Source organism: Campylobacter sp. LMG 17559, assembly GCF_024723605.1.
Lineage (GTDB): Bacteria > Campylobacterota > Campylobacteria > Campylobacterales > Campylobacteraceae > Campylobacter_D.
Genome location: NZ_JANQCZ010000008.1, coordinates 1 through 57671 on the forward strand (window position 1 = coordinate 1; position 57671 = coordinate 57671).

At 30.1% G+C, this 57671-nt stretch carries 49 protein-coding genes and 2 pseudogenes (1 of these 51 running past the window's edge); 41 read left to right on the forward strand and 10 right to left on the reverse strand.

Features of this window, described 5'->3' with window-relative positions:
- The 4 genes from CAMP5082_RS05245 to pckA all read left to right on the forward strand — a co-directional run.
- The coding region (locus CAMP5082_RS05245) for a sodium-dependent transporter (RefSeq protein ID WP_337206117.1) at nt 1–756 on the forward strand (756 nt) is incomplete at its 5' end.
- A gap of 9 nt (nt 757–765) precedes the next feature.
- A complete protein-coding gene (locus CAMP5082_RS05250; protein WP_337206118.1) occupies nt 766–2100 on the forward strand; it encodes a sodium-dependent transporter in 1335 nt (444 codons plus the stop codon).
- 57 nt (nt 2101–2157) lie between these two features.
- On the forward strand, nt 2158–3942 hold the full coding sequence (locus tag CAMP5082_RS05255; RefSeq protein ID WP_337206119.1) for a biotin/lipoyl-containing protein: 1785 nt from the start codon (nt 2158–2160) through the stop codon (nt 3940–3942).
- 10 nt (nt 3943–3952) lie between these two features.
- Entirely contained in the window at nt 3953–5527 is a 1575-nt protein-coding gene (gene pckA, locus CAMP5082_RS05260) for a phosphoenolpyruvate carboxykinase (ATP) (protein WP_337206120.1), read from the forward strand.
- 17 nt (nt 5528–5544) lie between these two features.
- On the opposite strand, the gene CAMP5082_RS05265 is transcribed toward pckA, so the two are convergent.
- Nucleotides 5545–5910 (reverse strand): histidine triad nucleotide-binding protein, encoded by a 366-nt coding sequence (locus CAMP5082_RS05265; RefSeq protein ID WP_220555324.1) that lies wholly within the window; start codon nt 5908–5910, stop codon nt 5545–5547.
- An 84-nt stretch (nt 5911–5994) separates the two neighbouring features.
- Here CAMP5082_RS05265 and pheS point away from each other — a divergent pair, with 84 nt between their 5' ends.
- Genes pheS through efp form a run of 8 tightly spaced genes read left to right on the forward strand, consistent with a single transcriptional unit; the run spans nt 5995 to nt 15839 of the window.
- Nucleotides 5995–6987, forward strand: a complete 993-nt coding sequence (gene pheS, locus CAMP5082_RS05270) for a phenylalanine--tRNA ligase subunit alpha (protein WP_337206159.1) — start codon at nt 5995–5997, stop codon at nt 6985–6987.
- Nucleotides 6984–9314 (forward strand): phenylalanine--tRNA ligase subunit beta, encoded by a 2331-nt coding sequence (gene pheT / locus CAMP5082_RS05275; RefSeq protein WP_337206121.1) that lies wholly within the window; start codon nt 6984–6986, stop codon nt 9312–9314. Before pheS ends, pheT begins: the two co-directional genes overlap by 4 nt.
- Nucleotides 9311–10597 (forward strand): 3-phosphoshikimate 1-carboxyvinyltransferase, encoded by a 1287-nt coding sequence (gene aroA / locus CAMP5082_RS05280; protein ID WP_337206122.1) that lies wholly within the window; start codon nt 9311–9313, stop codon nt 10595–10597. The genes pheT and aroA overlap by 4 nt, the downstream gene beginning before the upstream one ends.
- Nucleotides 10587–11423, forward strand: coding sequence for a 4-hydroxy-3-methylbut-2-enyl diphosphate reductase (locus tag CAMP5082_RS05285; protein ID WP_039668700.1), 837 nt, complete (start codon nt 10587–10589; stop codon nt 11421–11423). Before aroA ends, CAMP5082_RS05285 begins: the two co-directional genes overlap by 11 nt.
- 55 nt (nt 11424–11478) lie before the next feature.
- On the forward strand, nt 11479–13146 hold the full coding sequence (locus CAMP5082_RS05290) for a 30S ribosomal protein S1 (RefSeq protein ID WP_087685382.1): 1668 nt from the start codon (nt 11479–11481) through the stop codon (nt 13144–13146).
- A 6-nt stretch (nt 13147–13152) separates the two neighbouring features.
- The gene (locus CAMP5082_RS05295; protein ID WP_337206123.1) at nt 13153–13632 is read left to right on the forward strand and encodes a hypothetical protein; all 480 of its coding nucleotides are present in this window, start codon (nt 13153–13155) and stop codon (nt 13630–13632) included.
- On the forward strand, nt 13629–15209 hold the full coding sequence (serA, locus tag CAMP5082_RS05300) for a phosphoglycerate dehydrogenase (protein WP_337206124.1): 1581 nt from the start codon (nt 13629–13631) through the stop codon (nt 15207–15209). The genes CAMP5082_RS05295 and serA overlap by 4 nt, the downstream gene beginning before the upstream one ends.
- A gap of 60 nt (nt 15210–15269) precedes the next feature.
- On the forward strand, nt 15270–15839 hold the full coding sequence (gene efp, locus CAMP5082_RS05305; protein ID WP_039618934.1) for an elongation factor P: 570 nt from the start codon (nt 15270–15272) through the stop codon (nt 15837–15839).
- A 17-nt stretch (nt 15840–15856) separates the two neighbouring features.
- Here the strand turns inward: efp and uvrB are convergent, their stop codons facing one another.
- On the reverse strand, nt 15857–17830 hold the full coding sequence (gene uvrB / locus CAMP5082_RS05310; protein ID WP_337206125.1) for an excinuclease ABC subunit UvrB: 1974 nt from the start codon (nt 17828–17830) through the stop codon (nt 15857–15859).
- 154 nt (nt 17831–17984) lie between these two features.
- Between uvrB and CAMP5082_RS05315 the strand changes: the two genes are divergently transcribed.
- From CAMP5082_RS05315 to ispG, 6 genes and pseudogenes are all read left to right on the forward strand, one after another.
- Nucleotides 17985–18218, forward strand: coding sequence for a hypothetical protein (locus CAMP5082_RS05315; RefSeq protein WP_012661890.1), 234 nt, complete (start codon nt 17985–17987; stop codon nt 18216–18218).
- Nucleotides 18205–18444 (forward strand): hypothetical protein, encoded by a 240-nt coding sequence (locus tag CAMP5082_RS05320; protein ID WP_012661889.1) that lies wholly within the window; start codon nt 18205–18207, stop codon nt 18442–18444. The genes CAMP5082_RS05315 and CAMP5082_RS05320 overlap by 14 nt, the downstream gene beginning before the upstream one ends.
- The gene (locus tag CAMP5082_RS05325; protein ID WP_257927896.1) at nt 18445–18915 is read left to right on the forward strand and encodes a type II secretion system protein; all 471 of its coding nucleotides are present in this window, start codon (nt 18445–18447) and stop codon (nt 18913–18915) included.
- The gene (locus CAMP5082_RS05330; RefSeq protein ID WP_337206126.1) at nt 18912–20756 is read left to right on the forward strand and encodes a primosomal protein N'; all 1845 of its coding nucleotides are present in this window, start codon (nt 18912–18914) and stop codon (nt 20754–20756) included. The genes CAMP5082_RS05325 and CAMP5082_RS05330 overlap by 4 nt, the downstream gene beginning before the upstream one ends.
- A 231-nt stretch (nt 20757–20987) precedes the next feature.
- Nucleotides 20988–22369 (forward strand): annotated as a pseudogene (locus tag CAMP5082_RS05335) (C69 family dipeptidase).
- Between the two features lie 56 nt (nt 22370–22425).
- Entirely contained in the window at nt 22426–23490 is a 1065-nt protein-coding gene (gene ispG, locus CAMP5082_RS05340) for a flavodoxin-dependent (E)-4-hydroxy-3-methylbut-2-enyl-diphosphate synthase (protein ID WP_412175499.1), read from the forward strand.
- Here the strand turns inward: ispG and CAMP5082_RS05345 are convergent.
- The 5 genes from CAMP5082_RS05345 to CAMP5082_RS05365 form a co-directional block, all read right to left on the reverse strand.
- A complete protein-coding gene (locus CAMP5082_RS05345) occupies nt 23487–24851 on the reverse strand; it encodes a nicotinate phosphoribosyltransferase (protein ID WP_337206127.1) in 1365 nt (454 codons plus the stop codon). The genes ispG and CAMP5082_RS05345 overlap by 4 nt on opposite strands.
- 21 nt (nt 24852–24872) lie before the next feature.
- On the reverse strand, nt 24873–25979 hold the full coding sequence (ftsZ, locus tag CAMP5082_RS05350; RefSeq protein WP_039626779.1) for a cell division protein FtsZ: 1107 nt from the start codon (nt 25977–25979) through the stop codon (nt 24873–24875).
- 11 nt (nt 25980–25990) lie between these two features.
- Nucleotides 25991–27370 (reverse strand): cell division protein FtsA, encoded by a 1380-nt coding sequence (gene ftsA / locus CAMP5082_RS05355; protein ID WP_263663486.1) that lies wholly within the window; start codon nt 27368–27370, stop codon nt 25991–25993.
- A complete protein-coding gene (locus CAMP5082_RS05360) occupies nt 27367–28845 on the reverse strand; it encodes a peptidylprolyl isomerase (RefSeq protein ID WP_337206128.1) in 1479 nt (492 codons plus the stop codon). The genes ftsA and CAMP5082_RS05360 overlap by 4 nt, the downstream gene beginning before the upstream one ends.
- A gap of 79 nt (nt 28846–28924) precedes the next feature.
- Complete coding sequence (locus tag CAMP5082_RS05365; protein WP_337206129.1) at nt 28925–29503, reverse strand: class II aldolase and adducin N-terminal domain-containing protein; 579 nt, start codon at nt 29501–29503, stop codon at nt 28925–28927.
- Between the two features lie 61 nt (nt 29504–29564).
- Between CAMP5082_RS05365 and rsmH the strand changes: the two genes are divergently transcribed.
- Both rsmH and CAMP5082_RS05375 read left to right on the forward strand, forming a co-directional pair.
- A complete protein-coding gene (gene rsmH / locus CAMP5082_RS05370) occupies nt 29565–30482 on the forward strand; it encodes a 16S rRNA (cytosine(1402)-N(4))-methyltransferase RsmH (RefSeq protein ID WP_337206130.1) in 918 nt (305 codons plus the stop codon).
- A 3-nt stretch (nt 30483–30485) separates the two neighbouring features.
- Nucleotides 30486–31406, forward strand: a complete 921-nt coding sequence (locus CAMP5082_RS05375) for a hypothetical protein (protein ID WP_337206131.1) — start codon at nt 30486–30488, stop codon at nt 31404–31406.
- Here CAMP5082_RS05375 and CAMP5082_RS05380 read toward each other — a convergent pair.
- Nucleotides 31403–31894 (reverse strand): hypothetical protein, encoded by a 492-nt coding sequence (locus CAMP5082_RS05380; RefSeq protein WP_220517091.1) that lies wholly within the window; start codon nt 31892–31894, stop codon nt 31403–31405. The two genes, CAMP5082_RS05375 and CAMP5082_RS05380, sit on opposite strands and share 4 nt — an antisense overlap.
- A gap of 130 nt (nt 31895–32024) precedes the next feature.
- Here CAMP5082_RS05380 and CAMP5082_RS05385 point away from each other — a divergent pair, with 130 nt between their 5' ends.
- Nucleotides 32025–33002, forward strand: a complete 978-nt coding sequence (locus CAMP5082_RS05385) for a glycosyl transferase family 90 (RefSeq protein WP_337206132.1) — start codon at nt 32025–32027, stop codon at nt 33000–33002.
- A 10-nt stretch (nt 33003–33012) separates the two neighbouring features.
- Nucleotides 33013–33870: a D-amino acid aminotransferase gene (locus tag CAMP5082_RS05390; RefSeq protein WP_263663501.1), complete on the forward strand. Its 858-nt coding sequence runs from the start codon at nt 33013–33015 to the stop codon at nt 33868–33870.
- Here CAMP5082_RS05390 and CAMP5082_RS05395 read toward each other — a convergent pair.
- Nucleotides 33867–35198, reverse strand: a pseudogene (locus CAMP5082_RS05395) (cation:dicarboxylate symporter family transporter). The gene CAMP5082_RS05390 and the pseudogene CAMP5082_RS05395 overlap by 4 nt on opposite strands.
- Before the next feature lie 303 nt (nt 35199–35501).
- Here CAMP5082_RS05395 and CAMP5082_RS05400 point away from each other — a divergent pair.
- The 8 genes from CAMP5082_RS05400 to CAMP5082_RS05435 all read left to right on the forward strand — a co-directional run bounded on the left by CAMP5082_RS05400 (nt 35502) and on the right by CAMP5082_RS05435 (nt 43574).
- Complete coding sequence (locus CAMP5082_RS05400; RefSeq protein ID WP_442863325.1) at nt 35502–37577, forward strand: FTR1 family iron permease; 2076 nt, start codon at nt 35502–35504, stop codon at nt 37575–37577.
- Nucleotides 37574–38095 (forward strand): ferrirhodotorulic acid transporter, periplasmic binding protein, encoded by a 522-nt coding sequence (locus tag CAMP5082_RS05405; protein ID WP_012661874.1) that lies wholly within the window; start codon nt 37574–37576, stop codon nt 38093–38095. Before CAMP5082_RS05400 ends, CAMP5082_RS05405 begins: the two co-directional genes overlap by 4 nt.
- Before the next feature lie 75 nt (nt 38096–38170).
- Entirely contained in the window at nt 38171–39592 is a 1422-nt protein-coding gene (locus CAMP5082_RS05410) for a Fe-S-containing protein (RefSeq protein ID WP_337206133.1), read from the forward strand.
- A complete protein-coding gene (locus CAMP5082_RS05415; RefSeq protein ID WP_337206134.1) occupies nt 39582–40874 on the forward strand; it encodes an ABC transporter permease in 1293 nt (430 codons plus the stop codon). The genes CAMP5082_RS05410 and CAMP5082_RS05415 overlap by 11 nt, the downstream gene beginning before the upstream one ends.
- The gene (locus CAMP5082_RS05420) at nt 40864–41979 is read left to right on the forward strand and encodes an ABC transporter permease (protein ID WP_337206135.1); all 1116 of its coding nucleotides are present in this window, start codon (nt 40864–40866) and stop codon (nt 41977–41979) included. The genes CAMP5082_RS05415 and CAMP5082_RS05420 overlap by 11 nt, the downstream gene beginning before the upstream one ends.
- The gene (locus CAMP5082_RS05425) at nt 41979–42635 is read left to right on the forward strand and encodes an ABC transporter ATP-binding protein (protein ID WP_012661870.1); all 657 of its coding nucleotides are present in this window, start codon (nt 41979–41981) and stop codon (nt 42633–42635) included. Before CAMP5082_RS05420 ends, CAMP5082_RS05425 begins: the two co-directional genes overlap by 1 nt.
- Entirely contained in the window at nt 42625–43116 is a 492-nt protein-coding gene (locus CAMP5082_RS05430; protein WP_337206136.1) for a TlpA family protein disulfide reductase, read from the forward strand. Before CAMP5082_RS05425 ends, CAMP5082_RS05430 begins: the two co-directional genes overlap by 11 nt.
- The gene (locus CAMP5082_RS05435) at nt 43077–43574 is read left to right on the forward strand and encodes a TlpA family protein disulfide reductase (RefSeq protein WP_337206137.1); all 498 of its coding nucleotides are present in this window, start codon (nt 43077–43079) and stop codon (nt 43572–43574) included. Before CAMP5082_RS05430 ends, CAMP5082_RS05435 begins: the two co-directional genes overlap by 40 nt.
- Nucleotides 43575–43619: 45 nt before the next feature.
- Here the strand turns inward: CAMP5082_RS05435 and CAMP5082_RS05440 are convergent, their stop codons facing one another.
- Nucleotides 43620–44711: a CinA family protein gene (locus CAMP5082_RS05440; RefSeq protein WP_337206138.1), complete on the reverse strand. Its 1092-nt coding sequence runs from the start codon at nt 44709–44711 to the stop codon at nt 43620–43622.
- Between the two features lie 100 nt (nt 44712–44811).
- Between CAMP5082_RS05440 and ileS the strand changes: the two genes are divergently transcribed.
- The 11 genes from ileS to CAMP5082_RS05495 form a co-directional block, all read left to right on the forward strand.
- Nucleotides 44812–47577, forward strand: a complete 2766-nt coding sequence (gene ileS, locus CAMP5082_RS05445) for an isoleucine--tRNA ligase (protein WP_337206139.1) — start codon at nt 44812–44814, stop codon at nt 47575–47577.
- Nucleotides 47578–47676: 99 nt separating this feature from the next.
- Nucleotides 47677–49041, forward strand: coding sequence for an Asp-tRNA(Asn)/Glu-tRNA(Gln) amidotransferase subunit GatA (gene gatA, locus CAMP5082_RS05450; RefSeq protein ID WP_337206140.1), 1365 nt, complete (start codon nt 47677–47679; stop codon nt 49039–49041).
- Nucleotides 49042–49051: 10 nt separating this feature from the next.
- The gene (guaB, locus tag CAMP5082_RS05455) at nt 49052–50503 is read left to right on the forward strand and encodes an IMP dehydrogenase (RefSeq protein WP_039618890.1); all 1452 of its coding nucleotides are present in this window, start codon (nt 49052–49054) and stop codon (nt 50501–50503) included.
- Nucleotides 50503–50676, forward strand: coding sequence for an exodeoxyribonuclease VII small subunit (gene xseB, locus CAMP5082_RS05460; RefSeq protein WP_039628709.1), 174 nt, complete (start codon nt 50503–50505; stop codon nt 50674–50676). The genes guaB and xseB overlap by 1 nt, the downstream gene beginning before the upstream one ends.
- Nucleotides 50669–51457: a carbon-nitrogen hydrolase family protein gene (locus tag CAMP5082_RS05465; protein WP_337206141.1), complete on the forward strand. Its 789-nt coding sequence runs from the start codon at nt 50669–50671 to the stop codon at nt 51455–51457. The genes xseB and CAMP5082_RS05465 overlap by 8 nt, the downstream gene beginning before the upstream one ends.
- Nucleotides 51458–51493: 36 nt before the next feature.
- Nucleotides 51494–51751, forward strand: coding sequence for a hypothetical protein (locus tag CAMP5082_RS05470; RefSeq protein ID WP_220567308.1), 258 nt, complete (start codon nt 51494–51496; stop codon nt 51749–51751).
- Nucleotides 51752–51938: 187 nt separating this feature from the next.
- Entirely contained in the window at nt 51939–53462 is a 1524-nt protein-coding gene (locus tag CAMP5082_RS05475; protein ID WP_337206142.1) for an LTA synthase family protein, read from the forward strand.
- Nucleotides 53463–53550: 88 nt separating this feature from the next.
- Complete coding sequence (gene murC / locus CAMP5082_RS05480; RefSeq protein WP_263683220.1) at nt 53551–54843, forward strand: UDP-N-acetylmuramate--L-alanine ligase; 1293 nt, start codon at nt 53551–53553, stop codon at nt 54841–54843.
- A complete protein-coding gene (locus tag CAMP5082_RS05485; RefSeq protein ID WP_214100544.1) occupies nt 54836–55183 on the forward strand; it encodes a hypothetical protein in 348 nt (115 codons plus the stop codon). The genes murC and CAMP5082_RS05485 overlap by 8 nt, the downstream gene beginning before the upstream one ends.
- Nucleotides 55183–57381 (forward strand): endonuclease MutS2, encoded by a 2199-nt coding sequence (locus CAMP5082_RS05490; protein ID WP_337206143.1) that lies wholly within the window; start codon nt 55183–55185, stop codon nt 57379–57381. Before CAMP5082_RS05485 ends, CAMP5082_RS05490 begins: the two co-directional genes overlap by 1 nt.
- Before the next feature lie 44 nt (nt 57382–57425).
- On the forward strand, nt 57426–57671 hold the beginning of the coding sequence (locus CAMP5082_RS05495; protein WP_337206144.1) for an SIR2 family NAD-dependent protein deacylase. Its footprint extends 453 nt past the window's final position; only the first 246 of its 699 coding nucleotides appear in the window; it begins with the start codon at nt 57426–57428; its stop codon lies beyond the right edge, outside the window.

Consider the following 57671-nt stretch of genomic DNA (forward strand, 5'->3'; position numbering starts at 1 on the left):
GCAAGTGAGTTTTTGTTTGTACCTGATTTTTCAAAATTAAGTGTTAATTCTATATTAGATGCACTAGGGCTTGCATTTTTTAGTATGTCTTTGGGTGTTTGTGTGATTTTAACTTACGCAGCAAGCTTGCCCGATAAAACAAATTTTATAAGTAGTGCTTTAAATATTATCATCATTAATACTATCATTGGCTTAATGATGGGGCTTATTGTATTTACTTTTATATTTGAATTTGGGGCTGATCCTACCCAACAAGGTCCAGGGCTTATATTTATATCATTAACAACACTTTTTGCAAAATTAGGATTTTTGGGAAATGTTTTAGCCATAGCCTTTTTTATAGCTTTATTTTTTGCAGGGATTACTTCAGCTATTTCTATGATAGAACCTTTTACTTTTTATCTTATAAATCGTTATCAAATTTCAAGAAAGAAAGCTTTGGTTTTTGTAGGTGTGATTGTTTATTTTCTTGGAAGTTTATCTATACTTTCTTTTTATCATGTAAGCGCACCAAGTTTAAATTTCTTTGGAAAAAGTTTTTTTGATATTTTAGACTTTTTCATACAAAATTTATTAATGCCAATTTCTGCTTTAATTACAGCATTTTTTGTGGGTTTTGTACTTAAAAAAGAAGCTTTGCAAATTTTATTTCAACCATTTATGCGTGGGGTATATTTTGAAATTTGGTATATCTTTTTAAGATATATTTCTCCATTAGCAGTGATTTTAATCATGGCCAGACAGCTTTTTTTCTAAGGCATTAAAATGAATGATAAATTTTCTAAAATAGGCTTTGTATTAGCCGTTGCAGGTGGGGCTATAGGGCTTGGAAATGCTTGGAAATTTCCAACCTTAGTAGGGCAAAATGGTGGTTTTGCTTTTGTGCTTTTGTATTTGCTTTTGACTATTAGTGTGGGATTTTGTGTATTTTTGGCTGAAATTGCTATGGGAAGATTAAGTCAAAGTGATCCTGTAAATGCCTATAAAAGCTTAGCAACTAAATATGCTCAAAAATGGAAATTTGCGGGATTTTTTATGCTCGGTGGAATTTTTGTATTATCTTTTTATCTTGTTATTATGGGTTGGGTTTTAAAATACATGATAACTTCGATTTATTATTTGCCTAGTAATACCCAAGAGGCAGGAGCTTTGTTTGGAAATTTAATACAAAATAGTATTTTAGAAAGTAGTTTGTATTTTTTAATTGCTTTTTTTCTTACCTTGTTTGTTGTCTCAAGAGGGGTTAAAAGTGGTATAGAAAAACTGAATGTTTGGATTATGCCAAGTTTATTTATCATGCTTGTATTAATGCTAGTGTATTGCTTTTTTCAAGATGGTTTTAAAGAAGCTTTTGTTTATTTGTTTTATCCTGATTTTACTAAACTTAGTTTAAACTCGGTTTTAACAGCTTTAGGCCTTGCTTTTTTTACCTTATGTTTAGGTATAGGTTGTATTACTACTTACGCAGCTTCATTAAAAGATGATACAAATTTAATCACAAGTTCAGCCATAATTGTGCTTTTAAATATCAGCATAGGCTTAATGATGGGGCTTATTGTATTTACTTTTATATTTAAATTTAATGCCAATCCCGCAGAAGGTGCTGGACTTGTATTTATATCTTTAACGACTTTATTTTCCAACTTAGGTGCTATCTTTGGGCATTTTTTAGCCTTTTATTTTTTCTTAGCTTTGTTTTTTGCAGGGATTACTTCAGCAGTTTCTATGATAGAACCTTTTACTTTTTATCTTGTGAATGAATATAAAATTTCAAGAAAAAAGGCTTTGGTTTTTATAGGTTTTGTGGTTTTTCTTTTAGGGATGAGTTGTATTTTATCTTTTAGTACTAGTTATGGGGCTAGTTTTAGTTTCTTTGGTTTTAGTTTTTTTGATATTTTGGATAAATTAACTTCTAATTTTATGCTCCCACTTGGAGCTATTGCTAGTGCTATTTTTGTAGGATTTTTTGTAGATAAAATGAAAATGTATAATTTGTTTTCTAAATTTATGAGTAAAAGTATTTTTGAAATATGGTATTTTTTACTCAGATTTGTTGCGCCTGTTGCGATTATTATCATTATGTTAAATCAAATTTTATAAATTTATTTTTTAAGAAATAAGGTTATAATTGCAAAGATGCAAAAATAAGGAAAAATTATGGCTAAAAAATTAATTGATGTGATGGATACCACATTTAGAGATGGTTTTCAATCTGTTTATGGTGCTAGAGTTTTGATGAATGACTTTTTTCCTGCCTTAGAAGCAGCTAAAGAAGCAGATATTAAGCATTTTGAATTTGGCGGTGGAGCTAGGTTTCAAAGCTTATTTTTTTATTTAAATGAAAATGCCTTTGAAATGATGGATAAATTTAGAGCCATCGTTGGAAAAGAAGCAAATTTGCAAACCCTTGCAAGAGGGGTTAATACTGTAGCGCTTGATACAGGTAGTAAAGAAATTATTGACTTGCATGCAAAAATGTTTGCAAAACATGGCACAACCACCATAAGAAATTTTGATGCATTAAATGATGTAAATAATTTAAAATTTAGTGGAGAATGTATAGTTAAGCATGGTTTAAAACATGAAATTACTATTACTTTAATGGATTTACCTCCAAAATGTAAAGGCGCGCATGATGTGCCTTTTTATGAAAGAATTTTAAAAGAAATCCTACAAGCGCAAATTCCTTTTGATAGTATTTGTTTTAAAGACGCAAGTGGAACTTCAAATCCAAATAAAATTTATGAAGTTATTAAAATGGCTAGAAAAAACTTACCTGAAAATATGCATATAAGATTACATACGCATGAAACTGCAGGGGTGAGTATAGCATGTTATTTAGCAGCTTTAGAGGCAGGTGTTGATGGTATAGATTTAGCTGCTGCTCCTGTTAGTGGTGGTACTTCTCAACCTGATATTTTAACCATGCTTCATGCTTTAAAGGGAAGTAATTTTGATCTTGGTTTGGATGAAGAGAAAATTTTAAAATATGAAGAAGTGTTAAAAGATTGTTTAAAAGATTATTTTCTACCACCTGAAGCAACAGCGGTAAATCCTTTAATACCTTTTTCACCTATGCCAGGTGGAGCATTAACCGCTAATACACAAATGATGAGAGATAATAATATTTTAGATAAATTTCCTCAAGTTATAAAAGCCATGCAAGAAGTAGTAGAAAAAGGTGGCTATGGCACTTCGGTTACTCCTGTATCGCAGTTTTATTTTCAACAAGCTTTTAATAATGTAATGTTTGGACCTTGGAAAAAAATAGCAGATGGGTATGGTAAGATGGTTTTAGGATATTTTGGAAAAACTCCCGTTGTTCCAGATCCTGAAGTAATTAAACTTGCAAGCGAGCAATTAAAATTAGAACCAACTACAAAATTAGCTACAGATATCGCTGATGCAGATGAGAGTAAAAGTATAGCTTATATTAAAAACTTATTGGAAAAGGAAAATTTAGAAACAAGTGAAGAAAATATTTTTATCGTTGCAGCTTGTAAAGAAAAAGGTATAGCTTTCTTAAAAGGCGAAGCTAAGGTTAATGTTAGAAAAAATAGCAAATTAAAACCAAGTCTTATTAATGAAAATCAATTTACCGTTTCAGTTAATGGTAATAAATACCATGTGGAAGTAAGTGCAGGTTTTGATAGAGATGTTAATGTTAAAAGTGCTGTCAAGGTAAATTCAGACAAAACAGAAGTGAAAAAGGCACAAGTAGATGATAGTGCTAATGCCATAGTTGCGAGTATGAATGCAAATGTATTTAAAATTTTAGTAAAAGAAAATGACAGTGTTAAAGCAGGTCAAGTTGTAGCTGTGCTTGAAGCTATGAAAATGGAGATTGAAGTTAGTGCAAGTAAAGATGGAGAAATTGCAGAACTTTTAATAAATACTGGTGAGAGTGTAAGTGAAGGCCAGGTTTTAATGACTTATAAATAAGGAGGCAAAAATGATAGGTTTAGAAAATTTAGGTTTAGAAAATATCGGGCAAGTTTTTCATAATCTTAGTTATGATGAGCTTTTAAAACATGAAAAAAATAACAATGAAGGTGTATGTACTAAAAATGGTACCCTTAGTGTGGATACGGGAATTTTTACCGGAAGAAGCCCTAAGGATAAATATTTTGTAAAACAAGATCCTTCACAAAAATATATTGCTTGGGGTAAGATTAACCAACCTATTAGCGAGGAATTATTTGAAAAACTTTTAGCAAAAGCTAAAAAGCAACTTAGTAATAGTGATATTTATATCCAAGATGCATATTGTGGTGCTTCGTTAAAAAGTCGCAAAGCTGTGCGTTTTGTAACACAAATTGCTTGGCAAGCGCATTTTGTAAAAAATATGTTTATTCGTCCAAAAGAAGAAGAGCTTGGTGAGTTTAAACCTGATTTTGTGGTGTATAATGCTTGCAAATGTGTGAATGAAGACTATGAAAAAGATGGTTTAAATTCAGAAGTTTTTGTCATTTTTAACATAGAAAAAAATATAGCAGTAATTGGTGGGACTTGGTATGGCGGAGAGATGAAAAAAGGAATTTTTTCTATGATGAATTACTGGCTTCCGCTAGAAAATAAACTTCCTATGCATTGTAGTGCTAATGTTGGAGAAAAAGGTGATGTGGCGCTTTTCTTTGGACTTAGCGGTACAGGTAAAACTACTCTTTCAACCGATCCAAAAAGAAAATTAATAGGCGATGATGAGCATGGTTGGGATGATGAGGGTGTGTTTAATTTTGAAGGAGGTTGTTATGCAAAATGTATTAACCTTGACCCTCAAAGTGAGCCAGAAATTTATGGAGCTATAAAGCAAAATGCACTTTTAGAAAATGTAGTTTTAAAAGATGATTTAAGTGTTGATTTCAATGATGGTTCTAAAACTGAAAATACTAGAGTTTCTTATCCGATAGAACATATTTTAAATCACGAGCCAAGTCTTAGCGCAGGTCATCCTAGTAATATTATTTTCCTTTCAGCAGATGCTTTTGGTGTTTTACCTCCGGTTAGTAAACTTAGTAAAGAACAAGCAATGTATTATTTTCTAAGTGGTTATACTGCAAAAGTAGCAGGAACTGAAAGAGGTATTACTGAGCCTGTTGCGACTTTTTCAGCTTGTTTTGGAGAAGTGTTTTTGCCATTACACCCAACTGTTTATGCAAAACTTTTGGGCGAAAAAATCAGCAAGCATAATGTGAATGTTTATCTAGTAAATACCGGTTGGAGCGGTGGAGCTTATGGTGTAGGCAAAAGAATGAGTATTAAAGCTACTAGAGCTTGCATTAATGCGATTTTAGATGGTAGCATACAAAATTGTGAGTTTGAAAACTATGATTTATTTAATCTTGCAGTTCCAAAAGAATTAGCGGGTGTAGAAAGTAAGTTATTAAACCCTATTAATACTTGGGAAGATAAAAAAGCTTATGAGGAAACCAAATTAAAGCTTGCAAAAATGTTTATAGAAAATTTTAAACGCTATGAAGATGTAAAAGAAGGAGCAGAATTTAAATTAGCTGGTCCTGCTATCTAAAAAGAGTTAAGCTCTTTTTAGAATAGTGATTCAGGATTGATTTGGGTTTCTTTATTTTTTGGAAGCTCAAATCCACCTAACATATGAAAATGTAAATGAAAGACTTCTTGTCCGCTATTTTTTCCACAATTTGTGATTAATCTATACCCACTTTTATCAAGTCCTAAAAGAGTAGCTAATTCTTGGATAAATTGTGTCATTTCACTCATTAATTCAGGTCTTAATTCTTGAAAGTTTTCAAAATGTTCTTTTGGAATGATTAAAATATGAATAGGTGCTTTAGGATTAATATCATGAAAGGCTAAAAATTTTTCACTTTCTAAAACTTTATTAGCAGGGATTTTTCCTTCTATGATTAGTTCAAATACGGTTTTTTCTCTCATTTAATAGTCCTTTTTTTGTTATTTTTGCTAATTTTAAATAATTTTACATTAGAATGTTTAAAAAAAATTTAGTTGGAGCTAAAATTGCAAGATATGATAGAAAAAATTGCTTCTGCAAGTACTTTAGCAGAACTTGAAAATATAAAAGTAAGTGTTTTAGGAAAAAAAGGTATTTTGACTTTGGAATTTGCAAAGTTAAAAGATTTGCAAGGTGAAGAAAAAAAAGAATTTGCTAATGGTTTAAATAAAGCAAGAGATGAATTTAATGAAGCTTATCAAATAAAATTAAAAGAATTAGAAGAAAAAGCTTTAAATGAAAAAATGAAACAAGATGTGCAAGATTTTAGCTTTTTTGATGAAACTTCAAATGCAGGTGCTTTGCACCCAATCATGCAAACTATGGATAAAATCATAGAATATTTTACAGCTTTAAATTTCAGCATAGAAAAAGGGCCTTTGATTGAGGATGATTTTCATAATTTTGAAGCATTAAATTTACCACAAAATCATCCTGCAAGAGATATGCAAGATACTTTTTATTTTGAAGATAAAACCTTGCTTAGATCCCAAACTTCTCCAGTTCAAATTAGAACTATGCTATCTCAAAAACCACTTATTAGAATGATAGCACCAGGTGCAGTTTTTAGAAGAGACTTTGATATTACCCATACACCTATGTTCCATCAAGTGGAAGGACTTGTGGTAGAAGAGGGTGATAAGGTAAATTTTGCAAATTTAAAAGATATGCTAGAACATTTTTTAAAACATATGTTTGGTGATGTAAAAGTGCGTTTTAGACCTAGCTTTTTTCCTTTTACAGAGCCATCTGCTGAAGTAGATATTTCTTGTGTATTTTGTAAAGGTTGTGGATGTAGGGTTTGTAAGCAAACAGGATGGCTTGAAGTTTTAGGATGTGGTGTTGTTGATCCTAATGTTTATAAATTTGTTGGTTATAAAAATGTAAGTGGCTATGCTTTTGGTTTGGGTGTGGAGCGTTTTGCTATGCTTTTACATAAAATTCCTGATTTGCGTTCTATGTTTGAAGGTGATTTAAGATTATTGGAGCAATTTAGATGATTATTAGTAGAAATTGGTTAAATGAATGGATTGATTTAAGTGAAATATCAACGCAAACTATAGTAAATACTTTAAATTCTATAGGATTAGAAGTTGATAGTTTCAAAAGTGTCAAAGCTCCCCAAAAAGTTGTAATAGGTAAGGTTTTAGAAAAAGTTAAACATGAAAATTCAGATAAATTGAATATTTGCAAAGTAGATGTTGGGAATGAAATTTTACAAATTGTTTGTGGTGCAAAAAATGTTGATAAAGATCAATTTGTAGCCGTATCTTTAGTGGGTGCAGTGCTTCCAAATGGACTTGAGATAAAACCTGCCAAACTTAGAGGGGTTGAATCTATGGGTATGATTTGCTCTTCTAGTGAGCTTGGTTTTGGAAAAAGCAATGAAGGCATTATGGTTTTAGATGAAAGCATGGGAGAATTAGTTCTAGGAAAAGCTTTAAATGATTATGAACTTTTTAATGATGAATTAATTGAAATTGAGCTTACTCCAAATCGCGGAGATTGCTTGAGCTTATATGGTGTTGCTAGAGATTTAAGCGCAGCACTTGATTTAAATTTAAAAGAATTAAATCCTTTAAAAGAAAGCGAAAATAGCGTAGGTATAGGAAGAATACTAAGTGTTAAAAATCAGAGTGATGTTGAAGGCTTTTTTGCTTATAAAGCATTAGAGATTAAAGAAGAATTTAAGCTAAATATTACGATACAAATTCGCCTTGCCTTGATTGAAGCATATAAAAATAATAACATAGAAAATCTTTTAACATATGCAACTCATGCAAGTGGAGTGATTTTTTGTGCTTATGATTTTCATAAACTTTGTCAAGATTGTCAAATCGATGAAAAGATTGTTTTAGAAATTAAAACTCAAGAACATGGAGAATATGGAGTTTATTATAAAGATGAGTTGATTGCTTTAGCGGGTATAGAGCAAGAAGATAAATTTAAAATTAATGATGAGAGCAAAATCATCATTATAGAAGCAAGTTATACTCATCCTCAAACTATAGCAAATGCAATGGCCTTTTATAAAAAGAAAAATGACACTATATATCGTTCTTTAAGAGGTAGTGAGCCTAAGCTTTCTTTGGGAATGGAGTATTTATTTAATGAGTGCTTGAAAATTAGTGCGATGAGTGTTTTTTCTGGAAGTCAACAAGTTTTTAAAGAAAATGAAGCAAATATTATTGGTATTTTTGGTGCAGAGATTGATAAAATCATTGGTATGCCTATAGATAAAAATAATTTAGTAAAAATTCTTAAAAAACTAGGCTTTGAAATAAGTGTAGTAAATGATGAGCAATTTAATATCAAAATCCCACTTCATCGCAGTGATATAGCAAATATAGCTGATATTAGTGAAGAGATAGTAAGAATTGTTGGCATTGATAATATCCCATCAAAAGCTTTAGAATTTAAAGAAAAAAATCGCCTAAATCAAGTATATTTTGATTATCAAGAGCTTAAAAATTTAAGATTAAAAGCAAGTAGTAATGGATATTTTGAAAGTGTGCATTATGTTTTAGATAATGAAGAAGAATTAGGTCAATTAGGATTTAAATGCATTAAAAATAAGCTTATTAATCCTATCACCAATGAACTTAATACTTTAAGAAGCACTTTGATAAATCACCTTTTAAATGCAGCAAGCTTTAATCTAAGAAATTCAAAAAAGAAAATCAAACTTTTTGAATGTGGTAGTGTTTTTGATGAGTTTTCAAATGAGCATGCTAAATTTGCGATGATCTTTAGTGGCTACAAAGAAGAAGCTAAAATCACAAATAAGGCCAAGCCTGTTTTGGTAGATTTTTATACTTTTTTAGCAGAATTAAAAAGCATTATAGGTGATTTTAGTTTGCAAAAATCAGAATATGTATTTTTAAGCCCATATGAGCAAGCAAATGTATATAAAAATGGTAAGCGTATAGGGTTTATAGGTAGAGTGCATTTAAGTATAGAAAATAAAAGAGATTTGGTTAAAACTTATATTTGTGAGCTTGATTTAGAAGGCTTAAAACAAGACTTTAAAACCGCTAAAGCTTATTCTAAATTTCCATCTATGAGCAGGGACTTAAGTATAGTTATACCTAAGGGTTTTGAATATGAAAAAATCAAACATACCATTGCTAAATTAGATATTGAAAGATTAGAAAGTTTTAGAGTAGTAGATTTATATACAGATGAGAATTTAGGCGATTTTTATAGCTTGACTATTAATTTAGTATTTAGAGATTTTGAAAAAACCTTAGAAGATAATATTATTCTTGAATATATTGATAAAATCATCAAAGCTTTAGATGATGAGTATGGTTTAAAACTTCGATGAAAATCAGTCCTATTAGTTCTTTTACAGCAGAGCTTGAAGATATAGCTTCTGATAAGTCTATATCTCATCGCTTTGCTATCTTTTCTTTGCTTACCCAAGGAACTTGCAAAATTAAAAATTATTTAAAAGCCCAAGATACTTTACATACTTTAGCAATCATTCAAGCCTTGGGAGCTGAGGTTGAAGAAATTGATGGATTAATTTGCATTAAAGCTCCAAAATATATAAAATCTCCAAATTGTGTTTTAGATTGTGGCAATTCAGGTACAGCTATGAGACTTTTAATAGGTCTTTTAAGCGCTATTGAAGATGAATTTTTTGTTCTTAGTGGGGATTGTTATTTAAATGCTAGGCCGATGAGACGTGTAAGTGAGCCTTTGATGAGTTTAGGAGCTAAAATTTATGGAAGAGCTAATGCAAATCTAGCACCTATTTGTATACAAGGGGCTAAGTTAGATGGTTTTGATTTTAGTAGTAATATTGCTTCAGCTCAGGTAAAATCAGCTTTAATCTTAGCAGCTTTATTTGCCAAAAAAGAAAGTTATTTTAAAGAAATTGAGCTTTCAAGAGATCATAGTGAGATTATACTTAATAAAATGGGAGCTTGTATTGAATATTTAAATGAGGAAAAAACTTTTATCAAAATCAATCCTCTAAAAGAAAAATTAAAAGCATTTGAAGTATGTGTACCAAATGATCCATCATCGGCCTTTTACTTTGCCTTAGCTGCTTGTATTTTACCTCATTCAAAAGTAGTTTTAAAAAATGTTTTGTTAAATAAAACACGTATTGAAGCCTTTAAAATTTTAGAAAAAATGGGTGCAAAGATCACCTATAATATTACCAATGAAGATTTTGAAAGTATTGGAGAAATTTATGTTGAAAGTGCGCCTTTAAAGGCGGTAAATGTGAGTGAAAATATCGCATGGTTGATTGATGAAATTCCAGCTTTGGCTATAGCTTTTGCTTGTGCAAAAGGAAAAAGCATTATAAAAAATGCTAAAGAATTACGCGTAAAAGAAAGTGATAGAATCAAATCAATTGTATTAAATTTGCAAAAATGTGGCATAAAAGTAAAAGAATTAGAAGATGGTTTTGAAGTAGAAGGTGGCGAAGTTAAAAGTGCTAAAATAGAAAGCTTTGGAGATCATAGAATTGCGATGAGTTTTTTAATTTTAGGTTTAAGATGTGGAATGGAAGTAGATGATAGTGAATGTATTAAAACTTCTTTTCCAAATTTTATTGAGATTTTAAAGCAAATAGGAGCTAAAATTGGAGATTGAACTAGCAAAAAGCTATGGATTTTGTTTTGGGGTAAAAAGAGCTATTAAAAAGGCTGAACAGATTAAGGATGCAGCTACTATAGGCCCTTTAATTCATAATAATGAAGAAATCACAAGACTTTGGAAAAATTATAATGTTAAAACATTAAATGATATTAATGAATTAAGCACAGAAAAAAAAGCCATCATTAGAACTCATGGTATTACAAAGCAAGATTTAGAAAAATTAAAGCAAAAAGATATAGAAATTTTTGATGCAACTTGTCCTTTTGTAACTAAACCTCAAAAAATTTGCGAGCAAATGAGTAATGAAGGCTATGAAGTTGTGATTTTTGGAGATGAAAATCATCCTGAAGTAAAAGGGGTTAGAAGTTATGTAAGTACTAAAGCTTATGTGGTTCTTGATGAAAAAGAATTATTTGATATTAAATTGCCTTCTAAAATTGCAGTGGTATCACAAACTACAAAAAAGATAGAAAAATTTATGGAAATTGTAAATTATTTAATGCTTAGGGTTAAGGAAGTGCGCGTTTTTAATACCATATGTGATGCGACTTTTAAAAATCAAGAAGCAATCAATGAGCTTGCTAAAAAAAGTGATGTAATGATAATAGTTGGAGGAAAAAATTCAGCTAATACTAAGCAACTTTTTTTGATAGCAAAAAACTACTGCGAGGATAGCTATTTAATCGAAAATGAAAAAGAAATTCAAAAAGAATGGTTTAGTGGCAAAGAAAAATGCGGTATTAGTGCAGGTGCTTCTACACCTGATTGGGTGATTGATTTGGTTTTGGAAAAAATCAAAGAATACACCAAAATTAACTAAGTTTAAAGAAAACAATACTATAATCAAGAATTAAAATTTAAAACAAAGGACCACGATGAGCGAGGTGAACAAAAAAGTTCAAAACAGACTAGAGGATATTATCATAGAAGAAGATTTTGAGCAAATGCTTGAGGAATCTTTCAAGTCTGATGAGGAGGCAACTACACAGGGTATAATTGTCGCGATTAAAGGTGATGAGGTATTTGTAAATGTAGGGCAAAAATCAGAAGGTATTTTAGCAATAGAAGAAATTCAAAATGACAAAGGCGAATTTATCTTCAAAGAAGGCGATACATTAGAAGTTGCTATAGTGGGTTCTCGCGGTGGCAGATCTTTACTTTCTCATAAAAAAGCTTTAAGAAAGCAAAAAGTTAAAGAATTTATTGATAATTATAAAGATGATGAAAGTATATTTGATGTAAAAATCATTGGTAAAAATAGAGGTGGCTTTGTGGCTGTGGATGAAAATGGAGTAGAATTTTTCTTGCCAAAATCACAAAGTAGCTTTAAAGATTCAAATAACATCATCAACAAAACTTTCAAAGTTAAAATCATCAAAATTGATAAAGAAGCTCAAAGCATAGTAGTTTCTAGAAAAAAAATAGTAGATGAAGAAAGAAAAAAACGCAAAGAGATTATCTCAAATGTGTTAAATCAAGAAGAAATTATAGAAGGTATTGTTAAAAAAATCACTACCTATGGTATGTTTGTTGATGTAGGCGGTGTTGATGGTTTGGTTCACTATAGTGAAATTTCTTATAAAGGGCCAGTAAATCCTAGTTCATTATATAATGAGGGTGATAAGGTTCCTGTAAAAGTGATTAAATATGATAAAGATAAAAAACATCTTTCTTTATCTATCAAACTTGCTATGCCTGATCCTTGGGATGAAATTAAAGATGGTTTAGAGGTTGGTGACACCATTAAGGTTACAGTTTCAAATATAGAGCCATATGGTGCTTTTGTTGATTTGGGAAATGATATAGAAGGATTTTTACATATAAGTGAAATTTCTTGGGATAAAAATGCTAAAAACCCAAAAGATTATATTAGCGAAGGTCAAGAGCTTGATGTAGAAGTAATTGAGATTAATGCTAAAGAAAGAAGACTTAGAGTTTCTTTAAAAAATTTATTAGCAAAACCTTTTGATGAGTTTTTAAAATCACATAAGGTAGGTGATGTGGTAAAAGGTAGTGTTACTTCTGTAACTAATTTTGGTGCCTTTGTAAAAATTGCAAACTTAGAAGGTTTGTTGCATAATGAAGATGCTTCATGGAATAGAAACGATAAATGCAAAGATATGTATAAAGTTGGTGATGTTATAGAAGTTAAAATCATCAAGCTTGACAAAGAAAATCAAAAAATTTCTTTAAGTACTAAAGAATTGCAAAAAAGTCCTGTGCAGGTTTATGCACAAAAACACCAAGTAAATGATATTATCTCAGGAAAAATTAGAGATATTAAGGATTTTGGAGTTTTTGTTGAGCTTGAAGAGGGCGTTGATGCACTAATTCACAAAGAAGATTTGGGTAATATTGATTTTTCAAGTTTAAAAGTAGGCGATACAATAGAAGCTTTAATTGTTTTCATTGATGAAAAGAAAAATAGAATTCGTTTAAGCGTAAAAAGTCTTGCAAGAATGAAAGAAAGAGAAGCGTTAAATGAAATCAATGATAATGATAAAGTAACTTTAGGTGATATTATCAAAGATCAACTTTCATAATAACAAATGAAAAAATATACCCTTTATGGTATTTTAGGCTTTTTAAGCCTAGTTTTGATTGTTGCTTTTGTTTTTATGGTGAGATATGTAAGTGTTGGAAATTTACCTATCTCACAAAATGTTAAATATTCTTTTGATGAGATAAAAAAAGAGTTGCCACAAACTTGGCAAGATAAACTTTCAAATCTTAAAGTTAATGATTTTTCTCCAGCAGCGAATGAATTTTATATGAGTTTTAATATGGATGATTCTGTAGTAAAACCAAAACAAAAATTTTATATGCTCGATGTAAATAAAAACGATGTTTATTCTATGTTTTGTTTAAAGCAAACTTTGCATTCTTTTTTTATCAAATACACTTTAACACAAAGCAAAGATGAAGTGGCAATTTATTTAGATACAAATAATGAAAAAGTTTTAAACACACTGATCGACAAATTAAAAATTTACAACATAAATGCAAAATTAAAGGAGGTTTGGTTATGAAAAAAATTATTGTATGTGATGCAATATTAGACAAAGGTGTGGAGCTTTTAAGAAAAGCTGATGATGTAGAGCTTATTGAAGCAGCGCATTTACCTAAAGATGAGCTTTTGACAAAATTAAGTGATGTGGATGTAGCTATTACTAGAAGTTCAACAGATGTGGATTTGAAATTTATCAATGCATGTTCTAATTTAAAAGCTTTAGTTAGAGCAGGTGTTGGGGTTGATAATGTTGATATAGATGAATGTTCTAAAAAAGGCATTATAGTTATGAATGTACCAACGGCTAATACCATAGCAGCGGTTGAACTTACTATGAATCACCTATTATGCTCTGCAAGATCTTTTGTAAATGCTCATAATTTTTTAAAAATACAAAGAAGATGGGAAAGAGAAAAGTGGTATGGTGTTGAACTTATGAACAAAACTTTAGGGGTTATAGGTTTTGGTAATATAGGTTCAAGAGTAGCTGTACGCGCAAAAGCTTTTGGTATGAAAGTTATAGCTTATGATCCTTATGTGGTAGCTTCTAAAATGACTGATTTGGGTATTGAGTGCGTGAATTCTTTAGATACAATTTTAACTCAAAGTGATTTTATTACCATACATACACCAAAAACAAAAGAAACAACAGATATGATTTCTTTTGAAGAAATTTCTAAAATGAAAGATGGTGTAAGATTGATAAATTGCGCCAGAGGTGGTCTGTATAATGAAGATGCTTTGTGTGAGGGATTAAAAAGTGGTAAAATAGCTTGGCTTGGTATCGATGTGTTTAATAAAGAACCTGCAACTAATCATCCATTTTTAGATTTTGAAAATGTTTCTGTTACTTCTCATCTTGGTGCAAATACTTTAGAAAGTCAAGAAAATATAGCTATCCAAGCATGCGAGCAAGCTTTAAATGCTGCAAGAGGAATTTCTTATCCTAATGCTTTAAATTTACCAATTAAAACTGAAGATTTGCCAAGTTTTGTAGCACCTTATATTGAGCTTATTTCTAAAATGGGCTTTTTGGCTGCTCAGCTTGATAAAACTCCTATTAAGGCTATTAAACTTGAAAGTGAAGGACAAATTAGTGAGTATAATGTGTCTTTGCTAACTTTTGCAACAGTGAGTGTTTTAAGAGGAATTTTAGGTGAAAATATTAATTATATTAACGCACATTTTGTAGCTAAAGACAAGGGTGTGGAACTTTCTTCTTGTATTTTACCAAGTAGTGGTTATAGTAACAAAATCACCATAAAGGTAATTACAGATAATTCTAACCTTTCTATCTCAGGGACTATTTTTGGTGAAAATGAACAAAGAATAGTAGAATTAAACGGTTTTGATGTAGATTTTAAACCAAAAGGGAAAATGATAATTTTAAATAATAATGACATACCAGGAGTTATTGCTAATGTTAGCGGAATTTTAGCTAAAAATAATGTCAATATAGCTGATTTTAGACTTGGTAGAAATGGCTTTGGAAAAGCTTTAGCTGTGATTTTGCTTGATGCAAAAATTTCAAAAGCTTTACTTGAGGAATTAAGGGCAGTTGATGCTTGTATTTTTGCAGAATATGCAGAAATTTAAGGCTTTTTATAAGCCTTAATTGTTACAATTATTTTTTAATTTTAAAATTAAGGAAAATATATGGCTTCTTATGGAATGGGAGATTTAAAAAAAGGTTTAAAAATAGAAATTGATGGTATTCCTTTTAAAATCGTAGAATATCAACACGTAAAACCAGGAAAAGGTCCTGCTTTTGTACGTATTAAAATTAAATCTTTTATCGATGGTAAGGTTTTAGAAAAAACTTTCCATGCAGGAGATAAATGTGAATCTCCAAATTTAGAAGAAAAACAAATGCAATATCTATACGATGATGGTGAAAATTGTCAATTTATGGATACTCAAACTTATGAGCAAGTTGCAATTAGCGATGAAGATGTGGGTGAAGCTAAAAAATGGATGCTTGATGGAACTATGGTGGATGTTTTATTCCACAATGGAAAAGCAATAGGTGTGGAAGTGCCTCAAGTAATGGAGCTTAAAATTATCGAAACAGCACCAAATTTTAAAGGTGATACTCAAGGTTCAAACAAAAAGCCAGCTACTTTAGAAACAGGTGCAGTAGTGCAAATTCCTTTCCATGTATTAGAAGGGGAAGTAATTCGCGTTGATACTGTGCGTGGAGAGTATATAGAAAGAGCAAATAAATAATCCCTTATTTTAAGGGATTATAAAGTTCTTAATTTATTAATCTCATCTCTAAGCATTGCCGCTTTTTCAAATTCAAGATTTTTAGCTGCTTCTAACATTTGTTTTCTTAATTCTTTTACTATTTTAGCGCGTTCTTTTGCAGGCATTTTTTCAAGTTCTTTGCCTTTACGATAAATTTCTCCTTGCTCAAGTTCATGTTTTAAACTTTCTTCTATATTTCTTTTTACTGAGGTTGGTGTGATGTTGTGTTTTTTATTATAAGCTTCTTGTAAAGCCCTTCTTTTGTTAGTAGTATCGATAGCTTCTTGCATAGATTTTGTGATTTTTTTGGCAAAAAGTAAAACTTTTCCATTGACATTTCTAGCAGCACGCCCCATCGTTTGAATGAGTGCAGTGGTACTTCTTAAAAAGCCTTCTTTATCTGCATCCATAATGGCTATAAGAGAAACTTCAGGCAAGTCAAGTCCTTCTCTTAAAAGATTAATCCCGATTAAAATATCAAAAGCACCACTTCTTAAACCACGGATGATTTCATTACGCTCTATTGCATCAATTTCTGAGTGCATGTATTTTACTTTTAAGCCAAGTTCTAAGTAGTATTTACTAAGCTCTTCAGCCATTTTTTTAGTTAAAACGGTTATTAAAACTCTTTCATTGCGTTCTATAACTTTTTTAGCTTCATCGTATAAAATTTCTACTTGATTTTCACTATCTTTGATTTCTATTTTAGGATCTAAAAGCCCTGTTGGACGCATGATTTGATAAAAAATATTTTCTTTGCTTAATTCTAGTTCTAAAGGTGCAGGTGTAGCTGAAACAAATAAAAATTTACAATTTTTATTAATAAATTCATCAAACATCAAAGGTCTATTATCTAAGGCACTTGGCAAGCGAAAACCATAATCAACCAAAGTTTGTTTTCTACTTCTATCCCCTGCAAACATCCCGCGAAATTGTGGTAAAGATACATGAGATTCATCCACAATGACTAAAAAGTCTTGGTTTTTAATAGCAAAATAATCAAAAAGTGTATAAGGTGTATCACCACTTTTAAGCCCTGTTAAATGCAAAGCATAATTTTCAACTCCTTTACACATTCCAGTGCTTTGAAGCATTTCAAGGTCAAATTCTACTCTTTGTTTTAACCTTTGTGCTTCTACGAGTTTATTTTCATTTTCAAAATAAGCAAGGCGTTCATTTAATTCAGCTTTTATACCTTTTATAGCCTCTTTAAGCCTAACTTCACCTACGCTAAATTGACTGGTTGGGTAAAGTATGAATTTTTTTAAATCTTTACCTTTTTTATTTTCTAAGACATTATAATGATACATCGCCTCAAGCTCATCGCCAAAAAACTCAAGCCTAATAGCTTCATCTTCATAATAAGCTGGATATATATCTACTATATCTCCATTTACTCTAAAATCAGCTCTATCAAAGAAATTATCATTGCGTTTATAACCCATGTCTACAAGTTTTTTTAAAAGTTCTTTTTGTGAAATTTGCATATTTAGTTCTAAAATTAAAACCATACCTACATACTCACTTGGATTTCCCAAACCATAATTTGCTGAAACACTAGCTATACAAATAACATCATCATAACTTAAAAGCGAAGCACTTGTGCTTAGTCTTAATCTTTCTAAATCTTCATTAGTGGAACTATCTTTTTCTATAAAAACATCTGTTCTTGGTATATAAGCTTCTGGCTGATAATAATCATAATAGCTTATAAAATACTCCACATGATTATTTGCAAAAAAACCTTTAAATTCGCTATAAAGTTGCGCACATAAGCTTTTATTGTGACTCATGATAAGAGTAGGCATGTTTAAGTTTTTGATGATATTTGCCATAGTGAAAGTTTTTCCACTGCCTGTAACACCTAGCAAGGTTTGGTATTTATTACCCGCTTTAATGCTTTTTACTATACCATCAATGGCTTGTTTTTGATCAGGACTTGGCTTAAAATCACTAGTAAGTTCAAACATAAATTTTCCTAACTTGTATTTTTGCTAATTTTACACAAAATTTTTTGTAAAAATTTAAATTTTAAAACAAAAAGCTATGCAAAATTAAATTTTTTTTTGTTACAATTATGTGTTTAAAATACTCTAAATATAAAATCAATAAAGGCAAGAAAATATGTATGATGAAAGAATAATCAACACAATGACAGATAAAGTAAATGAGCTTTTGGCTAAATATAATGAAGTATGTGAAATCAATGAAAATTTAAGAAATGAATTAGTAAGTGTAAAAGCACAAAATGAAGCTAAAAACAATCAAATCGCACGTTTAGAAGAAGAGCTTAAAAATAAAAATATTGAAAGCGAAGATGTGATCAAAAAAATAGAGGCAGTTCTTGGCAAACAATAACCAAAGAAAAGTTACAATTAATGTCTATGCAAAAGACTTTGTTGTAACATGCAGTAATGAATTTGCAAATCATCTTGAAGATGAAATTGCTTTAATTTCTGGAGGTACAGGCAAGATAGAGCTTGCAAATTTCATTAATGCTTTTGTAAAACTTAGCTATGAAAACTATATCTTAAAAAAAGAACTCAATAAACTTATCAATACTATCGATGAAGAAATAAAATAAATGCAAACAAAAAAAGCTTTTACTTTGATAGAGCTTGTTTTTTGTATGATGATTATTGCTATTCTTAGCGTAATTGCTTATCCGTATTTTTCTTTTGGAAAAAATGATGCTAAACTCATTCAAGTAAAAAGTGAGGTGGAGCTTATCAATGCTTCTTTGTCTTTACTTAGAAATCAGTTTTTATTTAAAGAAAGTAAGGATTTTCCAGCAATTTTAGATGAAGCTTTGATAAATAGTGAAAATCAAAAATTATTTGTATGTTCTCATTCTCAAAATCATAAAAATACAAAACAATGCACTTACAGCGTTTTAGAAAAACCAATCATTTCATCTAAAAAATCGTGGATGAAAATAGCAAATACTCAATATAGATTTTTTATAAATTCTAAAAATTACATAGATTTTTCTTATAATAGTGAAAAAGTTTTTTTAGAATGTGTGAGTTTAAATTGTAAGGATTATGGGTTTTGAATTTTTATCAACTTGCTATTAAAGGATATTATTTAGATACCTTAACTTACGAAAGTGAAGAAGAATTTGAAATTTTAGATGAGGTAATAGTTGATCTTGCAAGGAAAAAAAATCTCAAAGCTATAATTTTACAAAAATGTTCAAAGCCTGATTTTAAAACCCAAGCTATAAAGGAAAAAACAGGTTTTAAACTAACGCAATATCAATACGAACTCGCTCAATTTATTGCTTATTATTATGCTGGTAAAATAGCTTTTGTTTTAGGTATGTTTGAAAGTATTAAAGAGTATAAAAATGAAAAAATTTATATAGAAAAAGCACCTAGTTTAAGTAAAAATCAACAAGAGGCTTTGGAATTTATAAAAACCAAACAAACTAGTTTGCTATTTGGTGATACAGGAAGTGGTAAAACTGAAATTTATATTAGCTTGATAAAAGAATATTTAGAGCAAGGAAAGCAGGTTTTGCTTTTAATGCCAGAAATCGCTCTAACTCCACAAATGCAAAAAAGATTAAAAGTGTATTTTGGCGAGCATTTTTTCTTGTGGCATTCTAAAATTACTAAGAAAAAAAAGCAAGAATATTTGCAAGATTTAGCAAATTCAAAAGCTCTTTTGGTAGTGGGAGCTAGGTCGGCTTTGTTTTTACCTTTTAAGAATTTGGGTTTGATTATTATTGATGAAGAGCATGATAATTCTTATAAAGCTTCTAATAATCCAAAAATCAATGCAAGAGATTTGGCTTTATTTATAGCAAAAAAAATGCATATAAAAGTTCTTTTAGGTTCTGCTACTCCAAGTGTTGTAAGTTTTTATAAACATCCTTGTTTTAGGCTTAAAGGAACTTTCTTTGAAAGTAAAAAGCAGTTTTTATACGATGAGAGTGAGCTTAGTATTTCGTCAAAATTACTTTTAGAATTAAAAATTAGCTTAAGAAATAAAAAGCAAGCCGTGGTATTTTTGCCTACAAGGGCAAATTTTAGACAAATTTTATGCAAAGAATGCGCTAATACTATTAAATGCCCTTTTTGTTCTATTGCTTTGAGTTTGCACAAAAATAAAAATGCATTAAAATGCCATTATTGTAATTTCACTAAAGAAATCGATCAAACCTGCCCAACTTGCAATGGAGTTATGCTTGAAGCTAAAAAAATGGGCACAGCAGAGCTTTGTGAGCTTTTAGAAAAAGAATTAGCTGAGTTTAATCCTATCATAAAAAGATTTGATAGTGATGAGATTAGCAGTGTAAAAAAGCTTGATATGATTTTAAAAGATTTTAACCAAGAAAAAATTGATATTTTAGTAGGCACTTCCATGCTTGCTAAAGGGCATGATTATCACAACGTGGATTTAAGTGTGATTTTAGGTCTTGATGAGTATTTATTTAGACCTAATTTTAAAGCCTTAGAAGAGACTTTGGCTCTTGCTATGCAAGTAGCAGGTCGTGCAGGTCGAAAGGGTGAGGGTAGGGTGCTTTTACAAACTAAGAATAGATCTTTTTTTGAAAAATATATACAAGATTACGATAGTTTTTTAAAAGATGAATTAAATGCTAGGAGCGGGCTTTACCCTCCATTTAAAAGACTTTTAAGGCTAATTATTGAAGATGAGGATAAAAACAAAGCTTTAAATTTATGTGAATTTATAGCTAATAAAGTTCAAGAATTAAAACAAGTGCAATTAGTAGGCCATGGTGCTTGTGGTATTGAAATGCTAAATAAAAAATGGCGTTTTTATGTATTATTGCGTGCTAATACTCACCAAGAGCTTGTAAAATTTGAGCATTTTGCTTTAAATTTTAAAAATATTACTTGCGATATAGATCCAGTTGATTTTTCTTGAAAAATATATTTATTTATAAATAATTATTATTTTATAATAAAAACAATATTTTATTTTTAATTTTAAATTTATTTTGATAAGAATATACTTTTTTAATTTCTTAAATTTAAAGGAGAGAAAATGAAAAAGTTTAGTTTTCTTACAAACTGTGTACTTTTTGGTGCTTTGTTTAATAATGCTTTAGCTTGCACTACTATTTTAGTACCAAATGAAGCAAGTAAAGATGGCTCTATGTTGGTTGCAAGAAGTGCTGATAGTAAAGCAGATAAAGCACAAGTTTTTCTAATCCACCCAAGAGTTGAAAATCAAAAAGGTATTTATAGCACTAAAACACATCAAGGAATGAATGATTTTACCTACCCTTTACCTACTAAATCTTTTCAATATAGCACTATAGCTAATTGGCAAAGTAAATTACACGGTGCTACTGGTTTTAATGAAATGGGTGTTGGGATAAGTGCTACTGAATCAATTTATGCAAAAGATGAACTTTTAAAATTTGATCCTTATAATGAGAAAAATGGCATTAGCGAAGATGATATTTTGGATGTTTTGCTTCCAAGAATTAAAAGTGCAAAAGAAGGTGTTTTATTATTGGGTGATATTATAGAAAAACAAGGAGCTGCTGAGGGCTTTGGAGTAGCTTTTGTGGATTCTAAAGAAATTTGGTATTTAGAAAGTGCTACAGCACATCAGTGGATGGCTGTAAAAATTCCTAATAAGTCGTATTTTGTTAGTGCGAATCAAGGTAGGCTAAAACAACTAAAATTCAACGATGAAAATACCTTGCATTCTAAAAATTTAATAAATTTTGCCATAATACATAAAGCGTATAATCCTAAAGTGGATAAGGATTTTGATTTTTTTAAAGTTTATACAAGAAATGATGATAGAGATTTAACTTATAATTATCCTAGAGTTTGGTGGATACAAAAAATGTTTAATCCATCTTTAAATCAAGATGTAAAAAATGGTGCTAATTTTAATGTGTTTTTGCAACCTGAGCAAAAACTTAGTGTGGATGATTTAAAAAAGCTTTAAGATCGCACTATGATGGAACAAAATATGATCCATATGCAAATTTCAATGAAAATGAAAACATTTACCGTGTTGTGAGTGTGTTTAGAACTTATGAATCTCACATTATGCAAGTTAGACCGTGGCTTCCTAAAGAAATAGGTAGGTTAAATTATGTCGCAATAGGAATGGCTGATTTGAGTGTGTATTTGCCTTATTATTTTGGTAATGATGAGTTTATTGCAGGATATCAACAAGGAACAAATGAAGCTGATGATAAATCAATTTATTGGATTTATCGCAAGTTGCAAACTCTTATAATGAGTGATTATAATAAATATGCTCCTATCGTAAAAAATGCTTATGCTAAATTTGAAAAAGACACATCTTTAAAACAAGAAGCTATGGAAAAAGAATATTTAAGTCTTTATAAAAAAGATAAGAACAAAGCAAAGCAAATTTTAGTTGATTTTTCATTGCAAAATCAAATGGAAGCTAAAAAACTTACTCAAGATTTGACAAATCAAATTTTTACCCTTTTAACAAGAGATACAGATATAAAATATAAATCTCTTAATAAAAATAAAAAAGATTAATGATATAGCCCATTTTTGGGCTATAATACTCTAAAAATATTTTTAGAGTGATTTTAATGACAAGGTACAAAACAAGACAAATAAAAGTAGGTGATGTTTTAATAGGTGGAGATGCTCCTATTTCAGTGCAATCTATGCTTTTTACTAAAACAAGAGATATTGAAGGTTGTTTAGAGCAGCTTAACAGACTTTATTTTGCTGGTGCAAATATAGTGCGTTTAGCCTGTTTGGATATGGCAGATGCAAGAGCTTTAAAAGAAATCAAAGCAAAAAGTCCCTTACCTTTAATAGTGGATATACATTTTAATCATAAGCTAGCAGTCTTTTGTGCTGAATTTATCGATGGGGTGAGAATTAACCCAGGAAATATAGGCTCAAAAGAAAATATCAAAGAAGTGGTGCAAGCTTGTAAACAAAGGAAAATTCCTATTAGAATAGGGGTAAATCATGGCTCTATAGAAAAGCAATTTAGCGATAAATATGGTTATAATATAGAAGCTATGCTTGGGAGCGCTTTATATAATATAAAATTACTAGAAGATTTAGACTTTTTTGATATTAAAATTTCTATGAAAACTTCAGATGTGCAAAATACCATAAAAGCTTATGAAGCTCTAAGACCACTTTGTGATTATCCATTTCATTTAGGAGTTACTGAGGCAGGGACTAAATTTCATAGCACGGTTAAAAGCTCGATTGCTTTAGGAAATTTGCTTTTAAAAGGTATAGGCGATACAATGAGAGTTTCTATGACAGGGGAGCTTGAAGAAGAGATTAAAGTAGCAAGGGCTATTTTGCAAGATAGTGGAGTGCAAAAAAGTGGAGTAAATATCATCTCATGTCCAACTTGTGGAAGAATTCAAAGTGATTTGATCAAAGCGATTAAAATAGTAGAAGAAAAAACTAAGCATATAAAAGAACCATTAAATATAAGTGTTATGGGTTGTGTTGTAAATGCCTTGGGCGAGGCTAAGGGTGCTGATGTGGCTATTGCTTTTGGAAAAAATCAAGGTTTAGTTATAAGACATGGCGAAGTAGTGGCAAAATTAAAAGAAGATGAGCTTGTAGATAGATTTTTACTTGAAGTAGAAGATGAGGTAAAACTTAGAAAAAAAGATTAATTTTTTTCTAAGTAAGTTTTTTGCATATTTTGTAATTTTTTAGAAATTTTTACTTTATAAATACTTGGATTTTGAAGTTTTTTTAGTTTAAAATCCAAACTATCAATACTTTTTTTATGATACTCTTGAATATTTTTCAAGTTAGGAAGCTCATAGATTAATTTTCTATCTTTAAAAATAAGCTCATGTAAATTTTTATATGTATAACCTTGATAATTTTTAATACTTTCATCATGTGCATATAAGATATCAAAACTTGCTTTATTTTCTTTATAATACCTTATGAGTTTTTTAAAATGTGGCAAGGTTGTTTTGCTTGAGCTTGCACTGATTTTTATTTTAGGGATGATTTGATTGTTTTTTTCTAATGCAACAAGCTTATAAACAGCTCCAAAAATAGGCGAACTTGCCGAAGTAATAAGCTTTTCTCCAATGCCAAAAGCATCGATTGGGGCTTTGTTTTTTAGTAATTTTTCTATGATAAACTCATCTAAAGTATTACTAGCTATGATTTTGCATTTTGTTAATCCAGCAAGATTTAGTTTTTTTCTAATATATTTAGAGATTTTAAGCAAATTTCCTGAGTCAATACGGATAGAATAATTTTGCATGGAATCTTGTGCATTTAACTTATTAAACACTAAAATAGCATTTTCAATACCTTTTTTATAATCATAAGTATCAATCAAAAGACTTATATTATCTTTATAAATTTGACAATATGCTCTAAAAGCACTTAGCTCATCATCAAACATTTGCACCCAAGCATGAGACATGGTTCCACTAATAGGAATATTAAATTTTTTCCCAGCTAAAGTACAAGCACTTGCATGAAAACCACCGATAAAAGCAGCTCTAGCACCATTTAAAGCTGCACTTTCTCCATGGGCTCTGCGAGAGCCAAATTCTAAAAGCAATTTTTCTTTTGCAATTTGAGTAATTCTGCTAGCTTTAGTGGCAATTAGACATTGATGATTTAGGGTTAAAAGTATGAAAGTTTCTAACAATAAAGCCTCTATTATAGGTGCTTTAATAATCATTAAAGGAGTATTAGCAAAAACGCATTCACCTTCTTTAACGCTTAGTATATCTCCACTAAATTTTAAAGTTGAAAGGTAGTTTAAAAATTCATCATCAAATTTTTTAGTATTTTTCAAAAAATCTATGTCATCTTTAGAGAAAGAAAAATGATTAATATGATTTATGATTTGTTCTAATCCACAAAAAACAGCATAAGAAGCATTATCAGGAGCTTTTCTAAAAAAAACTTCAAAATAAACAATTTGCTTATGCATATTTTGTTTAAAATAAGCATAAGCCATACTTAGTTCGTAAAAATCACATAATAATGAAGAATTCATATAAGGATTTTTACTAAAAAATTAATCCATTTGGCGACGCAAGAAAGCAGGAACATCAAGCTGAGAAATCACTTCTTCATCAAATCCACCGCTAGCTTTACGTAAATTCATATAGCTATTTTTTTTACTTTCTTCTTGTTCTTTAGCACTTTCTATTTCAGCTTTATCTTCAAAACCTGTAGCAATGATAGTAACTTCAACGCGATCACCCATACTCTCATCAGTCGTTGCACCAAAGATTACTTTTGCGTTTTCATCTGCTATATCGCTAATGCTTTGAGTAGCTTGTGAAATTTCTATCAATGAGCATTCAGGACCAATTTTATAATGGATAATTACGCCTTTAACGCCTTTCATAGTCATGCCGTCTAATAATGGAGATTCTATAGCACTTGATAATGCATCCATGATAGCATTTTCACCTTCTCCATGACCCACGCCCATTAGTGCTAAACCTCTGTGGCTCATAACAGTTCTAACATCAGCAAAGTCAACATTAATATCGCCATCTTCTAAAAGGATAGACACCATACCCCTAACAGCTCTAGCTAAAATATCATCAACTAGTTTAAATGCTTCTTTTATACCTGCTTTTTTTGGGAGTATACTAAGAAGTTTTTCGTTTTGGATTACAATGATAGAATCACTTTCTTTTTTTAATTCAGCTAAACCAGCTTCTGCTAATTTTTTTCTTTGTTTTCCTTCAAATGCAAAAGGCATAGTTACAACTGAAACAGTTAGCGCACCTACTTCTTTAGCAGCTTGTGCTACAACAGGAGCTGCACCTGTACCAGTTCCACCACCAAGTCCTGCTGAAATAAATACTATGTCGCTTTGACTTAAAGCAGCTTTTACTTCTTCAAAACTTTCTCTTGCGCTTTCTGCCCCAATTTCTGGTTGCATTCCAGCACCCAAACCTTTGGTTTTTTTCTCACCTAGTTGAATTCTAGTTTTTGCTAAAGATTTAGCTATAGCTTGTGCATCAGTATTAGCTGAAATAAGATCAAGATCATGTAAACCCATATTTACCATATGATCTATCATATTACCGCCACCGCCACCGCAGCCTATGACTTTTATTTTTGCACCTTTTGCGTGTTGCATTTCTTCCACTAGATATTCGCTCATTGTGTCTCCTATTAGAACTGGTTTATTAATTTATTCCAAAATTTATGCATTAAATTCGTTTTTTTATCTTTCTTTGTTTCTATTTTTGCTAATTCTGTTTTTTCATCTTCAAATTCTTTTTGATCTTGAAAAATTTCTTCAAAATCTTTATTTTCTTCTTCGTTTTCATCTATGGTAAGATTTTGTTTGATTTGTTTATTGATAAATTCAGGCTCTCCTTTGTATCTTAGTTTCTCATTAGAATCTAATTCATAAGGAGTAAAATGCCCACCACCATATAAACAAAGACCTATAGCACAGCTATTTTCTGCATCTTCAAAAATTTCTTTAAAACCATCCATAGTATCTTTTTTTGCAGTCGCTATTCTAACAGCTTTATTATCAAAATAAGCTGAAGCAAGCTTGTCAAGTCCTGCAAATTTTGTCATTCCACCTGTTAATACTATACCTGCTCCTGCTTGATTTGCACAAGCATTATCGCTTAGCATTTTAGCTAAAATAATAATAGTTTCTTCAATTCTTGCATAAATTACATTGGATATGACTTCTACTGAAACTTCATTTTTTCTTTTTTCATCACCCATGTATGGAATTTGTATAATTGAGTTTTCATTTTGCGCTAAAGATGCATAATTTAATTTTAGTTTTTCTGCTTCTTTTGGCGGGGTATGTAAAGCTATGGATAAATCATTGGTGATATTTACTGAGCCAATTTGTAAGCATTCATTATATCGTATAGAATTACCCGCATGAATGACCATATCGCAAACTGCTCCACCCATATCGATTAAAATAGCGCCTAATTCTTTTTCACTATCATCAAAGCAAGCAATAGAAGAAGCATATCCTGAAAGAACGATGTTATCTACTCTAAGATCAGCAAGCTCCACAGCTTTTTTTAGATTTTTAATATGCACTTCTTGTGAGATTACAATATGCGTAGAAACTTCAAGGCGATTTCCACTCATTCCCAAAGGATCTTCTACATGTTCAAGATCATTTACTTTAAAATTATAAGGTAATACATGAATGATTTCATATCCACTAGGTATATTTGCAGTATGCTTTGCTGTGCTTACTGCTCTGTGAATTTCTTTAATACCTATTTCATGATTTGGTATATTAACTACACCTATACTATCTACACTTTTTGCATAAGCACCTGAAATAGATACAATTACTTTATCATAATGCACACCTGACATCATTTGTGCATCAGCTACTGCTTCTTCTATGGATTTTGAAGCAAGTTCTATATTAGTAATTGCTCCTTTTTTTATACCATTTGATTTTGATTTTCCAAAACCAATGACTTTTAGTCCTTCTTCGCTTTTTTGTGCTAATATGGCGCAAGTTTGTATTGAGCCTAAATCAATTCCTAAAATATTCAATTTGTATTTCCTTTATAATAGCGTTGAATTGGATATAATTCTATAAGTTTTTTTAATAATTCTTCCTTAAGTAAAGCTTGTTTAGTTTGTTTAGCGCTTTGCTCTATGATAAATTTGTAAATTTCTTCTTTGTTTTTATTTTCTAAAGTTTGTTTTGTGATCTCATAAACTATTGCTTTATCATCAAATAATACATAAGATTTAGCTTTGTTTGAGTCAAATACATGCATTAAAAACTCGCTAAATTCAGTATCATTCATCATATTACCCACTTTTGCATTTTTGCTTGAGTCACGGCTATAAGTACCTATGTCTATACCTTGGAAATTATCTAGGGCGAGTTTTGCTTTTTCTTCTAATAAGGCTTTAGTTTTTTCTTTAATGTAAAGTTTACTTACTTCGTTTTTAGCTTGCTCAAAAGTCATAGTTTGTATAGGATTTATTTTTATAATTTTTGCAATCATATAGCCGTTTTCAAATTTAAAAGGCTTAATAAAATCATTTTCTTTAGCTTTTTGTATATTTTCTAAAGGATAATAAATATCAGCATCGCTGATTGTGATATTTTTATCAAAACTAAGCTCGTTCTTTCTCAAAGCCACATAGCTTTCATTGGCTTTAAGTTTAAGTTTAGAAAGTTTTAAATCTTTTATAACTTTATCTTTGCTTTGTTCTAGACTTAGAATTTTCCCTGCAAAATCTTTATAGTCATTTTTATTTTCTTCATAGTAAGCTTGGATTTCTTTGTCATCAATTTTGATTATATCAGGGTTTAAAAAATAAGTTGCAAGCTCGTAACTTTTTTGCGTCTTATAAAGCTCTTTATTTTTCTCCCAAGTTTGTTTTAACTCTTTTTCATCCATTGTTATGTTTTTATTATCAAGTTTTATAGCTTGAACTTTTAAACTATCTTGCATTAAAAAACTTGCGCCAAACATATCAAGTTCATTGGGTTTGATTTGTAAATTTAAAATAGTATTGATTTTTTTAAGTAATAACTCATCGTGAATGATTTTTTCATAAGTTTTTGGTGTATAGTTGTTTCTTGCAAGCAGATTATAGTATAAATTTTTGTCAAAAACACCTGAAGCATTATGAAAGATTTTTTGATGTGCTAAATCATAAGCAATTTCTTCCTCGCTCACATTTAAACCCAAGGTTTTAGCATAAGAAAGTAGTAATTTTTCTTGTATAAGTTCATTAATGGCTTGGGTATCTAAGCCATCTTTTTGTGCTTGTTCTTGTGTGTAATTGCCATTGTTTAGCTGAGAATAATAGCCAAATAATTGAGAATATTTAAGATTAAACTCATCATAACTTATTTTTTCATCGCCTACCTTTGCAACAGAACTAGATCTATCGGTGTTAAAATCATAACTCCCCCAACCAACAAAACCTGCTCCAACAAAAGCAATAACGCTAATCCAAATAGTTACAACTAAGTATTTTTTATGATGCTGCATCCAAGTGAGCATTTTTACCCCAATCTGATTAAATAAATTAAACTATAAATTATAAATAATTTGTGATTAATAAAAGATTAATTTTAAAAGATTATGATAAATTTGTTTCCGCTAAATGGATAATTTTGCAAGAATTTTCAATTAAATCTATAATTTTACCTAATTCATAACTTGTTCTACCATAGGCAAATATACCATAGCCCTTTACAACAACAAAATTTTGTTTTTGTTCTAACATATAACGATAAATTTCAGTTTGTGATCTATCCTCCCAATCTTCATAATTTTTAGGATTATAAACTCGAATTTCTTCTAGAAAAATTTCACCAAAATAATCTTGAGGTGTTATAAAATCATGATTTAAACTCATAGATAAGGTATAGGTTGGGCAGACAAAACATATAAATTTGGCTTCAGGTATGTTCTCATATATACTTTTATGGATTTCACTATCGCTACTTGCCTCATCCCAGCTATAATCTTTTGCAAATTTTAAAATACTTAAACTTTTTTCATCTAGTTGATTTAAAAAAGTGTCATTTTTATTTATAATAAAAGAACTTTGAGATAGTTTTGCTGAAACTGATCCGTGGCAAATTCCAAAAAAATTTTTTTTAAACATTGAAGTAGAAAGTATTTTGATTTGAGAAATGATATTTTCTTTATTCATTAAAAACCTTGTTTTAAACTTAACTAAGATATTATACTAAAAAATATTTTAAAGGTTTATTTTGCAAAGTCCACATATTCCTGTTTTACTGCAAGAAGTTTTAGACGCTTTTGATGATTTTGATAGTGGAGATTTTTTAGATTGCACTTTGGGTTATGGAGGGCATTCTAAGGCGTTATTGCAAGCTCATGAGAAACTAAGATTAATTGCTTGTGATAAAGATTTAGAAGCTTTAAATTTTTCTAAAGAATTTTTAAAAAAATTTCAAGATAGGATAAGTTTTAATCATATAGGTTTTAAAGACATTTTAACTCAAATTCCAACGCAAAACCTAAGAGGAATTTTAGCTGATATCGGTGTATCTTCTTTGCAGCTTGACAAAAATGATAGAGGTTTTTCACTAAATTCTGATTTTTTAGATATGAGAATGGATCAAAATAATCCTTTAAGCGCTAAAGAAGTGGTAAATTCTTACAGCAAGGAAGCCTTGGAGCAAATTTTTAAAGACTATGGAGATTTAACACCGGTTGCTTCAATGCTTGCTCAAAAAATCATCAATGCAAGAAGTCAAAAAGAGATTACAAGCGCAAAAGAATTAAGTCAAATTATAGGAAATGCTAAGCTAAAAGGACGCAATGTGTCTTTAGCTTTGCTTGTATTTCAAGCTTTACGCATAGAAGTAAATAATGAGCTTGGCGAATTAAAATCCTTGCTTGAAAACATAGAAAAAGTAAAATTAAAAGATTGTAAATTAGCTATTATTAGTTTTCATTCTTTAGAAGATAGGATAGTAAAAAATACTTTTAAAAGATGGGAAAAAGACTGCATTTGTGATGAAAGAGCCATAAAATGTGAATGTGGTAAAAATCATAGTCTTGGTAAAATTTTAAGTAAAAAAGCCATAAGTGCCTCCAAAGAAGAAATAAGCTATAATAGCAGATCAAGTTGTGCAAAAATGAGAATTTTTTATTTTAGGTAAATAATGGTTGAAGATGATTTTTTAAAAGAAAGGCAAAATATACGTGAAAAAATGTTGAAATATTCCAGGGCTATTAAAGAAGGTAGGCCTTATGAAGAATATGAGCAAAATTTTAATGAGAGCGATCGTATATTAAAAAATAGAATACAACGTAAAAAAAGACCTAAATTTACAGATTTTGATGAAGAGTATGAAGAAAAACCTAGGAAGCAATCTGCTATTTATTTAAAAGAAGATTTGATTAATGTTAAATTAGAAGAAAAAAAGCCTTTTAAATTACAACTTAATTTTTTCAAAAAGCAAAAAGAAAAATTCGATAAAAAAAATATTGCAAATTCTAAAACGCTTAAAAGTAACAAATCAACTCAAGAAGTAAGAAAAATAGAAAAAAAACAAGAAAATAAAGATCCTATTCAAATATCTAAAATTCTTACCCAAAGCAATGTTTTTGTCACTTCAAAATTTCAAGATTTAAAAGAAAAAAGAAAAGAAAAAGCTAAACTCAAACAAGAACTAAAAGAGCAAAAAAAAATCGAACAAGAAAAACTAAGAAAAGCTCAAGAGGAATTAAAAGAAAAAGAAAAACTAGCCAAGCAAGAACAAAAAATTTTAGAAGAAAAAGTAAGACTTGAAGAAAACCAAGAGTATAACCAAGAAGATAAATATGAACTTTTAGATAGTATAGTAAGTGAGGAGAATAAAAATTTAAGTCCTAAAAATTTAATATATGCAGGTTTGATGATAGCATTTGCTTTATTGATATTTTTCCCACAAATTTATATTAGAAATCAAATTTATTATGTAAGTAGAGATATAGCGGATTTAAGATCGCAAGAACTTGTTTTAGATGAAGAAAACAAAGAGCTTCAAAGACAGCTTGAGGCGCTATATTTTCAAAATCAAGTTTTAGACTTTTTAGATTAATCTTGTGTTTGAATGATTTTTTCTAAAACATATTGCTCGAGTTGGTTTTTTGGGATTTCTTCTTTAATGGCTTGGTTATAAATATTTTCTGCTATTTTTGAATATTTTTCATAAGCAAAATATGGAAAATGCAAAGCCCAAGCTTTTTTTAATAATCTTTTACTTATTACTTTTCTAGTGTAAATTTTAAAAATATCATAGCCAATAAAAACACAAGCGGTTACAAAAACAGCGCTTAAAATACTAATATGAAAATCAATAATTGTTAAAAAATAATGACTAATGATAAGCATAGGAACTAAAATAGCTATGCAAAAAAATGCATAAATAAGATAAGAATTAAACACCTTAAATTTAAAATTTAATTTCGCAGGATCTACCATCATGCCTTCATTAAGTAAGGCGTTCGCTTCTAATAAATCTTTTAAATTAACAGGTTGGTTTGAAACTTTAAAAATAAAGTTTAAAATAAATTCTTGTATTTTCATTTTTTACCCAATTAGTATGTGATTTTTGTGATTTTAACATTTTTGTTTTTAATTAAACTAAATTTTTAAGTCTTGTAAATGAATTCTTGTGTTAAAATTTATATTATTTTAATATCAAAATGGAAGAAAAATGGCAGATTCTAGATTTATGATGAATGTAAAAGGCATAGCTAAGAGTTTTATACCTAGAAAAATTTATCAAAATCAATTGCAAAATATTTTAAAAGAAATTTTAAAATTAAAAAATATAGATAACATTATTACTCGCTTGAATTATTATAATCTGCAAAATGATTTTTTTGATATAAAAAATTTTCAAAATTATGAAAAAATAGGAAAATTTCCTTTTAAAAAAACTTCTTATGCTTATGATGCTTATGCAATCAGTAAGTATTTTAACGATGATTTTTTATGGATTAAAGGTTTTGGGGATATTAGTTATAATCTTAAATATCCAAGTATTGCCAAATCAAGACCGGTTGAAAATGGTTTTAATAATATCATTTTAAAATTAGACAAAAACAGACATTTTGATTTTATACAAGATAAAAATCAGTTTGAAGATAAAAAAGATTTGCTTTTTTTTAGAGGCGCGATTTATCAGCCTCATCGTATTAAATTTTTTGAAAAGTATTTTGATAATCCTCGTTGCGATATTGCTCATGTTGGCGGTAGAAAAATTCAAGCCGAAAAATGGATTAAAAATTTAAATTTTAAAATCAGCAGAGCTTATCAAACCCAGTTTAAATTTTTACTTTCATTAGAAGGCAATGACGTAGCAAGCAACTTAAAGTGGGCGATGAAAACAAATTCGTTAGTTTTAGCCCCCAAAATGCGTTATGAAACTTGGTTTATGGAAGGAAAGTTAGTTCCAAATGAGCATTTTGCTTTGATTGACGATGATTATGAAAATGTAGAAGCTTTGCTTGATTATTATTTAGCTAACCCGCATAGAGCAAAAGAAATCATTCAAAATGCCCATGCTTACATAGAGCAATTTTTAGATGAAAAGATAGAATTTTATATAGGAATTTTAGTTTTAGCTAAGTATTTTTATTATTCTAATCAGCTTGATTTACCAAAAGATATTATTGATTTATTTGATTAAAGGAGGGTTTATGCAAGAAATGGAAGTGGTGTTTTTAAATGATGAGTTTGTAAAAGCTAGTGAAGCTAAAGTGAGTGTTTTTGATAGAGGTTTTATCTTTGGAGATGGAATTTATGAAGTAGTTCCTGTGGTAAATGCAAAAATAGCTGACAAAGAAGAATTTTGGGAGCGTTTTGAGCGTAGTTTGGCTCAAATTGAACTACAAATTCCTTACACAAAAGAAGAATTTGAAAATATTTTAGAGCAATTAATCATTAAAAACTCTCTTAAAGAAGGTGGGCTTTATATGCAAGTTACTAGAGGGGTTGCTAGTAGAAATTTTGCTCTTTTAAAGGGATTAAAACCTACTATTATGGCTTTTGCTTTTGAATGTAAGGTGATTGAGCATGAGTATGCTAAAAATGGGGTAAGTGTTATTTCAACATCTGATTTAAGGTGGAAAAGAAGAGATATAAAATCAATTTCTTTATTGGCTCAATGTCTTGCAAAAGAAGAAGCTATAAAAGCTAAGGTTTTTGAAGCTTTTATGGTAGAAAATGCTTTAGTAACGGAAGCTTCTAGTAGTTCAGCTTTTATTATAAAAGATAAAACTTTAATTACTAAGCCATTTTCTAATGAAATTTTACCAGGAATTCGCCGTAAAAATATCTTGAAATTTGCCAAAGAACTTGATCTTAAAGTAGATCAAAGAGCTTTTAGCATGAAAGAAGTGTATGAGGCTGATGAGGTGTTTATTTCTGCGGCTACTTTTTTGATTTTAGGTGTTATAAAAGCAGATAGCAAGGTGATTAATGATGGTAAAGTAGGCTTTTATACCCAAAAGCTAAGAGAAAAATATGTAGAAAAAATACAAAAAGAGGTTTTTTAATCAAACCCTGCATTTGTAAATTCTTTAGGATTATCAAGAGCGTAGCGGAATTTTTCCCAGTCTATTTGTTTATCCCAAATAGCTACGATTAAAGCTGCTACGCTATTGCCGCATAAATTTCCTACCGCACGAATTTCAGACATAAACTTATCCACACCCAAGAGTATAGAAATAGCAGCCACAGGTAAAACCTCTCCTAAGCTTGTTCCTAAGCCATTATTAGCCTCTGCTATATGCATATTAGATAAAGCTGCAAGTGTGCTTCCTAGTATGATAAAACCTGAGCCAGTTACACCAACAGCACCTTTTGAGGCTATCATTAATACGATTAATGCTAATCTCATGCGTTAAAGAAAGCTCTACATTAAAAGCTTGTGCAAGGAAAATCAAACTCATAGCCAAATAAATATTAGTGCAATCAAGATTAAAACTATATCTAGTTGGCAATACTAAACCCACGGTGGCTTTTGAAATTCCTGCTTTTTCAAGCTTTCTCATAAGTGGAGCTAATGCTGATTCGCTAGAACTTGTAGCAAAAACTATCAAAACTTCTCTTGAAATAAAACGCATAAATTTAAAAATATTAACTTTAGCAATAAAACAAATAAGTCCTAAAACTCCAAAGATAAAAAGCAAAGAAGCAAGCAACATAACAACAAGTAAATATCCTAAATTTAACAAAGAGTCAAGTCCATATTTTGCCACTAAAAAAGCCATCGCAGAAAAAGCAGCAATAGGAGAAAAATACATAATGATTTCTAGGATTTTAAAAACAAAACTTTGCATTATTTCTAAGGTTTTTTGTATAGCTTTTCTCTCATCAATTCTCATAAGCGAAATAATGAAAGCACAAGCTAGGGCTATAACTAAGATTTGCAAGGTTTTTCCCTCGCTAAAAGCAGCGATGATATCAGTAGGTATGGCGTCTTTTAAAATATGTAAAATCTCATTTTGTGCGCTTATTTCTATATTGTTATTGACAAATTGAGCTACACTCTCTTGATCTAAGGTGTTTGGATCAAGGTTCATTCCTTTTCCAGGTCCCATAATATTTGCCATAAAAATACCAATAGCTAAAGCAAAAGTACTCACTACTTCAAAGTATAATAAAGCTTTAGCACCTATACTTCCAACTTGCTTTAGACTTTCAAGGCTAACAACTCCTAAAACAATAGTTAAAATATAATAGGCCCTATTAAAAATTTTAAAGCTTGTATAAAATAATCCACTCCGATTTTACTAGCTAGTGCAAGTTCTTTATCTAATAAACCAAGGCTAATACCAGCTATTATTCCTATAATCACCCAAAAACCTAAATTTTTTAACATTTTTTTGAGCTTGCTTGGTTTTTCATGGGTAATTACTAGCACAAAAACTCCTTGAAATTTTTTAAAACCACCACATATTAGCAAAGAAAAACTTATTTTTATGATTAAAACAAATAAAAAATAAACAATACTCTTAAAAATAATAATTTTTTTGCTTATTTTGTAGATTAAAGTAGCATTTTGTAGTATTTTTATCTGATTTATTATGAAATAAATAATGATAATGTTTATCTAAATTTAAGAAAGCTAGTACTATACTTGCGACTATGATTTTAAAAATGAATATCATTTCGGAGTAAAATAGTGTTTAAAAAAATAAGCTTGTTGATAATTTTTTTATTTTGTACTATTGTTTATGCTAGAGAGATTGATTATCAAAAAGAAGCCCAAGCAATCAAACAAATTTTAAATGAAAGTATGCTCTTATATAAAGAAAATAAAAATTTAGAAGCAAAGAAAAAAGCAGAAGATGCATATTTTCAGCATTTTGAAACCATGGAAGGCTCTATTGGGCGTAATGTTGGTAGAAAAGCCATTGTTATGGAGCGTAAATTTGTTAATTTAAGAAAGTTATATAAAGATAAAGAAGATTTTTCTAAAATAGAAGCTTTGATTAGTAGTTTGTATTTTGATTTAGATGAAATAGTTCCTATTTTAGAAAAAGGCTTCCAGCTTAAAGCTGAAGCTAGTGATGTAAATTATGATAAAAAAGCAGCTGAAAACTCATCTTTAAAAGCAGAAAAAGAACGCCAAGCACAAGCTGAAGCGATGTTTGCTGCTTTGCTTGGAGAGAATGTTAAAGAACAAACTTCACAAAACTCAACTCAAAGTTTGATTGCTCAAGAGCAAGACACTCAAAAAGATGAAGCATTGCTAGCTTTGCAAGAAGCTTCAGCTTTGGATGCAAGGTTGCAATTTTTAATGGATTCTATGATTTCAAAGCTTGATCAGGCTGCATTAGCTTTTGTAAATAAAGACTATCAAAAAGCTAAAGATTTGATTCAATCAGTATTGTTTGAAGACTATAGAAATTCAAAAGTAGAAGTTTTAGTGGCAAGATATACTAAGGCAGGAGTGGATAAAAAAATTCAAACTAAACTTAGAACTATTATAAGAAAAATCAATGCTAATATTTTAGATGAAAAAACTATTAGGGATGAAATTTCAAACATATCAGATTTATTATATGAAGCGTTTTTAGCTCTACCTAAAGAAGAATTAGCCTTGCTTCAAGTTAAAGGCTTTGATGAAAGTGCTATGAGTACTAAAAACTATACTAAAGTATATGATGATATGAAAATTGCTCTTAATGATATTTTGCAAAATTATGAGGGATTTAGTTTAAATAGTATAGATGCTTTGCAAAATGTGTATTTAGATATTTTTGAAGCAAGTGGCATGGAAAGTAAAATTGGTGCTATTGATAGTGCTTTAAAATTAAAAATAGAAAGTTATTTTTCAAAAGGTGTTGCACTTATTAAAGCAAGTGCTTCTAAAGAAGAATTAAAACAAAATTTCGATGAGCTTAGTGCCTTAGTGGAAGGCTCTTTAGATAAAATTCAAGAATCCTCACCTATGTCTTTATTTATATGGGCTTTGGGTATTATCTTAAGAGAGGGTTTGGAAGCTTTAATTATTATTGTAGCTATAGTTTCATACCTAGTTCAAAGTGGCAATAAGAAGCGTTTAAATATAGTATATTCAGCACTTTGGAGTGGTGTATTTTTAAGTTTTGTAACAGCATTTTTTATTTCATGGATTTTTAAAGAACAAGCAGGGCAAAGCAGAGAGTTACTAGAAGGCATTACTATGCTTGTGGCTGTTGCATTATTGTTTTATGTGGGTTTTTGGCTTTTATCAAATGCACAAAATAAAAAATGGGCAAATCACATAAAAACTCAAGCAGTTGAAGCTATGTCAAATAATTCAGCAAAAACCTTATGGTTTAGTGTGTTTTTAGCTGTATATAGAGAAGGTGCTGAAACTATTCTTTTTTATCAGGCTTTATTGTTTGATGCAAAAACAAGTACAGATTATAGTTTTATATTTATAGGATTAGCTAGTGGATTAATTATACTTGTCATACTTTATTATTTATTAAAAGCTGGTGCTTTAAAAATACCAGTAAAACAATTTTTTTATATAACTTCATACATTATTTTTTATATGGTCTTTGTCTTTACGGGCAAAGGCGTTGGTGAGCTCATAGAAGCTAAGGTTATCACCCCAAGCTTGCTTCCTTTTGATTTTGAAGGAATTTTGTGGCTTGGAATTTATCCTTACTATGAGAGTATCATACCTCAGTTTATGGTTTTAATCTTACTCATTATGGGTATTTTTATAACAAAGCAAATTTCAAATAAAAGGGAAAAAATATGAAAAAAACTTTATTAAGTTTAGGCGCAGCAGCTAGTATTTTAGCTAGTTCAGTTTTTGCAGCAGAGGTGCCAATTGGCGATCCTTATGAATTAAATGGTATGGAAATAGCAGCGGTTTATTTACAGCCAATCGAAATGGAGCCAAGAGGCATTGACCTTGCAGCTAGTTTAGCAGATATTCACCTTGAAGCAGATATTCATGCATTAAAGGGCAATAAAAACGGCTTTCCAGAAGGCTTTTGGATCCCTTATTTAACTATAGCTTATAAGCTAACTAATCTTGATAATGGTAAAGTAAAAACAGGAACTCTTATGCCTATGGTAGCAGATGATGGCCCTCACTATGGTGCAAATTTAAAAATGGATACAGGCATAGGAAATTATGAGTTAGTATTTTTAATAGAAAGTCCAGAAAAACAAGGTTTTGGACGCCATGTTGATAAAGAAACGGGTGTTGGTAAATGGTTTGAGCCATTTTCAGTTAAATACAACTTTAAATACACAGGAAAACCTAAGTGATTTTTCCCTAGCTTTTGCTAGGGTTTATTTATGAAATTATTGATTTTATAAATAAATTCTATCAAAGAAGAGCCTATGTCGATTTATTTTGTACATTTTTTTGGAGTATTTTTTTCTTATGCGCTTTTGAGTGCTTTATTTTTTTATAATCTAAAAAATTCTTTAGTGTTTAAACTTGCTTTTGTAGGTTTTGTTTTTTCTTATTTTGCTTTTTTTATTAGCGCTAAAACACTAAGTTATGATTTGCTATATTTTTCTAATGATATTTTATTTGTTTTATTGTTTTTAAGTGTTATCATTTTTTCTTTTTTAAAAAATAATTTTTTAAAAGAAAAAATTCAAGCAATATTACTTTTTTTACTATCTTTTGCTTTTGGTATAAAATACTTACATATTTCTATTGACTTTCCTATATTAAGCACTAATTTTTTAGATTCTTTAGCGATTAGTTCTTTTGGGTTAATTTTGCTTGCTTTTGTTGTGTGTTTTGGGGTTTATCTTTTTACAAGATGGTTAAGAGAATTTAAATTCAAGTTTTTAAATTTATTTTTATTTATTATCGCGATTTTTTATCTAAATGAAGCTTTAGCTCAAATTTTATTGCACCTTATGAGAGAAGGCGTGGTAGAAACAGAAAGTTTATATTTAAGCTATGTGGCAAAAAGTGTATATTATGCTAAATTTTATACTTATGTATGGTTTTTATTGCTAGGAATTTGTATAGTTTTAGCTCTAAAGCAAAGAGTGAGTGAAAACAGCAAGAAAAAAGATTTTGATATAGAATTTAGAAAAAATCAAGCAAAAAATTCAACTATAACTAATTTTAGTGCAAGTATTTTTAGTGCTATGATTTTAAGTCTTTGTATTTTTCTCTTTTATGACTTGCATGCTTCAAGACCGGTAACCATAGACGAGCCAACCTATGTAGAGCCAAATGAAAATAATGAATTTGTTTTTGATGTAGCGATTTTAAGAGATAATAACTTACATCGCTTTGCTTATATTAGCGATGAGGGTAAAGTGGTGAGATTTTTTTTAATTAACAAAAGAGAAGATAAAGACTCACCGGTAGCGGTTTTTGATGCTTGTAGTATATGTGGGGATATGGGGTATGTTAAAAAAGGTGGAGAATTAATTTGTATCTCATGTAATGTTAGAATTTTCTTACCAAGTGTAGGTAAGGCAGGAGGGTGTAATCCTATCCCTATGAAGTATAAATTTGAAAATGGTAAGGTTATTATACCTTTTTCAGAAATTTTAGATGGGGTGAATTTTTTCACTCAAGTAGTAGAAAAGAAAGTTTATGATCCTATTGATCATACTGAATTAATTAATTTAAAAGCACCAAGATCTTATGTTTATAAAGGTAGAACATATTTTTTTGCTAATGAAAAAAACTATGAAGAGTTTAAAAACGATCCTTTAAAATACATCGATATGAATAAGACTTCAAAATATAGAATTCATAATTTATTAGGAAATGACTATGCAAGTTAAGATTGTAAAAAATTCCATTTTTCAAAATAAAATTCAAAAATCCCTAGCTTTGCTAACGATTTTTTTAGCTACTTTGCTTATGGCTACTATGTTAAATCTTACTTTGGGTATAGGTAATGAAATCACAAAAGAATTAAGAAGTTATGGGTCAAACATTTTAGTTTTACCTAAAGGTGCAAGTTTAAGTGTAGAAGTGGGTAATAAAATCTATGAGCCTTTGAAAAATCAAAATTTTTTAGAAGAAAACAAACTCCATACCATAAAAGAAATTTTTTGGAGAAATAATATCAATGCCTTTGCACCATTTTTAGATACTCAAGTAAAAATTCAAACTCCAAATGCAAATTATGAAAATATCTCTTTAGTGGGAACTTATTTTGATAAGGCTATAAAGGTGCAAGATGATGATGATTTTTATGCGGGTATTAAAGAATTATATAAATATAGTCAAATCAAAGGAAATTACCCAAAAGATGATAGTTTAGATGAAATAATGCTAGGAAAAGACTTAGCACAAAAGTATGATTTAAAAATAGATGATGAAATCACCCTTGTGCAAAATGATCAAATTTTTAAAGTAAAAATTGTTGGTATTATAGACTTAACTCAAGTCTTTTCAAATAAAATCATTACTTCTTTGCTTTTAGCACAAAAGCTTTCTAAAAAAGAAGGTTTATTTGCCAAAGCAGAAGTTTCGGCTTTGACTATACCTGAAAATGATTTAGCACAAAAAGCAAGACGCGATGTAGATAGTCTTGATCAGCTTGAGTATGATCAGTGGTATTGTACTGCTTATGTAAGTTCTATTGCTTATCAAATCGCAGAAGATTTTAAAGGTGCTAGCACAAAAGTAGTGAGTGCGATTTCAGATGCAGAAAGTTTGATAGTATCTAAAATTCAATCTTTAATGGCAGTAGTTAGTATTATATGTTTAATCGTAGCTTCCATAGCCATATCATCTTTAATGAGTGCAGATATTTTTAGAAGAAAAAGTGAAATAGGACTTTTAAAAGCTTTGGGTGCTAGCACTTTGCAAATTTATATGATTTTTGCACTAGAAGGGGTTGTGGTAGCTTTAGTTGGAGCAGTTTTTGGTTTTGCTTTTGGCGTTGGGGTTTCAGAAGTTATTGCTCTAAGTATATTTGATCATACTATTGCTATATCTTGGATTATTTTACCAATTTGCTTATTTTTTGCGGTGCTTATAGTATTTTTAGGATGTTTGTTTTCTATCAAAGGAATTTCTAAACTTTCTACTTCAGAGGTTTTATATGGCAAATAATTTTTTTATGCAAGAGGTTTTTAAATCTCTTATTTTTTCTTATAAAAGAGTTTGTATTATTTTTATAGCTGTGTTTATGGGTGCTATGGTTAGTGCTTCATTTTTTAATATTTATTTTGATATTGACACAAAATTATCTAAAGAATTAAAGGCTTATGGGGCTAATTTTATCATCACGCCAAAAGATGATGAATTTTTAAGCATGGATGAGTTTAATCAAGTTAAAGAAAGCTTGAAAGCAAAAGCTTTAACCCCATTTTTATACGGTTTTTATAATCTTGAAAGTTCAAGTGCTGTAGTTGTTGGGGTTGATTTTGCAAATTTAAAGCTTACTAAGCCTTTTATGGAAGTTTTAAAAGGAAGCTTTTCTTTGAGTGATTTTAGTGAAGATAGTGCCTTTGTGGGGGCTGATTTAGCTAAACAACTTGAACTTAAAATAGGACAAGAATTGCAAATTTATAATCCAAGTATTTCCAAAATAGTCAAAGTAAAAATCAAAGCTATTTTAAGAAGTAACGATGAGCAAGATGGGGTTTTAATCATCTCTTTAAAGAAAGCTCAAGAGTTAGCAGCTAAAGAAGTTATAAATTACGCTCAAGCTATTTTGCTAGGCGATTATGAAAGTTTAGATCAAAAAGCAAAAGAACTTAGTAAGGGCAATGTAGAAGCTAAAGTCATCGCCTCAGTATCCATTAGCGAAGGTGTGATTTTAGAAAAGATTAAAGCTTTAATGGCTTTGATTAGTTTAACGATTTTACTCATTAGTTCTTTGAGTGTAAATACCACTCTTAGCGCAGTGATTTTTTCAAGAAAAAAAGAAATAGCTTTGCACCTTGCACTAGGAGCTAAGCATAAAGAAGTTATTAAACTTTTTGGAGCTGAAGTGTTTATTTTAAGCTTGAGTGCGAGTTTGCTCGGTGCTTTTTGCGGATATTTTTTAGCAAATATTTTTGGATATTTGATTTTTAATGCAAGTATAGATTTTAGATTGCTTTCAGTGTTTTTTGCGGTGCTTGTTTCTTTGGTATTTGCTTTTTTTGCAAGTATTTTACCGCTAAAAAAAGCTTTAAAAATCAATGTTTGTGAAAATTTAAAGGGTGAGTGATGAAAAATATTATAAAAATTTCAAATTTAAATCGTAATTTTAATGAAGTTAAAGCTTTGCAAAATATCAACCTAGAAGTAAAGCAAGGCGAATGGCTAGCTATCATGGGTCCATCAGGTTCAGGTAAATCAACACTTTTAAATATACTTTCTTTGATGGATACTCAAAGTAGTGGGGAGTATTTTTTAGATGATAAAGAAGTTGGAAATTTAAGCGAAGAAGAAAAAAGTGTGATCAGAAGAGAAAAAATAGGCTTAATTTTTCAACAATTTCATTTAATACCTTATTTAAATGCCTTAGAAAATGTTATGCTAGCTCAGTTTTATCACTCAAGCATAGAACAAAAAGACGCTATAATGGCACTAGAAAAAGTAGGGCTTTCACACAGACTTACGCATTTACCAAGCCAATTAAGTGGCGGGGAGCAACAAAGACTATGTATAGCAAGAGCTTTAGTGAATGATCCTGAAATTTTATTAGCAGATGAGCCAACTGGAAATTTAGATGAGGCAAATGAAAAAAACATTTTAGAACTTTTTTGTAAATTAAAACAAGATGGTAAAACCATAGTTTTAATCACTCACAATCCAGACTTAGCAACCTTTGCTGATAGAACTATCATTTTAAGCCATGGAGTGATGAAAAGTGAAAATTAAAAGTATCATTTTAGCTTGTTTATGTTTAGTTTTTTTAAGTGCATGTTTTGAAAACAACAATAAAAATGGTGGTAAAATAGGCCTAAAAGCACCAGAAATCGCAGCTAAAAATTTACAAGGTGAGAAAATCAAACTAGCTGATTTTGATAATCTTATCGTTTTAACTTTTGTAGAGCAAGGTTGTGCATCTTGTTTAAAAGACTTACCACTTTTGGAAAAACTTGCTAACGAATATCCTAAAAAAATGACTATTTTAGCGCTTGATTCTATAGATAAAGGTAAGGATTTTGAAGAATTTGCTACAAAATATGATTACAAAAATATTATATTTTTACAAGATGATTTAGATATCTCATGGCAAAGATTTAGCGTTTTTGCGGTGCCAACTACTTTTATCATTAAAGATGGAGTTGTGCAAGATAAAATTATAGGAGAAAAACCATGGTCGCAACTAAAAGCTTCTATTGCTTCTTGGCTTTAATAAGCGTTTTTTTCTTTAGCGCATGCTCAAATAACGAATTTCAAACCTTAAATTCAAATCAAAACTATACTTTTAAATATGATGGTTTTGAAAAAACCTTAAAAACACAAAATGCAAATCAAGCTTATGCTTTATTTTTTTTCACGCAAGATTGTGGTGCGTGTAATGCGCAAATTCCTATGCTAAACGAGCTTAATAAAAAAAGAAACTTTCCTATTTTAGCGGTGTTAAATGGAGCTAATTCAAAAGAAGAAGCTCAAAAAATTCTTTCGGAAAAAAAGCTAGATTTGCCACTTTTATATGAAGCCAAAGCAAGCTCATTTTTATCTAAAGCTGTGGGTGGAATTTATGGTGTACCTGTGATAGTTTTTTATGATGAAAAAGGCAAAATAAATGAAAAATTCATCGGACTTACCCCAAAAAGTGTTTTAGAAAATAAGATTAAATTTCTGCAGTAATGTTTAAATTTTTAAAAATGTACGAATTTTAGTGCACAAGGTTTGTTAAACACCAAAGAAAATTTCAGGTTTTAATCTAAGCATTAAACAATATGCAGCCAAACTAGCTTGTTCTCTTGTGTAATTTCTATTGCCTTGTATGTGAATGCATTCTTGTAAAAAGGTTCCATCTTTATACATAACTCCTATGTAGATGGTGCCTGCTTTGGTGTTTTTATCATTCTCTTCTCCAGCTACCCCACTAAGTGCTAAAGCAAAATCACAATTTGTGGTTTTAAAAACCCCTTTTAGCATAAAATAAATACAACGATCAGAGTATTCTCCAACACTTTCTAAGGTATCATTGCTCACCCCAAGCCAAGAATTTTTTAAACGATTAGAATAAGTGATCAAAGAACCCTCAAATACACTAGAAATTCCTGAATTTTCAGCAAATTTTGAAGCACAAAGCCCTGCGGTACAGCTTTCTGCAAAGGAAATTTTTAAGTTTTTTTCTAAAAGTTTTTTAGCTATAAATTTAATAGGATCATTTCCTAAAAATACTTTGCCCGTAAAAAGTTTAAAAACCCCTTTTAAAAAGCCCTCTAGTTTTCCATACTGACTAGCGCTTGCTCTAATACAAATGAGATTATCTAATAATGCACTTGAGCTAGTTTGAATTTCAAAAGAAGTAGTAAGTGTGCTAAGTAAGATATTTGCGCTCATTTCATCTATATCCAAAAGACAAAAATAGGCATAGTCAAGTTCAGGATTTTGTAAAATCATAGGCAATTTTTGTTCTATATTTATATTTAATAAATTAATATGACATTGCTCAAAAGAACTTAAAAAGGAATTTTTTTCACGCAAAGCTTTTGAAGGTACTAAGGTATCATTTTCTAAGATTAAAACATCATCATTTAAGGTTGCTATGATTTTAGCTATGGTTGTATAGTATTCACTAATGCTAAAAATGGTTATATAGCTATATTCTTTAGAAAGTTTTTCAAGTAAAAAAGGAAGCTCTTTATCGGGTTTGTTTATAAATTTTAACTCATGAAGTTCTAAAAACTGCTTTTTGTATTCTTCTTGTATATAATGCATATAATTTTCATTAATAATGATTTCACTACCTATAATGATGATAAGATGTTTCATGATTTTCCTTTTTTTCTTGCGATTATAACAAAAAAATAAGTGCAAATTAAAAGTATTTTAAGTAGAATTTACTATTTTTAAATTTTTCAAGGTGGATTATATGGATTATAAAGATACGCTATTGCTTCCAAATACGACTTTTGCAATGCGTGCAAATTTAGCAGAGCTTGAGCCTAAGCGTTTTAGCAAGTGGTTTGAAAACAACTATGCTTATGAGAAAATGAAACAAAAAAGACAAGGGGTAAGTGAGAGTTTTACTCTACATGATGGTCCTCCTTATGCTAATGGACATTTGCATATTGGCCATGCTTTAAATAAAATTTTAAAAGATATCATTATAAAAATGCATTATTTTCAAGGTAAAAAAGTGCGTTTTACTCCGGGTTGGGATTGCCATGGTTTGCCGATAGAACAGCAAGTTGAGGTTAAACTTAAAGATAAAAAGCAAAGTTTAAGCAAAAAAGAAATTCGTGAGTTTTGTAGAAAGCATGCGAGAGAATTTGTAAATATCCAAAGAGATGAATTTAAGTCTTTGGGTGTGATTGCTGATTGGGATGAGCCATACTTGACTATGAAAAATACTTTTGAAGCTGACATTTACAAAGCTTTATGTAAAATCGCTAAAAAAGGACTTTTGCTAGAAAGAAGTAAGCCTGTTTTTTGGAGTTGGGCTGCTAAGAGTGCATTAGCAGAAGCTGAAGTAGAGTATGAAGACAAAGAAGATTATTCTATTTTTGTAGCATTTGAGCTTGATAAAACTTCCCTTGAAAAGCTAGGTGTAAAAAAAGCAAAAGCAGTGATTTGGACTACCACGCCTTGGACTTTACCGGCAAATCAAGCTATATCTTTAAATCCAAATGAAAAATATGTTATCACTGAAGAAGGTTATATTTTTGCTAAAGCCTTACTTGAAAATATGATCAATAAAAACTTTACTCAAGGAAAAATTCAAAAAGAACTTTTGGGTTCTGAATTTGAAAATCTAAGTGCTATTAATCCACTCAATCAAAGAAAATCCACTCTTATTTTAGGTGATCATGTTTTAATGGAAGGTGGTACAGGGCTTGTGCATACTGCACCAGGACATGGTGAGGATGATTATTATGTGTGCTTAAAATATGGCATTGAAGTGATTATGCCAGTAGATGATGGTGGGTGTTATGATGAAACGCTAAGAGCTAAAGGACTTTTACCAGAGCATTTATTAAGCGAGTTTATAGGACTTCATATTTTTAAAGCAAATGAGCGTATTTTAGAATTGCTTGGTGAAGCTTTGCTTGAAAGTTCTAAATTTACACATTCTTATCCATTTTGCTGGAGAACGCATAAACCGGTTATTTATAGAGCTACAAAACAATGGTTTATCTTAATGGATGAGAAAAAACTAGATGGAAAATCTTTAAGAGAGTTAGCGCTAGAACAATTAAATAATGTGAAATTTTACCCAGAAAGTGGAGTAAAAAGACTTAGCTCTATGATAGAAAATCGCCCTGATTGGTGTATATCAAGACAAAGAGATTGGGGTGTGCCTATCGCATTTTTTAGAGATAAAAACACCAAAGAAGTGATTTTTGATGATGATGTTTTAGATCATTTGGTGGGAATTTTTGAAGCAAATGGAGCTGATGCGTGGTGGGATTTAGAAATAAAAGATTTATTGCCGCCAAATAGCAAATATGATCCAAATAATTTAGAAAAAGTTTATGATATTTTAGATGTTTGGTTTGATAGTGGTAGTACTTGGGAAGCGGTGTTAAATTCAGCTAGATATGATGCAGGAGAATATCAAGCTTCAATGTATCTTGAAGGAAGTGACCAACACCGTGGATGGTTTCAAAGCTCGCTTTTAATTTCTACCGCGATTAATCACAAAACCCCATATAAAAACATACTTACTCATGGCTTTACCGTAGATGAGAAGGGTCAAAAAATGAGTAAATCAAAAGGCAATGTGATCTTACCTCAAAATGTAGCTAAAAATTATGGGGTAGAAATTTTAAGACTTTGGATAATGCTTAGTGATTATTCAACGGATTTAAAAATTTCAGACAATATCTTAAAACAAGTAAGCGAGCAGTATAGAAAGATAAGAAATACTATAAGATTTTTACTTGCAAATACTAATGATATGGAATTTTTAGAAACAAAAAATTTCACACTTTTAGATAAGTGGATTTTAATGCGTGCAAAAGTTGCTTTTGAAGCATGTGAAGCTGCTTTTGAAAAATATGAATTTGCAAAAGGCTTTAGTGTGCTTTTAAATTTCTTAAGTGCAGATTTAAGTGGAATTTATTTAGATGTGTGCAAAGACAGATTATATTGTAATGCAAAAGATGACACAAAAAGAGTAAGCGCGCAAAGTGCTATGGTGTTAATAGCTAGAAAACTTTTTGCGCTTTTAGCCCCAAGCCTTACCTATACGATAGATGAAGCTTTAGAGCATGCAAATGTGGCTATTAAAGAAAATGCTAAAGATGTGTTTGATTTGGTATTAAAAAATGGCTTTGATTATGAGTATAAAATCGAGGATGAATTATTTATAAAATCAAGAGAAAAATTCTTTGAGCTTGTTGATGTATTAAAAAAAGATAAAATCATTAAATCAACCCTAGAGTTAAGTTTGCAAACAAGCGCAAATGAGCTTTTGAGTGAAGATATTGAAGAAGTAGCTGATTGGTTTATGGTAAGCTCAGTAGAAAGCTTAGATAATAAAGAAGCTTTGAGTGAGTTTAAAATAGATGATCATAGTTTTAAAATCGTGCGTTCTTCGTTACACAAGTGTCCAAGATGTTGGAAATTTTTAGCAAAAGAAGAAGAATGCTTATGTCCAAGATGTAATAGCATGGAAAAAGCAAAAAATGTTTGAGCAAGCTTTACCTTTTAGCGTGGTAGTGATTACTTTATTGAGCTTTTTATTTATCACGCTTTTTTTGTTTTATTTGGTTAAAAAATTTAAGGATAAATAATGGTAACTTTAAAAGAAGCTTTGAAATTTTCAAATGAAGAATTAGAAAATCTAAAAAAAGAATTAAATGAAAAAGCACATCAGCAAAAGCATTTAGGTGCTTATGTAGAGCAGTTTTTAAATAAAGACCTAAGCACTTCAGGTGCAGGTGTGCCAGTAGCTATAAAAGATAATATTAGTGTAAAAGATTGGGAATTAACTTGTGGTTCTAAAATTTTACAAGGTTATGTAGCTCCTTATGATGCAAGTGCTATTGTGAATTTACGCAAAAATAATTTTACTCCATTTGGAAGATGTAATATGGATGAGTTTGCTATGGGAAGTACGAGTGCGACTTCTTTTTATGGCAAGACTTTAAATCCGCTTGATAATGCCAAAGTCCCAGGCGGAAGTAGCGGAGGGAGTGCTGCTGCAGTTGCTGCGGGGATAGCTTTAGCAAGTTTGGGTTCAGATACAGGTGGTTCGGTAAGACAGCCTGCTGCTTTTTGTGGTTGTGTTGGGTTTAAGCCAAGTTATGGAAGAGTTAGTAGGTATGGTTTAGCAGCGTATTCTTCAAGCCTTGATCAAATCGGAGTTTTGACGCAAAATGTTGAAGATGCTGCGATTTTATATGATGCTATTGCAGGTTATGATGAAAAAGATAGCACAAGTGCAAACATAGTTTTTGAACCAACCGCGCCAAAGCTAAATGCAAATAAAAAGCTAAAAATAGCTGTGATTAAAAACTATGTAGAACAAACTAATGATGATGTAAAACAGGCCTTATTAAAAACCATAGATATGTTAAAAGCAAATGGCCACGAGATTGTTTATAAAGACTTAATGGATTCTACATTTGATGTTGCGGCTTATTATATCATAGCAGCGGCTGAAGCAAGTGCAAATTTAAGCCGTTATGATGGTGTAAGATATGGTCGAAGAAGTGAAAAATGTGACAATCTTAGCCAAATGTATGTAAATAGTAGAAGTGAGGGCTTTGGAGAAGAAGTAAAAAGAAGAATTTTACTAGGAACCTTTGTTTTAAGTAGTGGCTATTATGATGCATATTATATCAAAGCACAAAAGGCTAGAAGATTTATCAAGCAAAAATATGAAGAAATTTTAAATGATTGTGATTTGATTTTTATGCCAGTTGCTCCAAGTGTTGCTTTTGGTCTTAATGATATCAAAACTCCAGTGCAAATGTATTTAGAAGATGTATTTACTATTTCAGTGAATTTAGCAGGACTTGGTGGTATTAGTGTGCCTGTAGAAAAAAATGAAAATGGACTTAATATTTCTGCTCAACTTATATGTAAAGCTTATGATGAGCAAACTTTATTAGATGGTGCTTTGAGCTTGGAAGAAATTATCAAAAACAAATAAAGGAAAAATTATGAAAATCATAAAACGCGCTTTGACTTTTGAAGATGTTTTACTAGTTCCTCAATATTCTGAGGTTTTACCTAAAGAAGTAGATATTAAAACAAGGCTTACAAAAAATATCACCTTAAATATGCCTTTAATTTCAGCTGCTATGGATACGGTTACTGAACATAGGGCAGCTATTATGATGGCAAGACTTGGTGGTATAGGGGTAATCCATAAAAATATGGACATAGCTTCACAAGTTAGAGAGATAAAAAGAGTTAAAAAAAGTGAAAGTGGCGTGATTATGGATCCTATTTATATAGGGCCTAAAGCAAGTGTTAAAGAAGCACTAGAACTCATGGCTGAATATAGAATTTCAGGCGTTCCTGTGGTAGATGAGAATAAAACTCTAATAGGAATTTTAACGAATCGTGATTTGAGATTTGAAACTAATTTTGATAATTTAGTAGAAAATGTAATGACAAAAATGCCTTTAATCACTGCTAAAAAAGGCTCTACTTTAGATGATGCAGAAAGGATTTTTTCTACTAATAAAGTAGAAAAACTTCCTATTGTAGATGAAAATAACCACTTAGAAGGCTTAATCACTATAAAAGATTTAAAAAAGCGTAAAGAATATCCAAATTCAAATAAAGACGCTTATGGAAGATTAAGAGTGGCTGCAGCTGTGGGTGTGGGTCAGCTTGATCGCGTAAAGGCTTTAGTGGAGGCTGAAGTTGATGTTATAGTAATGGATAGTGCGCATGGGCATTCTAAAGGGATTATTGATACATTAAAAGCGATTAAAGCTGAGTTTAATGTAGATGTGATAGTAGGAAATGTTGCAAGTGCAAAAGCGGTTAAAGATCTATGTGAGGCAGGTGCAGACGCTATTAAGATAGGTATAGGGCCTGGTAGTATTTGTACTACGCGTATTGTTTCAGGTGTAGGTGTGCCTCAAATTTCAGCTATAGATGAATGTGCGATAGAAGCAAGTAAATACGGCGTGCCAGTAATTGCTGATGGGGGTATAAAATATTCAGGCGATATCGCAAAAGCTATTGCAGCAGGTGCAAGTAGTGTGATGATAGGTTCGCTTTTAGCAGGAACTGATGAGAGTCCAGGTGAGTTATTTACTTATCAAGGAAGACAGTATAAGAGTTATCGTGGTATGGGAAGCTTAGGTGCTATGCAAAAAGGTAGTTCAGATAGATATTTCCAAGAAGGTACGGCTCAAGATAAACTTGTGCCTGAGGGAATTGAAGGTAGGGTGCCTTATGTAGGAAGTATAAAAAGCGTAGTGCATCAACTTTTAGGTGGGCTTAGATCTTCTATGGGTTATGTAGGTGCAGTAGATATCAAAGCTTTCCAAGAAAGAGCCGAATTTGTAGAAATCACCGCAGCAGGGTTAAAAGAAAGCCATGTGCATGATGTAACTATCACTGCTGAAGCGCCAAATTATAAGGTAAGTAATTAATGGAATTTGAAGATCACATCAAACAAGCTGAGCTTTCTTTGGAAAAACTTAACGATAAAGATTTAGACCTTAAAACTTGTGTGGAAATTTATAAAGAAGGTTTAAAAAGTATCAAACAAGCAAGAACTATGCTTGAGAATGCTAAATTAGAAATCGAGCAAGTAGATGAGTAGTATTGTAGCTTTACAATTTCCCACTTTGGCTTTGAGTGAATCAAGGCTTGATTATTATCTAAAAGCTGCTAAAGAAAGTGGCGCGAATTTGGTGGTTTTAGGTGAGTATGTTTTAAATAGCTTTTTTAGTGAGCTTAAAACTATGCCAAAAAGTATGATCAAAGAACAAAGTCAAAGCAAAAAAGCAAGCTTGATAAAGCTTGCTAAAAAGTATGAATTAAATATCATTGCGCCTTTCATAAGTGTAGAAAATGATGGCTTAAAAAAACTATGCTTAAAAGTAGGCCCACAAAATGTAAAAGCATATGAACAACAAATTTTAATGCCTTATGCACACTGGAATGAAGAAAAATTTTTTAATAATAAAAAAACTGATAAACTTAAACTTTTTACTTTCACACATGAGGGCTTAAAATGTGCTTTACTTTTTGGATTTGAAGCACATTTTGATATCTTTTGGCAAATGATCATGAAAAAAAAGATAGACTTAGTCATCATTCCTACAGCTAGTACTTTTGAAAGCAATCAAAGATGGCTAGAACTTTTAAAAACAAGAGCTTTTTTAAACTCAACAAGTATTTTAAGAGTTAATCGTATAGGTAATTTAAAGCAAGAAAATGAGTGGAAATTTTATGGAGATAGCTTTTTTATCAATGCTTTTGGCGAAGCGCAAGAACAACTTGGCGATCAAGAAGAAATGCTTGTAGTAGAAGTTAGTAAAGCAAATGAAGCTAGAAATTTATGGGGTTTTGATAAGCTTATAAAAAATTATGAGGAATAATCTTTTTTAACAAGAAAATATTATTAAAGGTGTATAATGAGAAAAATTTTATTACAAATTCTTTCTTTTAGTTTTATTTTTATGGGAATTTTTGCTTTAGTTAGGTTTTTGATGATAAAAAATTTAACCAATGAAAGTGAAAATAGCTTAATGGTATATGTATATGGATTAGGTCATGATATGAGAACCTTTAGTGCTATTTTTTTACCTCTATTTTTGTGTGGTTTGTTTTCTTATATAAGTTTGGTTTTTAAGGATAGAAAATACCACGCTACGGGGGGGGGTAATCGCTAAATTTTATATTTATTTTTCTAGTTTTTATATAGCTTTTATAGCTTCTGTTGTTTTAATTTCTGCGTTTATACATTATTACTTTCAACTTTATGCAAGCAAAATTGATATTTTTATTTTTGGTTTAAAAGATGATAATACTAAGGCGATATTACCTATAGTATTTTCTGATTATCCCATTATAAAAGCATTGTTATTAGCTGTAATTTTTAGCGTATTTTGTTTTTATCTTAATATTAAAATTCTTAGCTTAAAACTAGAGACTATTAAAGTAAAACTAGTATTTTTTGTTTTATTAAACATTTTGCTAATTTATGCTTATGTTATAGCGCTAAGAGGACATTTTACTTATAATGCATTGAGAGCTTCAAATTATGAATTTAGCACCATAAAAGCTTTTAATGAAATTTCTACAAATCCTTTAATGGCTTTTTCATGGGCATATAAAGAGTATAAAAATCAACAAGAATTTAAAAGCGTAGATATAAAACAGCTTAATCAACTAGAAGAAAAACTTTTTCCTATGTTTGATACTACTTTGACACATCAAAATCATGCTAAAAATCATATTTATATTAACATCATGGAAAGTTTTGGTTTAAATTTAGCTGAGTTTAGCACTGAAAATACTAATCTTTTGGGAAATTTAGAAAAACATTTTGAGCAAGATACTATTTTTACTAGATTTTTATCCAGTGCAAACAATACCATAGAAAGTTTTAATCGTTTGGTTTTTTTAAGTCCAAATATTATTTCAAATGGATTATATCAAAAAGAAAAATTAGCCTTTACGCCTTTGCAAATTTATAAAAATGCAGGGTATAAAATAGTTTTTGTTTATAGTGGTAATGCTTCTTGGTATAATCTTGGCAATTATTTTAAAAATCAAGGTGTAGATGAAATTATAGATGAAAATACACTGATGCAAGATTTTCCACAAGCTAGAAAAATAAAACATAAATACGGTATAGCCGATGAGTTTATGTATAAAAAAATATATTCTATATTTGAAAATGCTAAAAATCCTACGCTAGTTATTTCTCTTAGTATTTCCACTCATAGACCTTATATACACAAAAGCAAAACACAACTTATCGATGAGAATGCTTTAGATAAAAAGATATTAAATCAATTTATTATTGGTGATTTTATAGGTGCTTTAAATGCTTATGCGTATGCAAATGATGAATTTGGAAAATTTTTAGATCGCATAAAAGAAAGTAGTTTTGGGGAAAATATTATTATTGCTGCTACAGGTGATCATAGATTTAGAGATATTAAAATGGATATAAAATCCCAAAAAGCTTTTGCTTATAGTGTACCTTTTTATTTATATCTTCCAAAGTATTTAAAAAATGATATTTATTATGATAAAAACCGTGTGGGTTCGCATAAGGATATTTTTCCAACGCTTTATAATCTTACTCTTAGTGATACAAAATATTTAAGTTTAGGAGGAAGAGATATATTAGCACCTATAAAAAACGAAAAGCTAGAATTTGGTTTTAATGAGCTTGTTTGGATTGATCAAAATGGAGTGTATGATGGAAATAATGGTTATTATTTTGAAAATAATACTAGTATAAAAGATACAAATAAGGCTTTTGAGTTAGATTTATATCATAAAAATTTTTCAAAAAATTATAAAGACTTGTTTCAAAAGCAATTAAATTATAGACTAATTAATCTTAAAACATCAAACAATGGTGATTAGATTTTATTTATAAAGATTTTTTATATTTTATTTTTAGTAAATAAATGATAGAATTTTGCCTTAAATTTTCAAAAAATTTGAGGCAAGAATGCAAAAAATTCATTTTATAGGTATAGGTGGTATTGGAATTTCAGCTTTGGCGAGATTTTTAAAAGAACAAGGCTTTAAGATTAGTGGTTCTGATATCAAAGAAAGTAAAATCACAAAAGAATTAGAAAAAGAAGGTATAAATATAAAAATTCCTCATCATAAAGACAATGTCAAAGATGTGGATTTAGTGGTGTATTCAGCTGCTATCAAAGAAGACAATGAAGAATTAATTAGTGCAAAAAAACAAAACATCACAACACTTTCAAGAAAAGAAGCCTTGCCTATGATTTTAAAAGACAAGAGAGTTTTTGCAGTTGCGGGAGCTCATGGCAAAAGCACAACTTCAAGCATTTTAGCAAGCTTGATAGAAGCCTCTGTGATTATTGGTGCGGTGCTAAAAGAAAGTGGCACTAATATGCTTTATAAAGAAAGTGAAAATCTCATCTTTGAAGCTGATGAGAGTGATAGCTCTTTTTTAAATTCAAATCCTTATTTAGCTATAGTGACTAATGTTGAAGCAGAACATTTAGATCATTATGGAAACGATCTTGCAAGATTACACAAAGCTTATGAAGACTTTTTGCATTTGTCTAAAATTCAAGTGATTAATGCTGAAGATGAGTTTTTATCAAGTTTAAATTTAAATAATGCAAAAAAGCTTTATCCAAGTAAAGATATTACAAATATTTATATGAAAGTAGAAAATTTTAAGCCAAAAACCTATTTTACGCTTAAAGATTTAGGTGAATTTAGTGTTTTTGGTATGGGTGAGCATGTAGCGATGGACGCTGCTTTGGCTATTTTGGCTGCGAGTGAATTTATAAATATAGAAGAGCTAAAAACTAAGCTTTTAAAATATCAAGGGATTAAAAAAAGATTTGATATTTTGTTTGCAAATGAAAATATGGCTTTGATTGATGATTATGGACACCATCCAACAGAAATCAAAACAACACTTAAAGCAGCAAGTGAGTATGCAAGGCTAGCTGGATATGAAAAAATCATAGCTATTTTTGAGCCTCACCGTTATACGCGTTTAAGTGCAAATATAGAGTATTTTAGCGAGGTTTTAGCAAATGTTGATGAGCTTTATATTTTACCTGTGTATGCAGCAGGGGAAGCTAAGATAGAAATTAATATGCAAAAATACTTTCCAAAAGCTAAATTTATAAAAGAAATCAAAAGAGAAGAAAATGCTATTTATCTTGATGATGAGTTGATTGAAAATGGTTTGGTAATTGGCTTTGGTGCGGGAGATATAAGCACAAAGCTCAGGGGCAAGTATGTTTAAGATTTTTTTATATATCTTAGCTTTTTTTGCGATTTTGCTTTTTTTCATTTTTTTGCGTAAAAAAATAGGCAAGATTAGTAATTATCTTTTGATTTTAGTCTTGATTTTAATGATTGCTTTTGCGATTAAATTTGAGCTAAGTGCTACAAGAAGTGGGGTTTTAAAAAAAGAAACACTCAATGCATTTTTACAAGGACAAAGTCTAATTTGCAAAGATATTAATGTCACTAAAGAGTATTTTAACTTTGAGCATGGAACACAAAGTTTTATTTCAAATGGTAAAAATAAACAATTTAAAGCCTATGTTTTTGATATAAAAGATTGCAAGGTAGATAAATAATGCAAGAGCAATTTTTTAAGAAGCTAGATTTAGATGGCTATATAGAAGACTTTAAAGGGCTTTTTGCAAGAGATAAAGAAATTTTTTTACAAGGTGATAGCAAGCTTCATTATAAAAGGATTAACGAACTTTCGTTGATTGATTTTAATCCTCCGCCTATGATAGAAGAGTTAAATAGTGCTTTAACTCATCTTAGCAAGCAAGGAATTTTACATTTAAGCCAAAGCTTTGAATTTATTAAAATCTGTATGTATTTTAGTTACTTAAAGGGCTTAAAATTTGAAGAAAGTTTAAAAGAGTGGCTTTTAAAAATAGAAATTCCACAGGCTATTTTGGAGCTTTTTGAGTATTTTGATGAAAAGGGTGAGATTAAAGAAAGTGTCGATGAAAGACTTGTTAATCTAAATTTAGCTCTAAAGATAAAAAAAGAAAGCTTGGTAGTTGAGTTTAAAAAACTTACCTATATTAAAAATCTTAGTGCTTATTTAATTGATACGCAAATCCATCTTATCAATGGTATGGAGGCCTTGCTTTTACGCGGCGGGTTTAATCATGTCTTAAAAGCAAAAATCATAGGTAGAAGTAGCGGCGGTGGATTTTATGTGGTGCCTTTGAGTGTAGAAAAAATCCAAAGTCAAATAGATGAAATCAAAGATGCTAAAGAAGAAATTTTTTATGAGTATGCTAAAAAAATCAGCTTAATTTTTTATAAAAATTTGATGTTTTTGAAATTTATCAATAATGCTTTTGATTTATTTGATCATTATAGCGCTAGAGTTTTGATGGCTAAAAAGCATGATTATGAGTTTGTTTTAGCTGATAGTTCTAATAATTTAAGCTTATATAACTTCGCACATCCAGCTTTAAAAAATGCAAAAAGTGTTAATATAGAATTTAATAAAAAAGTTTTAATCATCACGGGTGTAAATGCAGGTGGTAAGTCTATGCTTTTAAAAGGAATTTTAAGTGCAGCTTTACTTGCAAAGCATTTACTTCCTATGAGAATTAATGCACAAAAAAGCCAAATAGGAAATTTCAAAGAATTTGATGCGATTTTAGAAGATCCGCAAAATGTAAAAAATGATATTTCTACTTTTGCAGGAAGAATGTTGCATTTTTCTAAGCTTTTGGGTAAGAAAAATGTTTTATTAGGGGTTGATGAGATAGAGCTTGGGACAGATTTTGAGGAAGCTGCGTGTTTATATACTGAGCTTATTTCTAAGCTTTTAGAACAAGATAATAAAATCATCATTACAACCCACCACAAACGCCTTGCTATGCTTTTAGCTAAAAATTCACAAGTTGAACTCATCGCTGCTTTGTATGATGAGGAATTATCACGCCCAAAATATGAGTTTTTAAAAGGTACTATAGGTAAATCTTATGCATTTGAAACGGCTTTAAGATATGGCATAAGTGCAAATTTAGTGCAAAATGCTAAAAAGCTTTATGGAGAAGATAAAGAAAATTTAGAAGAAATGGTAAGTAAAAATATCAATCTTGAACTTTCTTTACGCAAAAAAAATGAAGAACTTGAGAAAAAAGAAGCCAAAGTAGATGAAATTTTATTTTCACTCAAAGATCAAAAAGAAAAAAATGAGCAAGAATTTAAAAAGCTTGTTTCTAATTTAGAGTTTAAATATCACAAAGCCATAGAAGAAGCTAAAAAAACAATAAATCTAAAAGATATCAAAGAAAAACAAAGAAGTTTAAACAAAGCCAATGAACTTAAAAAAAGCATTGTTTTACCAAGTATGGAGCAAAATGAAGAACTTAGAGTTGGGGATTTTGTAAAATATGAAAAAATCAAAGGTAAAATCACTGCAATTTCAAAAAATGACGCGATGATTCAAAGCGATGGTTTAAGTTTGCGTGTACCTTTAAAGCTTCTTAAAAAAAGCAATCAAACCCCAACACAAAAGGTAAAATCAAGTGTCAATATAACCCGCCCAAGTGCTTTAAATATGACTTTAGATTTGCACGGCTTAAGAAGTGATGAAGCGCTTGAAAGATTAGATAAATTTATCTCTGATGCTTTGATAGTAGGTTTTGATGAGGTGATAGTTTATCATGGTATAGGCACAGGAAAATTAGCTTTTGCGGTAAAAGAGTTTTTAAAAGCTCACAAAAGTGTAAAAAGCTTTAATGATGCTCCGATTAATCAAGGTGGTTTTGGCGCTAAGGTGGTTAAGCTTTAAGTAAAATTATAGTAAAACCTTTAAAACAATAATGAGGTTTAACAATGAAAAATATAATGATATTAAGCGGAGCAGGACTTAGTGCTCCAAGTGGTATAAAGACTTTTAGAGCTAGTGGTGGACTTTGGGAAGAGCATGATGTGATGGAAGTTTGCTCTGCAACTGGCTTTAGAAAAAATCCTAAAAAAGTTTTAGAATTTTATAATAAAAGAAGAAAAGAACTAGCTAGTGTTAAGCCAAATCACGCACATGAAATCATCGCTTTATTAAAACAAAAATTTCCAAAACAA

Coding starts and splice junctions, on each gene's coding strand:
- CAMP5082_RS05250 (WP_337206118.1), top strand. CDS start 766: ATGAATGATAAATTTTCTAAAATAGGCTTTGTATTAGCCGTTGCAGGT.
- CAMP5082_RS05255 (WP_337206119.1), top strand. CDS start 2,158: ATGGCTAAAAAATTAATTGATGTGATGGATACCACATTTAGAGATGGT.
- pckA (WP_337206120.1), top strand. CDS start 3,953: ATGATAGGTTTAGAAAATTTAGGTTTAGAAAATATCGGGCAAGTTTTT.
- CAMP5082_RS05265 (WP_220555324.1), bottom strand. CDS start 5,910: ATGAGAGAAAAAACCGTATTTGAACTAATCATAGAAGGAAAAATCCCT.
- pheT (WP_337206121.1), top strand. CDS start 6,984: ATGATTATTAGTAGAAATTGGTTAAATGAATGGATTGATTTAAGTGAA.
- aroA (WP_337206122.1), top strand. CDS start 9,311: ATGAAAATCAGTCCTATTAGTTCTTTTACAGCAGAGCTTGAAGATATA.
- CAMP5082_RS05290 (WP_087685382.1), top strand. CDS start 11,479: ATGAGCGAGGTGAACAAAAAAGTTCAAAACAGACTAGAGGATATTATC.
- CAMP5082_RS05295 (WP_337206123.1), top strand. CDS start 13,153: ATGAAAAAATATACCCTTTATGGTATTTTAGGCTTTTTAAGCCTAGTT.
- serA (WP_337206124.1), top strand. CDS start 13,629: ATGAAAAAAATTATTGTATGTGATGCAATATTAGACAAAGGTGTGGAG.
- efp (WP_039618934.1), top strand. CDS start 15,270: ATGGCTTCTTATGGAATGGGAGATTTAAAAAAAGGTTTAAAAATAGAA.
- uvrB (WP_337206125.1), bottom strand. CDS start 17,830: ATGTTTGAACTTACTAGTGATTTTAAGCCAAGTCCTGATCAAAAACAA.
- CAMP5082_RS05315 (WP_012661890.1), top strand. CDS start 17,985: ATGTATGATGAAAGAATAATCAACACAATGACAGATAAAGTAAATGAG.
- CAMP5082_RS05325 (WP_257927896.1), top strand. CDS start 18,445: ATGCAAACAAAAAAAGCTTTTACTTTGATAGAGCTTGTTTTTTGTATG.
- ispG (WP_412175499.1), top strand. CDS start 22,426: ATGACAAGGTACAAAACAAGACAAATAAAAGTAGGTGATGTTTTAATA.
- CAMP5082_RS05345 (WP_337206127.1), bottom strand. CDS start 24,851: ATGAATTCTTCATTATTATGTGATTTTTACGAACTAAGTATGGCTTAT.
- ftsZ (WP_039626779.1), bottom strand. CDS start 25,979: ATGAGCGAATATCTAGTGGAAGAAATGCAACACGCAAAAGGTGCAAAA.
- CAMP5082_RS05360 (WP_337206128.1), bottom strand. CDS start 28,845: ATGCTCACTTGGATGCAGCATCATAAAAAATACTTAGTTGTAACTATT.
- CAMP5082_RS05365 (WP_337206129.1), bottom strand. CDS start 29,503: ATGAATAAAGAAAATATCATTTCTCAAATCAAAATACTTTCTACTTCA.
- CAMP5082_RS05375 (WP_337206131.1), top strand. CDS start 30,486: ATGGTTGAAGATGATTTTTTAAAAGAAAGGCAAAATATACGTGAAAAA.
- CAMP5082_RS05380 (WP_220517091.1), bottom strand. CDS start 31,894: ATGAAAATACAAGAATTTATTTTAAACTTTATTTTTAAAGTTTCAAAC.
- CAMP5082_RS05385 (WP_337206132.1), top strand. CDS start 32,025: ATGGCAGATTCTAGATTTATGATGAATGTAAAAGGCATAGCTAAGAGT.
- CAMP5082_RS05390 (WP_263663501.1), top strand. CDS start 33,013: ATGCAAGAAATGGAAGTGGTGTTTTTAAATGATGAGTTTGTAAAAGCT.
- CAMP5082_RS05405 (WP_012661874.1), top strand. CDS start 37,574: ATGAAAAAAACTTTATTAAGTTTAGGCGCAGCAGCTAGTATTTTAGCT.
- CAMP5082_RS05410 (WP_337206133.1), top strand. CDS start 38,171: ATGTCGATTTATTTTGTACATTTTTTTGGAGTATTTTTTTCTTATGCG.
- CAMP5082_RS05415 (WP_337206134.1), top strand. CDS start 39,582: ATGCAAGTTAAGATTGTAAAAAATTCCATTTTTCAAAATAAAATTCAA.
- CAMP5082_RS05420 (WP_337206135.1), top strand. CDS start 40,864: ATGGCAAATAATTTTTTTATGCAAGAGGTTTTTAAATCTCTTATTTTT.
- CAMP5082_RS05425 (WP_012661870.1), top strand. CDS start 41,979: ATGAAAAATATTATAAAAATTTCAAATTTAAATCGTAATTTTAATGAA.
- CAMP5082_RS05435 (WP_337206137.1), top strand. CDS start 43,077: ATGGTCGCAACTAAAAGCTTCTATTGCTTCTTGGCTTTAATAAGCGTT.
- CAMP5082_RS05440 (WP_337206138.1), bottom strand. CDS start 44,711: ATGAAACATCTTATCATCATTATAGGTAGTGAAATCATTATTAATGAA.
- ileS (WP_337206139.1), top strand. CDS start 44,812: ATGGATTATAAAGATACGCTATTGCTTCCAAATACGACTTTTGCAATG.
- gatA (WP_337206140.1), top strand. CDS start 47,677: ATGGTAACTTTAAAAGAAGCTTTGAAATTTTCAAATGAAGAATTAGAA.
- guaB (WP_039618890.1), top strand. CDS start 49,052: ATGAAAATCATAAAACGCGCTTTGACTTTTGAAGATGTTTTACTAGTT.
- xseB (WP_039628709.1), top strand. CDS start 50,503: ATGGAATTTGAAGATCACATCAAACAAGCTGAGCTTTCTTTGGAAAAA.
- CAMP5082_RS05465 (WP_337206141.1), top strand. CDS start 50,669: ATGAGTAGTATTGTAGCTTTACAATTTCCCACTTTGGCTTTGAGTGAA.
- CAMP5082_RS05470 (WP_220567308.1), top strand. CDS start 51,494: ATGAGAAAAATTTTATTACAAATTCTTTCTTTTAGTTTTATTTTTATG.
- murC (WP_263683220.1), top strand. CDS start 53,551: ATGCAAAAAATTCATTTTATAGGTATAGGTGGTATTGGAATTTCAGCT.
- CAMP5082_RS05485 (WP_214100544.1), top strand. CDS start 54,836: ATGTTTAAGATTTTTTTATATATCTTAGCTTTTTTTGCGATTTTGCTT.
- CAMP5082_RS05490 (WP_337206143.1), top strand. CDS start 55,183: ATGCAAGAGCAATTTTTTAAGAAGCTAGATTTAGATGGCTATATAGAA.